Raw genomic sequence first — 50,035 nt, forward strand, 5'->3', positions numbered from 1 at the left:
AAGTTTGTTGACAGTTTATGTCTGGTGGCCATAGCGAGGTGGTCCCACGCCTTCCCATCCCGAACAGGACCGTGAAACGCCTTAGCGCCGATGATAGTGTGGCATTCGCCATGTGAAAGTAGGACACTGCCAGACTCCCCCTTCGAAGCCCAGCTCAACCGAGCTGGGCTTTGTGCTTTTGGGCTGCGGTAACAGCCATGCGCAATGCTGGCGGATTGGTACTGCTCATGAGGAAAATTGACACTAATTTGCGGCCTCGAAAGCGTGCAGAGTCAAACAAAAAGCCACCCTGGGGTGGCTTTTTGCATTGGTGCGCTTAGCTTTCCGTCAGCAGCCGGTCCAGTGTGAGTCCGGAGGGGGAGTGTGCCGGATAGTGACTGAAAGTGAGTGTCAGGCCGGTTTCATCCGCGGCAAAGTGGGCTGGATAGCCCAGTGGCAGGGTAGTCTTGTCGTGAATGTGTCCGAAGGGAATGCCGGTGAAAACGGGGATTTTTAGCTGGCTGCGTATTTGTGCAATCACGGTGTCCAGTGTGTAGCCTGCATCGTAGGCATCCACGATGCGGCCCATGGCGAAATCACCCAGAAAAATGGCTTTTTGCCGCTGCAAAATGCCTGCCAGGTAGAGCTGTTGCAGCATGCGTTCCAGTCGGTAAGGTTGCTCGCCAACGTCCTCCAGAAATAACAGGCCACCCTGGATGTCTGGCAGAAAAGGACTGCCGACCAGGCTGGACAAGACGCTCAGATTGCCGCCCCAGAATATGCCTTCACCTGTTGCGGTGCTGGTTTGTGGCGTTGGTGTGAAGACAGTCCAGTTTTCGCTTGTTGTTGCCTGAATGAAATGCTGCATGGTCATCGGGCTGAGTTTGCGGCCGCCAAAGTCGCTGTACAGCATGGGGCCGGCGAAGCTGCCAACGCCCCCTTTGGCCAGCAGGGCAAGCTGAATGGCGGTGAAGTCGCTGTAGCCCATGATCTGGGTGCCTGCTTCCTTGAGCATTGGGCACAGTCGCTGGTAATCAATGTCCTGCAGCAGGCGGCATGCGCCATATCCACCACGACCCGCCAGCAGCATGCGCGGCATGTCTTGCCGCTGTGTCAGCTGGTTGAGGTCTTGCAGCCGTTCCTGATCGGTGCCGGCGAAGCGCTGGTACTGTCTGTCTATGGCGTTGCGGTTGCTGATGCTGAACCCGGCTTGCTGCAAACGATCCACGCCATGCTGACGCTGCAAGGCGTTGGGTAGTGTTCCTGAGCAGGCAAGTAGCGCAATTTCGTGATTTTGCATGGGCATGGCGTTAGGTGTAGTGGTAATGGTGGTGGGCCGTGTTGGTGTGCGACAGGCTTGCAGCAGCCCGGCACCGGCAACGGCCAGACCATGTCGTAGCAGGCTTCTGCGGGTCAGTGCTGTGGTGGTCGGGGTTAATGAAGGCAAGCGGTTTCTCTGGCTGGGTCAGTTCTGCTGTTGGCGAATGGCCAGCAAGGCCTGGTTGCGTAGCGTCTTGAGAAGATTCAGTTCGTCTGGCCGCAAGGGCAGGCTGTGTGCCTGCTTTTTATCACCGTAAAGAAAGCCTATTTTCCTCTTTTCCAGTACCAGCGGAAAGATGATAAATGTCTGGGCAAGATTGAGTTGTCTATACCATGTCGGAATATGGCTACTGATGGCTGCTGCACTGGCGTCTTCGATAAAGATGTCGACATTGCGTTCCATGGCGATGCAGAAGGCATTGTCCTGCTGCTGCAGGTCCACTTTGAAAACCGGCAGCAAGGCTGCGGTGTTTTCTCCAAAGCCGAAGCGGGCCTGCAGCATGTTTTGTCGCGGGTCTTTGGTGCAAAGCACCACGTGATCAAAGCCTACTGCGCGGTACATGATTTCCAGAATCATCCGCAGCAGGTCGTTAAGCTGGTAATTGCCGAGCAGGGTGGACGTGACTTCCTGTATGCCACTGGATAGCAAGGATGTGGTGGCAGGGCCGGAGGCGAGGCAACTGGATTCCAGCTCGGCTGCCGGTGCGGCTGGCTTGCTGTCCGGATGCGTGCCCAGTGTGGCACCTTTCAGCTGTTGGGCCTTGCCCTGCACATGTACTTCATTGCTCCATTCATGCAGCGTGCTGGCAAATTCTGCCTGGGTTTCAGCAATGACGGCATGAAGGCTGTTGATTTCCAGTGGCAAGGCGCGCGCATAGCGGGTGAGGAGTTGTTGGGCTTGCGTGGTGTTTGCGGTACCGGGGCTGGACAGCAACTGGGTAAGCTCCTGCGCGAGGTTACCCAGCATGCGCAGCCGGGCGGCATTGTGCTGTGGCTGTCGAACCGGGCCTGGTGGGTAAGGTTCCAGGCTGCTGACGATGCGTTCGGGAAAGCTCCAGGCTTCGGCTGTGCTGCTGCCCAGGGCGGCATAGGAAATGCCTAGCGTATGTTGTACTGCCTGTGCCGGGCTGCTGCCGGTCTCGGTTTTCTTGCGGATCAGGTGATATTCATTGCGGAAGTAGTACACGCACAGCAATTCACCCAGTTGCTGGAACATGCCGCATATCAGTGCTTCTTCTGCCTCTTGCATACGGCTGTGCCGGGCCAGGCTGCGGGCCAGCAAGCCACAAAACAGCGCGCTGGTGGCGACGTCACGGACTTCCTGGGCATGGCTGCGGTTGTGCATGTGTTCAAACAGCAGCAGCGTCAGTGCCAGGTTGCGGATGGTGTCAAATCCGAGAATGACGATGGCGCGCGAAATGGTACTGACTGCGCCGCCGAATTGGCTGAAATTGGCAGTATTGACCACCCGCAGCAGTTTGTTGGTGAGTGAGAAATCCTTGAGGATGATTTCCGCCAGTACCTGCAGTCTTTCACTGTCGGCATTGCCGATGTGATTGATGGCATTGATGGCCTGCGACAGCGCGGGGAAATCCGGATTGTGACGCATGCGCTGCAATAGTTGCTGCAATGCAGCCTGCTGATTGCCCTCGCTGCGGATGAAGCGCTGCTGCCGGACCAGCCAGTCTTGCAACTGGGCGAGGGCGGCACGGCTGACTGTGCTGGCTTCTGCATGGCAATCCAGCAAGCTCTGGCAAAGCTGGTGCAGTTCCGGGTCCAGATCCGGTCGCAATTGCTGTAGTGGCAGGTTGCCATGCGGCCTACCGGTGAGCAGGTGGTAAAACAGCTGCCCGGCCTGTCGAACATTGTCTTGTAATGGTGCTTGGTCCGTTGCGGTCGTGGCTTGCCCGGCCAGCAGGCAGGCCTGCCCTTGCTGGTCCAGGAGGATGTGTTCTGCATCCAGTCGCGGCAGGATCAGTTGATGCCGCTGCAGGTGAAGCAATGCTTCCATGCAGTCGCACAGCATGCCGGCGGCTGTGCGGTCATCCGGTTTGCTGGTCAGTGTGTCGCTGAGCAGCTGGTTGTCACCCATCGGGTAACAGCTGTATTGCAGCCCGGCCAGCTGGGTTGTCGTGTCCGGGCTGGCAAGCAGGCCGTGCGCAGGTGCCGGGCGGTTGTCAGTGGCTGTCAGTGGATCCAGCAGATAGCGCTGGCCATCCAGGCCGCACAGTAATAGCACGCTGCCATCGCGGCACTGGATACGGCGGCTGACCTGGTATTCCGCATTATTGTTGTCGCGGTTCATGATGTTTTCTCCCTGCTTGTCACTATATGGCGAAACAGGCGGCACGGCATGGCTTAATCAGCATTGCGTTATTGCTCTTTGGACTGAATTTTCACTTGGATAGTGCATATTGATATATCCAACTGATTTTGGAAAAAAGCAGTGCTTCCGGTACATTGAGCGTCAAGCAAACCATCATGCTGTGCTCGCCAAGAGTGCAGACAGGCCAGGAACAGGCGGGAATCATGAACATCAGTCAACAAAAGCTGACTCATCTCAAGCAGCTGGAAGCCGAGTCGATCCACATCATCCGTGAAGTTGCAGCGGAATTTGAAAATCCGGTCATGTTGTACAGTATCGGCAAGGACTCTGCCGTGATGCTGCATCTGGCGCGTAAGGCATTTGCGCCGGGCAAGCCGCCGTTCCCGCTGATGCATGTGGACACCACCTGGAAGTTCAAGGATATGTATGCGCTGCGCGACAAGCAGGCAGCCGAAGGCTGGGACCTGATCGTGCATGTGAATGAAGAGGGCGTGAAGGCTAACGTCAACCCGTTCACCGTAGGCAGTGCCAAGCACACCGACGTGATGAAGACCGAAGGCCTGAAGCAGGCGCTGAACAAATACGGTTTTGATGCGGCATTTGGTGGCGCGCGCCGTGACGAAGAGAAGTCCCGCGCCAAGGAGCGCGTGTATTCCTTCCGCGACAAGAACCACCGCTGGGACCCGAAAAACCAGCGTCCGGAACTCTGGAACATCTACAACAGCAAGATCGACAAGGGCGAGAGCATCCGCGTGTTCCCGCTGTCCAACTGGACCGAGCTGGATATCTGGCAGTACATCTACCTGGAAAACATCGACATCGTGCCGCTGTATTTCGCCGCCGAGCGTGAAGTGGTCAACCTCAATGGCACGCTGGTGATGATTGATGACGACCGCATCCTGGAATACCTGACGCCCGAGCAAAAAGCCAGCATCACCAAGAAGCAGGTGCGCTTCCGTACGCTGGGCTGTTACCCGCTGACTGGTGCGGTGGAGTCCACTGCCGCCACGCTGCCGGAGGTCATCCAGGAAATGCTGCTGACCACCACCAGTGAGCGTCAGGGCCGTCTGATCGACCATGATCAGGCCGGTTCAATGGAAAAGAAAAAGATGGAAGGCTATTTCTAAGCCCGGCTCCATCCAGTCACCACTCTGAAGAATTGATGCCCATCGCCCTGGCGGTGGGCTACAGCGGAAAGAACGATCATGTCTCACCAGTCCGAGCTGATTGCCAGCGATATCCTGGAATACCTGAAGCAGCATGAAAACAAGGACATGCTGCGCTTCATCACCTGTGGCAATGTTGATGATGGCAAATCCACCCTGATTGGCCGCCTGCTGCACGACTCCAAGCTGATTTTCGAAGACCAGTTGGCGGCAATCGAGCGTGACTCGAAAAAGTACAACACCACCGACCAGGAAATCGACCTGGCCTTGCTGGTGGATGGTTTGCAGGCCGAGCGTGAGCAAGGCATCACCATCGACGTGGCCTATCGCTACTTCAGCACCGAAAAGCGCAAGTTCATCATTGCCGACTGCCCGGGGCACGAGCAGTACACCCGCAACATGGCCACCGGAGCTTCCACCTGCAATCTGGCGGTGATCCTGATTGACGCGCGCCGTGGTGTGCAAACCCAGACCCGTCGTCACAGCTTCATTGTCAGCCTGCTGGGCATCAAGCACGTGATTGTGGCCATCAACAAGATGGACCTGGTAGAGCACAGCCAGGAAGTTTACGACCGTATCCGTGAAGAATACCTGGCCTTTTCCGAGCACCTGACCATTCCGGACATCCGCTTCGTGCCGATCTCCGCCCTGCGTGGTGACAACGTGGTGACCCGCAGCGAAAACATGGGCTGGTATCAGGGAGCCACCCTGATGGAGCTGCTGGAAAGCGTACAGGTAAGCCATGACGTAGCGCTGGAAGCCTTCCGCCTGCCGGTACAGTACGTCAACCGCCCGAATCTGGATTTCCGCGGTTTCTGCGGCACCGTGGTGGCGGGTGAAGTGAAGCCGGGTGACGCCATTGTGGCCCTGCCATCCGGCAAGCGCAGCAAGGTGAAGGAAGTGGTCACCTTTGAAGGCAATCAGCCCTCTGCTTTTGTCGGTCAGGCCATTACCCTGACATTGGAAGATGAAATCGACATTTCCCGCGGCGACATGATTGTGCGTGCCGGCGAGCAGCAACCCAATGTGGCGCAGGCATTCGACGCCCATGTGGTGTGGATGGCCGAGGCAGCGCTGGTGGTGGGCAAGGAATACGGTTTCAAGCTGGCGGGCAAGGTGGTGAGCGGGCGTGTGGCTGCCATCGAGCACCGTGTTGATGTCAACTCGCTGCAGCAGTTTGACGCGCAAGAGCTGGCACTGAACGAAATCGCCCTGTGCCGCGTGGAGCTTAACGCCCCGGTAGTGTTTGATGCCTATGCCCAGTGCCGTGGCACCGGTAGCTTCATCATTATCGACCGCCTGTCCAATGCCACTGCCGCTGCGGGCATGGTGACGGCTGCGGCCGAATCCAGCGCCGAGCCGGTGAGCGACGAACTGGCCCGCCTGCGTGCTTTCGAGCTGGAATTCAACCAGCTGGTGCGCAAGCACTTCCCGCACTGGGAAGCCAAGGACATCAGCAAGCTGCTGAAATAAGCCGGCCTGGTTGTCAGACAAAAGCCGACCTGCGGGTCGGCTTTTTTGCGTCTGCAGGGTGTGGAAACAGAAATGCCACCTCGTAGGGTGGCATGGCGTAATGGAGCGGGAACGGGGAGCGGTTTAAAGATCGCCGCCGGTTTCCAGAATGAAGCTGGCTTTGGCATCCTGGCCCAGGTGTTCAACCAGATAGGGCAGGACTTCTTTGAGCATGGCCGGCAGGGTCCACGGCGGGTTGAGCAGGAACATGCCGCTGCCGTACATGCCAAAGCCGTCTGCCGATGGCGCCTGCACATGCAATTCGGCCCGCAGCCAGCTCTTGGCGGGCAGTTTTTTCAGCTCTTTGGGTAGTTCTTTCATTTCGGCGCGTTGCAGGCAGGGGTACCACACCGCGTAAACCCCGGTGGCAAAACGCTTCAGGCCTTCTTTCAGTGCGGTCACCACGTGCTGGTAGTCGCGCTTGTCCTCATACGGCGGGTCGATCAGCACCAGGCCACGGCGCGGAGGTGGCGGCAGGATGGCCTTGATGCCTTCAAAGCCATTGGCCTGTTGCAACTGGGTGCGGCGCGGATGGCCGCCAAAGTTCTGCTCCAGCAGCTGAAAGTCGGTGGGGTGCAGTTCGAACAGGCGCAGCTTGTCGCTTTGCGGCATCACGGCGGCGGCACACCAGGGTGAGCCGGGGTAGTAGCGCAATTCGCCGTCCGGGTTCATTTCCCTTACCACATCCACATAGGCCGCCACGGCGGGTGGCAGGTCGGTACGGTCCCACAGGCGGGCAATGCCGCTCAGGTATTCGGCATTCTTGGCCGCATAACCCTGTTGCAGCGCGTAACCACCGGCACCGGCATGGGTATCGATATACCAGTAGGGTTTGTCTTTCTGGCCCAGGTAGTCCAGTACGGCAATTTCAATCAGGTGCTTGAGCACGTCGGCATGGTTGCCGGCGTGAAAGGCGTGGCGATAACTCAGCATGCATCAGCTTTCTAAGACAATGGCGGCATTGTAGCGGATTTGACCGCACATCAGACGGCGGGCAGCCAGTTGGCGGGTAGCGCATGCTCCCAGCCCAGTGCGCGCACCACGCTGGCAAAGTCTTCCGCCAGCGGACAGGTCAACTGGATGACTGCGCCGGTCAGCGGGTGGGTGATTTGCATTTCCATGCAGGCCAGCAACATGCGCTGGCTGCCAAAGTGCTCGGCAAACATGCGGTTGTGCACGCCCTTGCCGTGGGTGGCATCGCCAATGATGGGATGGGCGATGTGCTTCATGTGGCGACGCAGCTGGTGGCGACGGCCGGTGAGCGGCGACAGCTCAACCAGCGCATAGCGGCTGCTGGGGTAGCGGTCCACTGCAATGGGCAGCTCCACCGTGGCCAGGCGGCGGTAGTCGGTTTGCGCTTCCTGCGGGCCCGGTTGCACCTTCTCGCCCAGCCAGGCCAGGTCGTCCACGCGGCGGCTGAGGGCGTGGTCGATATGGCCGGATTCAGCCGGATGGCCGCGCACTACCGCCAGATAGCGCTTGCTGACTTGCTGGCGTTCGAATTGCCAGCTCATCTCGCGTGCACTGTCCTTGTCCAGCGCAAACAGCAAGACGCCGGATGTGCCCTTGTCCAGCCGGTGTACCGGATAAACGCGCTGGCCGATCTGATCACGCAGCAGCTGGATGGCAAAGCGGGTTTCGTGACGGTCCAGTTCGGAGCGATGCACCAGCAGGTTGGATGGCTTGTGGATGGCGATCAGCTGCGGGTCGCGGTAGAGGATGGGTAGCATGGTGGTATGGTCAGGAACAAGGCCGCGATTGTAGGGCTTTGCGCCCGGCTTGGATATGTGGCTGGCCATGACGTGGCTGATTTGACACAGCAAGGGGTAAGGGGAAGACAGTGCAATCTTGCCTTGCACCGGTCAAGTCGTCATATTTTCTGTTTTGTCATGGCATGTTGGCATGTGTTTTATGGCGTTGGGCGCAGCATGGTGCGGTTTTGTTGCGCGCAACACCCAGCTTTGCGACAGGGTATTTCAAAGTCGAGAGGAAAATGTTTACAGTCAATTTCCCCCTCATTACAATTCGCCGCGCCCATCAGATTGAAATACCGCCTTGTTGGCTGATTTCGGTTTAGCTACAACAAGGTGATGTGTGCAAAATAGCCAATGCGGAAGGTGGGGCTTCCCGAAGCTGCCTGTGCTGGCATGTCCGGCACAAGCCTGTTGACCAACAAAACCAAGAGTTCCTGATATGACCATTCAATTGAAACGTGCAAGCCTTGCCGTTGCCCTGTCCGTACTGGCTGGCACAAGCTTTGCCAAGGATTTCAGCCCGGCAGTGATTTACGACCAGGCTGGCAAGTTCGACAAGAGCTTCAACGAGGCGGCGTTCAACGGCGCAGAACGTTTCAAGAAGGAATTCAAGATCAGCTACCGTGAGGGCACCATCGCTTCCGAAGCGCAGAAAGAACAACTGCTGCGCAACCTGGCACGCAAGGATGCCGACCTGATCGTCTCCGTTGGCTTCTCCTTCACCCAGGCGGTGGAAACCGTGGCCAAGGAATTCCCCAAGGTGAAATTCACCATTATTGATTCCGTGGCCAAGGGGCCGAACGTACAGAGCATCGTGTTCAAGGAACAGGAAGGCTCCTTCCTGGTGGGCATGGCTGCTGCGCTGGCCTCCAAGTCTGGCAAGGTGGGTTATATCGGTGGCATGGACGTGCCGCTGATCCGCGCCTTTGGCTGTGGCTATGTGCAGGGTGCCAAGTACGCCAACAAGAAAACCGAAGTCATCCAGAACATGACCGGTACTACCCCGCAGGCTTTCAACGACCCGGCACGTGGTACCGAACTGGCCAAGAGCCAGTTTGACCGTGGTGTGGACGTGGTGTTTGCCGCTGCCGGTGGTACTGGCCTGGGTGTGCTGCAGGCCGCCAAGACTGCCAACAAGCTGTCCATTGGCGTGGACAGCAACCAGAACCACCTCTATCCGGGCTTTGTGCTGACCTCCATGGTCAAGCGCGTGGACAATGCGGTGTACGACACCTTCAAGTCCGCCAAGGATGGCAGCTGGAAGCCGGAAGTCAAGGTCATGGGCCTGAAGGAAGGCGGCGTGGACTGGGCGCTGGATGCCAACAACCGCAAGCTGATTTCTGCCGATATGGAAAAGAAGATTGGCGCGGCCAAGAAGGACATCATCAGCGGCAAGCTCAGCGTGGTGGACTATCGCACCAACAACAGCTGTCCGGTGAAGTAAGTCTTTAGATGACCTTTTCCCGGCTGCGGCCCGGGAGGACTGCAGGCACGATGGCTTCGGCTCTCGTGCCTGTTTGGTTCTTGTGGCCTGGCCGGGATTCATTGCATGCGGGGAAATACAGGCATGACTGATTTCGCCATCGAACTGGCTGGCATCAGCAAGCGCTTTGGTGCGGTGCAGGCCAATCGCGATGTGTCCATGCACATCGCCAAGGGCTCCATACACGGCATCATCGGGGAAAACGGCGCGGGCAAATCCACGCTGATGAGCATTCTGTACGGCTATTACCAGGCCGACAGCGGCAGCATCCGGGTGAATGGCCGTGAGGTGCGCATCCGTAACAGCCAGGAAGCCATCCGGCTGGGTATCGGCATGGTGCATCAGCACTTCATGCTGGTGGATACCTTTACCGTGCTGGAAAACATTGTGCTGGGGGCCGAAGGCGGCCTGCTGCTCAAGCAGGGCATGGAGCAGGCGCGGGCGCATTTGCTGCAGCTCAATCGCGATTATTCGCTGGAAGTGGACCCGGACGCCCTGGTGGGCGAGCTGGGCGTGGGCCTGCAACAGCGGGTGGAAATTCTCAAGGCACTGTATCGCGGTGCCGATGTACTGATTCTGGACGAGCCCACTGCGGTGCTGACACCGCAAGAGGCCGATCACCTGTTCTGCATCCTGCGTGCGCTGCGCGAACAGGGCAAGACGGTGATCCTGATCACCCACAAGCTGCGCGAGGTGATGGACATTACCGATGCGGTGAGCGTGATGCGTGCCGGTACCGTGGTGGGTAATGTGCGCACTGCCGATGTCGACAAGGAAAAACTGGCCGACCTTATGGTGGGGCGCAAGGTATCGCTGAAGGTCGACAAGGCCGAGCGCACGCCCGGCACAGCCGTGCTGGAGGTGCGTGGCCTGAGCCTGACAGATGCACGCGGCGTCAAGCTGCTGGACGGGCTGGATTTTCAGGTGCGTGCCGGTGAGATCGTCGGCATCGCTGGCGTTTCCGGCAATGGCCAGTCCGAGCTGCTGGAAGTGCTGGCCGGCATGGTGGAACCCACCAGTGGTGAAATCCGCTATCACGGCCAGGACTTGCTGCAGGAAAAGTCCAGCCAGCCACGTGCTGCGCTGTATCGCCAGAAGGGTATTGCCCATGTGCCGGAAGACCGTTCGCGCGAGGGGCTGGTGAAATCTTTCCCCATGTTCGAAAACGCCATTCTTGGCTACCACAACGACAAGACCATCAGCCGCCGCGGCTTGTTTTCCCGTCAGGCACTGCTGGCGCGTACCCGTGACTTCATCCGCCAGTTTGACATCCGTCCGGACAATGCCCAGCTGCGTGTGGGCCTGCTGTCCGGCGGTAATCAGCAAAAAGTGGTGCTGGCACGCGAAATTCACGCCAACCCGGACTTGCTGCTGATCGGCCAGCCCACGCGCGGGGTGGATATCGGTGCCATCGAGTTCATCCACCGCCGGCTGGTGGAATTGCGCGATGCCGGCAAGGCCATCTTGCTGGTGTCGGTGGAACTGGAAGAAATTCTGGCCTTGTCCGACCGCATCCTGGTGATGGCGGGCGGGCAGATCAGTGGCGAAGTGGCGGCCAAAGAAGCCGACACCATATCGCTGGGCTTGTTGATGGGGGGGCATAAACAGTGAAATTCGGACAACCGTCCACCTTGCCGCGCTGGGCGCAATTAAGCGTGCTGCCGGTACTCAATCTGCTGGCCGCCTTGCTGGTGACCGGTTTTGTTACCTGGCTGATTGGCGAAGATCCGTGGGAATGCCTGCAGCTCTTGGTCAGCGGTGCTTTTGGCAGTGGTGAGGGCATCGGCTACACGCTGTTTTACACCACCGGTTTCATTTTTACCGGTCTGGCCGTGGCTACGGCTTTTCACGCCGGGCTGTTCAATATTGGCGGGGAAGGGCAGGCCTATCTGGCTGGCCTTGGCGTCACGCTGGTGGTGCTGGCGTTTGACCACACCCTGCCACCCTTGGTGCTGGTGCCGCTGTGTATTCTGGCAGCCATGGGCTTTGGTGCGGCCTGGGCCTTCGTCCCGGGCTGGTTGCAGGCCAAGCGTGGCAGCCACATTGTGGTAACCACCATCATGTTCAACTTCATCGCCTATTCGCTGATGTTGTACCTGATTGGCCATCACCTGATTGAAGCCGGCTCGCAAAACCCCACCACGCGTGAGTTCGGTCACAATGCCTGGATTCCGGCCCTGCATCAGCTGGCTGCTGGTGTGGGGATCGAACTGCCCAATACGCCGCTCAACCTGACTTTCATCATGGCCTTGCTGGCCTGCGTGCTGTTCTACCTGCTGGTGTGGCATAGCCGCTGGGGCTTCCAGCTGCGTACCGTCGGCGTGAACGAAAGCGCGGCGCGCTATGCCGGTATCAATGTCAGCAAAACCATCATGCTGGCCATGTGCATCTCCGGTGCGCTGTCCGGTTTTGCTGCCATCAACGAACTGCTGGGTTCCACCCATCGCATGAATGTGTCCTTTACCAATGGCGTCGGTTTTGTCGGCATTGCCGTGGCGCTGATGGGGCGCAACCATCCGGTAGGCATCATCCTGTCCGCCTTGCTGTTTGGCGGCCTGACCCAGGGCGGGCTGGAGCTGTCGTTTGAAAAGCCGGTGATTACCCGCGAGATGATCATCTTCATCCAGGGTTTGATCATCCTGTTCTGCGGTGCGCTGGAAAACCTGTTTGAGCCCTTCATCGCCGGGCTGTTCAAACGCAAGGAGGATAAGTGATGGAGCAATGGCTCAGTCTGCTTGATTCAACCATCCGCGTGGCCACGCCGTTGGTGCTGGCCGCCTTGGCTGGCATGTTCTCCGAACGTTCCGGCGTGGTGGACATCGGCCTGGAAGGCAAGATGCTGGTGGCGGCGTTTGCCTCCGGCGCGGCGGCCTTTGTCACTCATTCGCCCTGGCTGGGCCTGTTGGCCGGGGTGATGGCGGCAGTCAGCATGGCCATGGTTCATGCCTTTGTTTCGGTGACTTATAACGGCAACCAGCTGATTTCCGGTATGGCAATCAATACCATTGCCTCCGGTATTACGCCGGTGCTGGGGCTAGCCTGGTTCCAGCAAGGTGGTAATACGCCGCAACTGGATGATGATTCGCGCTTTCACGACATCGCCCTGCCGTTTGCCGATGCCTTGTCGAATGTGCCTGTTATCGGTCAGCTGTATAGCAAGCTCTTGTCCGGCCACAGCATTCTGGTCTACCTCACCATCCTCATCATCCCCTTGGTGAGCTGGGTGGTATACCGCAGCCGCTTTGGCCTGCGCCTGCGCGCGGTGGGCGAAAACCCGCATGCGGCAGATACCGCTGGTGTTTCTGTCGCGCGGGTGCGCTATATCGCGCTGTTCTGGGGTGGCGTGCTGTGCGGCATGGCCGGCACCTTCCTGTCGGTGTACCAGACCGGTTCCTTTATCAAGGAGATGACGGCGGGCAAGGGCTTTCTGGCACTGGCGGCACTCATCTTCGGTAAATGGCGCCCACTGCCGGCGGTATTGGGCTGCTTGCTGTTTGCCTTTGCCGATGCGCTGCAAATCCGGCTGGAAGGTGTGGATCTGCCTATCGTCGGCCAGATTCCGTCGCAAGCCATTCAGGTCATTCCTTATGTACTGACTGTGTTGCTGCTGGCTGGTTTTGTTGGTCGTGCGGTAGCACCTAAGGCCATTGGCGTGCCCTTTGTCAAATCGCGCTGATCCTGCTTTGTTGATGTAGAAGCAGATCATGAAAAAACCGGCCACTGGCCGGTTTTTTCATGATCAAGGCATGCGGCGGAAATTAGTAAACAAGGGTTGGATACACTACAACACATGCATCGCTTGTCATGAATGTCGGTGCGGCGGGGCTGGAACAAGCAGTCTGCCGAAGCAAAGTAGTCAATAACAATGAGAATGTGTTTTCGGGGGAAATATGTGGCTGAGCATGCTGGTGTTGGTTGTGTCAGGTTTTGTCATTGCCGGGCTTGCCACCTGGCTGGGTGCTGTCTGGGCTGAGCGGAGCGGGCAGCGGGACGTGGCATTGCCGTCCTGCGCCGAAATCCAGCTTCCACCTGCATCCCAGCCGCGCCGGCGTAGTGATGAGGCGGCGGCCAGAAGTGGCGGCCCTTTTGTGCGTGATCGTCTTACCTTTCCGCCGCTGGATTTTCCCGCTGTCATCATGCATAGCAGTATCACGCCGGGTAAATGTTACCGTGTCGACCCGGGCAGCATGAGTTGTAGCTGCAATTACTTCTTGCTGCGTGGTGCGCACGCGCCGGTGGGCAGCAAGGAACGGCTGTGCCGGCACTTGCGCCGCTTTTATGCCCAGCGCGGCGGCCTGGCGCCCATCGTCAGTATGGTGCTGCTGGATGATGTCCACTTTTGTGAAAGCGACCAGCTGTGGTCGGGCGAAGTGGAAGGCGTGCCGGTGGCCATTGCCTGGCGGGAGGGCGACCCGTGGGTGACGCTGTATTCCCGCAATAATTCCCCCGGCCAACCGGCCCAGTTTGAACGATTCAACTACCACCTTGGCCGTCAGGATTGGGCAGACGGGCGCATGCCACGCTTCAATGCGGCGGTGATCAAAAGCATGCTGGGGGAGTGGTTTGGCGGTGAAAAGTCCTGATGTCAGAACAGGGCTATCTGCTTGTTCTGCTGGAAGTATTGCTATCCGTGTTGCATAAATGCTGCGAAAAACCGACAGTACGGCAAAGAAATTTTACGCGATGGCCAAATTTTTGAGCTGGTTTCTCGAGCGGTGATCAAAATTGTTAACAAGTTTTGAAGGAGGCAAGACAAGTGTCGGCCTGTTTGGAATTGCAGCGGCTGGACTTGATGATGGCGATGTTATTTGTAGTTAAATGTTGAAAACTCAGGCTTGCATGTTATTTCAATAGTAAATATAAATCAATTAACATATATGATTTGTTTTGTTAATTTAATGCCATAGCAGAATCCTACCTGTTGCGCAGAAATTGCATGGGCTTACCTAGGATGTAACAGGCTGATTTGCTAGCAAAGTTTAATAGTGGAGCTGTTCGGCAGGCGTGGATGTGCTGGGAATGAAGGAAAAGACGAACAGGATGGGTATTTGTAAAAAAGGCTTGAAAGACAATCTGCCAGCACTGCTTTATAGTTCGGCCATGTAAAGAAGTTAAAGATATGTATGTCGGTCAGATGCAGTATGGATGTATTGGCAAATCTTCGTGAATTGCTCTGGGCCGTATCTGTCTTCAAGAGCGTTTAAATACAAAATCCTTCAGGGAGTTCGTCAATGAGCAAGTTCAAAAAGCTGCTGGTTAGTGCGTCCATCGCCTCCGTTATGTCTTTTGCTGCAGGTCATGCTGCTGCAGACACCGTTTTGGCACCGATTTCCCCGGTTACCGTTAATGTAAACGGCACAACTTCTACTTCCTTCTCTCAGTCCACCGTGTTCTCCCTGGACTCCCTGAGTGAAGTGGCTGGCAGCGTATTCCTGTACAAGAAAGCCGGTACAGGTACTTCCGCTTTGCAAAGCATTGCCGCTACCCTGTGGCAAAAAACCGGCAGTAGCTGGACTTCGGTATGGACTGATACCGCTTCCTTTGCCCAGTCTAGCCATACTTCTACCTGGTCTTCCTCTTTCGACCAGTCCCCGCTGGCAGCCGGTCTTTACAAGCTGACGCTGACTGGCAGCATTTTCTCCGGCACCAAGCTGTCTGCTTATTACAACTACAACCTGTCGATTTCCCCGGTTCCGGAACCGGAAACCTACGCCCTGATGGGTGTTGGTCTGGCTGCAGTGTTGCTGCGCCTGCGCAAGAAAAAAGTTTCCGGCACCGCCGCTGTTGCCGTGTAAACATGTTCTGAAGCTGTTTGCCAGCTGTAAAAAAGCCTGATGATTTCATCAGGCTTTTTTTATTGTCCGGCACGTTCAAGGCCGCCTGCCGTTTTGTCCAGTCATGGACTCAGCGTGCAGGTCAGTACGGCTGTAGGGTTTTTCGTGTTGGGAAATGGCCAATGCCAGCCGGGTGATGATGTCCTGCCCCGGTGCCTTGTTGCCAAATTGCAGGTTGAATACCACCAGCGCTGGTATCAGCAGGCAGACTGCCGCTTTGCTGCTGTAGCGTTCTGCAGTTTTACTGGCAAACCAGCTGCTGACCAGCAAACCACAGGCAAACCCCAGTACTACTTCGGATAGCGAGTGGGCGTGGACTTCCAGGCGCGAGTAGCCTATGGCTGCGCCGCCCAGCCAGCCTGTGGCCAGTGCCAGGGTGCTGTGGCGCGGTAGCCAGGCGCGACTTAGCAGGTATAGCAGTACCGGCAGGGTGGCGGTGGCCAGCATGGTGTGGCCGCTGATGCCGGTAAAGTCGAAATCGCTACTGCCTATGCCCCAGCCGATAAAGGCGATCTTGCTAATGGCGACCAGCAGCCCGGCACTGCCGAAGGCCAGTAGCCAGCGCAGGCTGCTGGAAAATTGCTTCTGCGCGGCCAGCCATACGGCAATGGTGGCGGCCAGCGGCAGCATGACGGCGAGGTCGCCCAGGTTGGTGAATCTGTTCCACATGCGGGTGGGTGCTCCTTGATTTGGCTGCCCGGCTGGCTTGCTGTGCTGGCGGGCGGCTCATTATACGGCAGGGCCTGTTGGCGGATGGCGTGATTGGAGGCGGGCGGGCTGGGAAAGTTCTGGCCTGCTGGAAAGCTGTCTGCTGGAGATGGCTTGTCTTGTGCCGGGCCGGGCAGCGATTGGGACGGGGTGGAGGAGATTGTCCGCTTGGCAGCGCGTTTGCTGGCCGGTGACGGCTTGCTGAGCCATAGTGACTGATACGGGTGCGGCCTTGCCGGGCGCAGGCTGGGCTGCCTGATGCCTTGCAGCCATTACGGCTAGCAGGTTTTTTGCTCTTGAAGCGGCTAAGGAGGCAGCGTGGCGCCCCTGCGGCAATGCAGGCCGACGCAGCCCGTACTAAAAGTAGGGCAAGAGGGCGCAAGGCAGCAGCAGGTTTTTTGTCAGCGGCTGTCAGCTTGCAGGCTGGAATTCCATGGCCTGATACAGGCCGGTATTCATGTGCATGCGCGTCACCTTTACCCGGTGTTCGCCGCGCTGGTCGCGCAGGCGGAATTCCTTGCCGCGCAGCAAGGAGTGTCCGGGGATGATGAGCAGGTCGGCATTGTGGTCGCCATCGGCGGCAGGCAGACGCAATGCTGGCTGATAGCTGGCGTGCTGGCCGGCTGCCAGCGGGATGACATCGACCGCTTCCGGGTCGCTGCCTATCAGTTCTGCGCCGCAGGAGACTTCATTGGCGTGTTCGGATACTGCGGTCCAACGCACGGCATACAGCGATGGGGTACGGTGTGCCTGTTTGTCGGCAATCAGCAGCAGTTCGCCGATTTTCAGTGACTGGTAGCCCGGGTCGCCACGTAGCAGCAAGCCGCTTTCACTCTTGTTGATGGCCTGGAAGATGGATATCTGCGATGGCGGCATGCGGTCGCGCATTCTGGCCTGCATGTCCGGCCGGACGGCGCCACCGCCCAGTATCTGGCGGATGGAGCGCATTTGCGCGATCAGCGCCATGGACTGCATCACGGCCTGGCGCTGATGACGGCGACGGCGGGGTGATTGCCAGCCATCCATCAGCCTTTGCGCGACGATGACCGACAAGGCATCGCGGCCGGGAATGCCTGCGTGGCCGGTATGGGCCTTCAGTGCATCCATGGCTGCGCCAAGGTCGCAGGACAGGCAGTGCTCGCGCTGGGGGAGGGCGTCGGTTTCCAGCAGGAATTGGGGAGGGGCACCGCGGGTGAGGTCCAGCAAGTAAAGATGTCCGGCCCTGGCTGCATCGGCGGCGGGCAGTGGCTGAAGTGCCACCTTGTCCGCCAGGCGCGCAGTCCACAGCAGGGTGGCTTCGACTTCCCTGGGGCTCAGGTTCTTGCCATCGGTGATGCCCATCAGCTGGAGCTGGTGGTAGCCGTGCAGGATGCTTTGACCGTCAGGCAGCTGATGCTGCAACCAGTTGTGCTGGCTGGCGTTGTAGTACAGGTAGTGGGTGGCCAGCCAGAAGCTGCCATTCAATTCCACATGACAGCGCAGGGCAAAGCTGGCATAGCGTCTGGCCACACACAGTGCCAGTGTCAGTTGTTGCAAGGCGCGTCTTCGCCAGGTCAGCAGCGGTCGGCTGCTGAGTGTGCTGCGCAGGTCCTGCAGCAGCGGTTCCAGCAGGTGCTGCAAAACCTTGCTGCCCATGCGCGCCAGGCGCACGGCAGGGTGGTTGCAGGCATTTTCACTGAACTGGATTTCCAGCTGGTGCAGCCAGCGGCAGACGTGATCGAACAATTGCTGTTGCAGCGCCAGCCGCTGTGCGGGCTGTACGGCATTCTGGCAAATGAAGCCGTGTATCTCGATGAGTTGTTCGCCGCTGCCACGCAGATCGCCCCTTGGTAGCCGCTCCAGCCAGTTGTTGACTGTTTTCTGGTTTTTATTGTGACCGAGAGCAGAGTTCAGACGCATGTGGGTTCAATCCATTGTTCTGTATGAAGGCGGCGCTTGCACCGGCGTGATGGCTGACCGTACCGTGCGCGGGGTGCCGCGACTGAATATTGGTACTGTGCGATTGGGATGCTGCCAGGCCTGGCGGGTTGGCAGCAGGCATGTGCAGTGCGGGCCATCTGTTCATGAAGCTGCATGATTCTAATGAATATGTCATGAATGGACGATACGCATATCCACCTAGGATGATGTGGGCTTGCGCTGTATTGCGGACGGCAAGAGCAGCGCTGTGTCAGACAGGCCGGGGCGCGCAATGCGATGGCAAGCGCTGGCTGTCATGCCGGATTTGCCATTTTTTTGCCATTGCGCGGCTTTAAGTTTGCGTTAAGCACTGCCTTTTAACATGGCCCCATCCATCCAGAAGGGGTACCCAATGTCTCGTTTCATGCAAAAAACCTGTGCCGTGCTTTCCATTGCCTTGCTGTCTTTCTCTCTGGCGTCTGCTGCACAGGCCGGTGAAGTGAAGAAACTGATGAAGGACATGAAAGTGGCCATGCAGCAGGCAATGGCCAGCAAGTCCATGCCTGAGTTTTCCCAGAATTTCTCCCGCTTGCAGAACGATGCCAAGCTGGCCGGCGAACAGGCCTGGCGGGCTGACCCGGCCTTGTACAAGGAAGGTATGCAGAAACTGCAATTTCAGCTTGCTGCGGTTGATACGCAAATTAAGGCGAATAATCTGGCGGGAGCCAAATCCGCTTTGAGTGACGTCAATCCGATCAAGAAAAAATACCATAACTATCTGAATTGAAAGGAGAGCGTTGATGGAAATGTCCGGAGAACTATCCGCTTCTTCAGGCCATGCAGGGCAATCGGCCAGGCGCTACCCCTTGCTGATCATCCTGGCGCACTGGCTGGTTGCGGGCGGGATTGCCGCCAATCTGGTCACCGGCTGGCTGCTGGATGACGCAACCGAGCTGCTGGACCTGCATCGTTCCATCGGTGTGCTGGTGCTTGCATTTTCCGCCTTGCGCCTGTTTTGCCGCTTTGCCTACCGGAGCAAGATACCGGCTTCGGTAAATGCACCTGCCACCTTGCAGTACCGGGTGGAGAAGCTGGCGCACACGCTGCTGTATGCCGGCATGGTGCTGGTGCCTTTACTGGGCTGGCTGAAAACCAATGCGGCGGGCCATGTGCTGGTGCTGTTTGATACTGTGGAGCTGCCGGTACTGATGGAGAAGAACCGCGAGCTGTCGTCCTTGTTCGGCGAGTTGCACTCGGTGAGCGCTTATCTGCTGGCCATGCTGATTGGCCTGCACGTTGCCGGTGGCGTGGCGCATGTGATGATGGAAAAACGCAATGTATTCAAAAGGATGCTTCCTTTTTGATTGCCTTTTTGATTGCCTTTCGCAGCAGGCCGGCCTGGCTGTTGGCCGCGGCTGATTGTCAGGCTGCTTGTTGAGCCGGACTGCTGTGTCTGGCACGGCTGATCCGCCTGGCGGCCCGGCCTGCTGGAACAAAGATTGCTTGAGACTGCTTCACCAAGGTTGCAATCTCTTTGCCCCCGCCCATCAGGTGGGGGTTTTCTTTTCCAGCGCCGCCAGTTGGCGATACAGCGTGCGTTCGGTGATTTGCAGGCGGGTTGCCAGTTCCTTGCGGCCCAGCTGGCTATGGCGAACCGCCCATTGCAGATAGCGGGCCTGTACTTCGGCCAATGGCAGCAGGCCGCACTGGAAGGGCTGCCGCTGTGCCAGTGTTGCGGGCTGGGGCATGCTGTCGGTTTGCAGGCCGGATGGCGCATTCAGGTGCTCGCGGCTGATATGCTCGCCGTCGCTCAGCAGGCTGGCGCGCTCCAGCAGATTGCGCAGTTCACGGATATTGCCGTGGAAGGCTTGTTCTACCAGCCATTGTCGGGCGTCGGCGTCCAGTTTTAATTGTCGGCCCGGTGCCACCCGTTCCAGCAGGGCGGCGGCCAGCAGCGGAATGTCCTCGCGCCGTTCGCGCAGCGGCGGCAGGCGGATGGGAAACACGGCCAGCCGGTAGTAAAGGTCGGCGCGGAAGCTGCCTTCGGCCACCATGAGCGCCAGATCGCGATGGGTGGCGGCAATCAGGCGGAAATTGGCCGGTATGCTGTGGATGCCCCCCACCCGGCGGAAGCTGCCGCTTTCCAGCAAGCGCAGTAGTTTCACCTGCTGCGACAAGGGCAGGTCACCGATTTCATCCAGAAACAGCGTGCCGCCATCGGCCGCTTCCACCAGGCCCTGCTTGCGCTGCTGTGCGCCGGTAAATGCGCCTTTTTCATAGCCGAACAATTCACTTTCCAGCAGGGTTTCGGTCAGGCTGGCGCAGTCCACGGCAATGAATGGCCGCCTGGCATCGCCGCCACTATTGTGGATGGCACGGGCCAGGCCTTCCTTGCCGGTGCCGGATTCGCCAATCAACAGCACCGCGGCGTGGGATGGGGCCGCGCGTTGCGCCAGTAGCAGCATGCTGCGAAATGCCGGGCTGCGTCCCACCATCTTGTCCGGCACCGGCTGGCTGCTGGCTTGCGGCAGGTGCTGCATTTTCTCGATGAACAAATGGCGGTGGCCGCTGATGTCGGCCAGTGGCATCAATTCCACATCCACATGCTCTTCGCCATGCGCGGTGCGGTGAATGTGCAGTACCCGCTCTGGCTGGCCGCTGCTTAGCGTCATTTGCAAGGGGCAGGATTCGCCCTCTTCATTGCAAGGCCGCTGATAGCCATGGGATGCCGCATGACAGCGCTGACCCACCACCTGGCCATACAGGGCTTGATACGCCGGGTTGGCATGCAGGATTTCAAACTGTTCGGTAATGACGATGCGTGGCTCGTCCAGTTCATCCAGCATGCGGCTGATGGTGTCCAGGCTGGCGGCGGTGGTGAGTGGTGACATGGTGACGATTTTGACATGACGAAAGTGTCATGTTAGCCCGGAAAATGCCGTCAATACAGCGAATATTCGCCCTCTGGCTGCTGGCATGGCACTTGCAATCAGCACTGCCATGCAGGGTGGGCCTTACCGGAATGGCTGGTGTGGCTCTGTTTACCCTGACAAGGGGAATCAGCCCATGAAGAAGACATCAAGCAAGCTGAGCCGTGAGCTGGCCTGGATCATCGCTATCAAGGTGGTACTGCTGCTGATCATCTGGAAGGCATTCATCGCGCCTTACCGCGTGGCGGTGGATGCCGATTCCGTCGCCGGCAAGGTGCTGAATCCGGCGCACAGCAGCCAACAACTGGAGAAAAACAATGCTAGATAATGTCGTCGATTTATCGCGACTGCAGTTCGCCGTGACGGCGCTTTACCACTTTCTGTTTGTGCCGCTCACCATCGGCATGGTGTGGATGCTGGTCATCATGGAGGCGGTATGGGTGATGACCGGCAAGCAGGTGTATCAGGACATGACCCGTTTCTGGGGCAAGCTGTTTGGCATCAACTTTGCGCTGGGGGTGACAACCGGCATCACCATGGAATTCCAGTTTGGTACCAACTGGGCGTATTACTCGCACTATGTGGGCGATATTTTCGGCGCACCGCTGGCGATTGAAGGCCTGATGGCTTTCTTCCTGGAGTCCACCATGATCGGCCTGTTCTTTTTTGGCTGGAACCGCCTGTCGCGCAAGCAGCATTTGCTGGTGACCATCCTGATGGCTATCGGTACCAATCTGTCGGCCTTGTGGATATTGATTGCCAATGGCTGGATGCAGAACCCGGTGGGCGCGGAATTCAGCTACCAGACCATGCGCATGGAAATGACCGACTTTGCCGCGCTGCTGTTCAATCCGGATGCCCAGGCCAAGTTCGTGCATACCGTCAGCGCCGGCTATGTCACCGGGGCCATGTTCGTATTGTCCATTTCCAGCTGGTATCTGCTGCGCGGACGCAATGTGGAGTTTGCCCGCAAGAGCTTCCGCATTGCCGCGGCGTTTGGCTTTGCCAGCATCTGTTCGGTGATTGTGCTGGGGGATGAGTCCGGTTACACCGTGGGCGAGGCGCAGCAGACCAAGCTGGCCGCCATTGAGGCCATGTGGCATACCGAGCCGGCCCCCGCGTCGTTCAACCTGCTGGCCTGGCCCAATGAAACACGCATGGAAAACGACTGGCAGGTGAGCATTCCCTGGGTGATGGGCCTGATTGGCACCCGCTCGGTCAGCAAGCAGATTCCCGGCATCCACGAAATCATGGCGCAAAACCGCTTGCGCATTCAGTCCGGCATGCTGGCGGTGCAGGCGCTGGAAGCCGTGCGGCGCAATCGTAAGGACAGTGCTGCACTAAAGGTTCTGGAAGCGCACAAGCAGGATCTGGGCTTTGGCCTGCTGCTGAAGAAGTACACCGCCAATATGGCCACGGCCACGCCGCAGATGATTGATGCCGCCGCGCGCGACACCATTCCTCGCGTGGCACCGATGTTCTGGTCGTTCCGGCTGATGGTGGGCATGGGCATGGCCATGCTGCTGCTGTTCGGCTGGTCGTTCTGGGCTTCGCTCAAGGGCGATTTCCAGCACCGTCCGCGCTTGCTCAAGCTGGCCTTGTGCTGCCTGCCGCTGCCGTGGCTGTCCTGCGAGCTGGGCTGGGTGGTGGCGGAATACGGCCGCCAGCCGTGGACCATCTACGGCGTGCTGCCCACCCGGCTGTCGGTATCCACCTTGTCGGTGGAGTCGCTGTACGGTTCGCTGGCGGGTTTTGTCGGTTTCTACACTGTGCTGCTGGTGGTGGAAATGATGCTGATGGTGCGCTTTGCCCGTCAGGGGCCGGGCAGTCTGGGTACTGGCCGCTACGACCATGAAACCGCTCACTGATATCGGCTTACAACACATCTGCTGCTGTATTGCGGCAGGGCTGTTGTGCTGCTTCGTGCACAGCACAAAGGAATAATCATGCTGGATTATGCAAGTCTGAAGGTGATCTGGTGGCTGCTGGTTGGCGTCTTGCTGGTCGGTTTTGCCATCATGGATGGTCACGATATGGGTGTGGGCACGCTGTTGCCCTTTGTCGGCAAGGACGATACCGAACGGCGGGTGGTGATCAACACCGTCGGCCCGCACTGGGATGGCAACCAGGTATGGTTCATCACCGGTGGCGGGGCCATTTTTGCCGCCTGGCCGCTGGTGTATGCCACCGCGTTTTCCGGTTTTTACTGGGCCATGCTGCTGGTGTTGTGGGCGCTGTTTTTCCGCCCGGTGGGCTTTGACTACCGCAGCAAGATAGACAACCCGACCTGGCGTTCGGTATGGGACTGGGGCCTGTTTGTCGGTGGCACCATTCCGCCGCTGATTTTTGGCGTGGCCTTTGGCAATTTGCTGCAAGGCGTGCCCTTTCATTTCGACAACAATCTGCTGTCCACCTACGACGGCAGTTTCTGGGGCCTGCTCAATCCGTTTGCCCTGCTGTGTGGCGTGGTGTCCAGCGCCATGATCAGCTTCCACGGCGGGGTGTATCTGGCTCACCGTACCGAAGGTGCCATCCAGCAGCGTGCGCAAGCCTGGGTGCGGGTGACGGGGCTGATCTGGCTGGCCGGTTTCACCCTGGCTGGCATCTGGCTGGCGCGGGGGATTGACGGCTATGTGATCAGCTCGGCCGTACAGCCGGATGCGCTGCCAGACCCGCTGGCCAAAACTGTCAGCCGTGTGGCCGGGGCCTGGCTGGGCAATTACCAGCGCTGGCCGCTGGCCATGTTGTTGCCAGTCACCGGCTATCTGGGCTGTATTGTCGCCATGCTGCTCTTGCGTGGTGGCCGCAGTTTTGCCGCCTTCTGGGCCTCAGCCGTGGGGCTGGCCGGAGTCATCGGTACGGCTGGTGTCAGCATGTTCCCCTTCGTGATGCCATCGTCCAGCCATCCGGCGTCCAGCCTGACGGTGTGGGACAGCGTGTCCAGCCAGCTCACGTTGCAGCTGATGCTGGTGGCCACACTGATCTTCATGCCCTTGATCATTCTGTACACCCGCTGGGCCTACAAGGTGATGGGCGGCAAGGTGACCGCCGCCTATGTGCGGGAAAACAATCACAGCGCGTATTGAGAGGAGAGCAAGATGTGGTACTTCGCTTGGGTATTGGGTATCGGTTTTGCCGTATCGCTGGGCATTTTGAATGCCATGTGGGGAGAGTACGAGCAGGATCGCAAACAGCAGTAACAAGGATGATGTGAAGCGAAGCGGCGCAGTCCGGGCGTGGCCTGGCTGCGCCTTTGTCATGTTGATTCAGCGGAAAAACGCGGTCTGACTGAAGTGTTGCAGCAAGTGCTCGAACACCGCGCGGATACGGGCGGGTACCGGCCCGCGCTGTGGCCGGTACAGATAAAGCTGCCATGGCCTTGGGGCCAGTTGCGGCAATACCGCTTGCAGCTGACCGCTGGCCAATAGCGGCGCAGCCATGAAGCCAGCCAGCTGGCCAAAGCCGATGCCACCAAGCACGGCCTGGCATTCGGCGCGGGTATCGCTGGCCATGAATACCGGGGCAGGTGGCTGCCACTGTTGCTCATCAGCCAGAAACCATGGCCAGGGTTTGCCGGTATTCGGGTCCAGGCTCACCGTTACCGGCAGCGCTTCCAGCTCGGCCAGCGTGCTGGGGGTGCCGCAACGGGCCAGCAGGGCCGGGCTGGCCACGATGTGAAACGGCACCGGGCACACGGCGCGGGCAATCACCCGGCTGTCACGCATGAAGCCCACCCGGATGCCGATGTCGATCTGCTCGTCCACTGCATTGCTCAACACGTCCGACAAGCGCAAATCCACCCGCAAGCCGGGGTGCAATGGCAGCAGGCTGGCCAGCGCCGGTGTCAGATAGGCATCCCCGATGGCGGCCGGGGCGGTTATCCGCACCAGCCCGTTGATTTCATCCGCCGCCTGCGGGCCTTGGTGCTGGAACAGTTGGTCCATATCCCGCACCGTTTGCCTGGCCCGCACTGCCAGGCTGGCACCAAAGCCGGTAATGCGGATATGGCGGGTATTGCGGTAGAACAGTACTTCGCCCAATAGCTGTTCCAGTTCCTTGATGGCGCGGGTTACTGCCTGTGGCGAGCTGCCCAGTTGCTGTGCCGCCTCCTTGAAGCTGCTGCACTCCGCGGCCACGCAAAAGATGCGCAGCATTTCCAGCCGGTTCAACATGGTTTGGCTCCCGTCGCTGATTTATTCCATTTTTTGTCATTATAAAGTGCAAACAATTTCATTTATTGGTGTTTTCTGCTGATGGATACTGCGATGCAAGGCGGGACGGACCCGCCATCACATGGAGCAAGCAATGTCGAATGGAATCGCAGGAAAAGTCGTGGTGATTACGGGTGCCAGCAGCGGACTGGGTGAAGCCACTGCACGTCATCTGGCGGCACTGGGCGCACGGGTGGTATTGGGTGCCCGTCGGGCCGACCGTTTGCAGGCACTGGTGGAGGATATTCGCCAGGCTGGTGGTGAGGCAGTACATGCGGTGACCGATGTCACCAGCAAGGCGCAAGTGCAGGCGCTGGTGGATGCCGGGCGTGCTGCCTTTGGTCGCGTTGACGTGATGATCAACAATGCAGGCCTGATGGCCATTGCCCCTATCTCGCAACTGCGCAGCGACGAGTGGGACCGCATGATAGACATCAATATCAAGGGTGTGCTGTATGGCATTGCCGCTGTTCTGCCCCTGTTCGAGCAGCAAGGAGGCGGCCATGTGATCAATATTTCGTCGGTGGCCGGCATCAAGGTGTTTGCGCCGGGCGGCACGGTGTATTCGGGCACCAAGTTTGCCGTGCGCGCCATTTCCGATGGCTTGCGTCAGGAACTGGCGGGCAAGGTGAGAGTGACCTCCATCGAGCCGGGCGCGGTGGAGAGTGAGCTGAAGTTTGGTTCCGGCGACCCGGCCAGCCGTGAGGAAATCGTGGCGTTTTATCAGCAAGAAGCCATTCCTGCCGATTCGGTTGCCCGCGCCATTGCCTACGTCATCGAACAGCCGGCGGATGTGGCCATCAATGAAGTGGTATTGCGCCCGACTGTTCAGGAATTCTGATTCTGTAGCCGTAAACGCAAACGTCCCCTCGCGTGCAGGCGCGAGCGGGACGTTTTGTCTTGTCCGGCTGCTGGGCTGATATTGGCGCTGTCTAGTCTGCCTCGGTCAGTGGGTCGGCATGGGCTATTGCGCCAAGGCGTGGTCTGCCGGCTTCGCTGTGACGCCACCATGGCTGGGTCTGGGCTGGGTGCAGGATATCCAGCCGCTCGCCGAAGCGTGGTGTGCGCAGGCAGACATCGTGCCGGGCAGCCAGTGTGCTGATGCGCTCCAGCGGTTCGGTCCAGCCATGCAGTGCCAGATCGAAGGTGCCGTTGTGGATGGGTATCAGCACTTCGCCACCGAGGTCGAGATGGGCTTGCAGGGTTTGCTCGGGGTGCATGTGTACATCCGCCCAGTCTTCGTTGTAGGCACCGTTTTCCAGCAGGGTGAGGTTGAAGGGGCCGTGGCGCAGGCCAATCTGGCGAAAGCCGTCGAAATAACCGCTATCCCCGCTGAAAAAGACCCGGCTCTGGCTGCTGCCAATCACCCATGACGCCCACAGGGTGCGGTTGCCATCCCGCAGGCCACGCCCGGAAAAGTGCTGGGCCGGGGTGGCGGTGATGTGCAGCGGCCCGGCAGTCACGCCTTGCCACCAATCCAGCTGGCGGATTTTTTCCGCCGGAATGCCCCAGTCCTGCAGGCGCTGGCCTACGCCCAGCGGGGTGATGAACAGGCGGGTTTTGTGTTGCAAGGCCAGTACGGTGCTGCGGTCCAGGTGGTCGTAGTGGTCGTGGGAGATGATCACCACGTCCAGTTGGGGCAAGGCCTCCAGCGCGATGGGTGGCGCATGGAAGCGCTTGGGGCCGATGAAGGAGAATGGTGAGGCGCGTTGGCTGAACACCGGGTCGGTCAGCAGGAAAGCGCCATCCAGCTTGAACAGTACGGTGGAATGCCCCAGCCGCCACAGGCTGTTGTCTGGTGCAGCAGCCAGGTCAGCCGGGCTCAGCGGCAGCGGCTGGATGGGCTGGGCCGGTACCGCATGGGGTGATTTGTCGGTAAAAAAGCGCAGCATGATGCGCAGGGTGTCGCGCAGCCCGCCAGCGCGGCGTGGCTGGGCATTGCGATAGCGGCCATCACGCAGCAGGCTGCCGCCGGGGGATGGCTGGCCGGTTTCGGCTGCCGGTTTGTCTGTGTTCAAGGTGGGCATCGGGTTTCTTCCTGGTGAGGGAAATGAAATGGCTTGCAGCGGGCTCAGGCGCAGCTTCTTTCCAGCTCGCCCTGTGCTGCTGGCATCTGCTCCTGCGGCGCAAACCAGTCCGGCAACAGCGGGGTGGGGGCGCTGGCGGCATCCAGTAGCAGCAATTCGGTGGCGGATAGCTGCAAGGTGGTGGCGTGCAGGGCCTCTGCGTGCTGCATGGCGTTGTTGAATGCCGGCACGATGCTGGAAACCGGGTCGCGGGCCAGCAGCCAGGCCAGCGCAATCTGGTTGGCGCTGGCCTGATGACCATCGGCAATGTTACGTAACAGTTCGGCCAGCCGGTGATTGCTGCGCGGGTTGTCCGGGACTGTGGTGCCGGTCAGGTAGCCCTGGGTGGGTACCGCGCCCGCATTGCTGAACGGCATGCCTGCTGGCTGGGGCTTCACGATCAGGCCCAGTCCATAGCTTTGCAGCATGGGGATGGTTTCCCGCTCCGGGCTGCGGGTATTCAGGGCGTAGTGCAGCTCGCCAAAACAGAAGGGTGCCCAGCCGTGACGCTGCTGTAATTCCAGCGCTCTGGCTGCCTTCCAGGCGGGCCAGTTGGCAAAGCCCAGATAACGCACTTTCCCGGCCCGCACCATGTCGTCCAGCGTTTGCAGGGTTTCTTCCAGCGGCGTGTACGGGTCTTCATGCGGTACCACGCACAGGTCCAGCCAGTCGCTGCCCAGCCGTTTCAGGCTTTGCTCGATGGACCATGCAATATCGCTGCGCGACAGGCCAGGGTGGCTGTGGGTGCCGTTGCGCCGCGCGCCAAGCCGGCTGCTGACCAGCACTTCGGCACGGCGCTTGCCCAGTGCCTTGGCCAGCAGCGATTCCGCCATACCGTCCATGCAGCTGGCGGCATCAAACAGATTGATGCCGGCATCCAGTGCCTGGGCTATGCTGCGGGCTGTCTGTTGTGCTGCATCCGGGCAGGCCGGGTCTGGCCGCGGTACTGCACAGGCCAGCCGGGAGAGGGTGGGGCCGCCAAGGCCCAGTCGCGCATAGTGCATGGCAAAATCCTGTTGTGAGTACTCACTCATTTATTGAGCAAAAAATGAGCAAAAAAATCGGCGCAATGATTAGCGCACCGAGCCGGACCAAAACACCCGGAATCCGGCGCTCTTGTAAGCCTGGCCATTGGCAGGGTCGCGCACCACAAACTGGATGGTGGTTTCCGCCAGCGCCATGAACACCGCATCGGCAAAGCCGCCGGGCAGGGCGGAGAGGCCGTTGTTGTCAGAGCAGGCCTGGGCGACACATTTGATGTCGGACAGCTGGCTTGCCACCGTGCAGCGGGTTTCATCGGTTACCTTGTCCGATACCACCAGCTGGTTCAGCGTCTTGAAAAAGGACAGATTGCTCACGCCCCAGTCGATGTAGGCATCCCACAGCGCACGTACTTGTTCGTCCAGGCTGTCGTGCACGGCCATGTGCTGGCGCAGCGCGGCAGCCAGATCCAGCTTCAGGTGGGTGTAGAGCGCGTTGTACAGCACATCCTTGGTGGCGAAATAGCGGAACAGCGTGCCTTCGGCCACGCCAGCACCACGGGCGATGGACGCAGTGGACGCACCAAGCCCCTGCGCAGCCATGATGTCGGCGGCAGATTCCAGCAAGGCGATGCGTTTTTCTTCACTGCGGGGGAGAGCCATGGGCGGGAAAGTAAGTGAGTAATTACTCATTCTAGCTGTGCGCATCTGTCACAGGCAAGTGCGCTGTACGGCTGGCGGGAGATGTGTTGCGGCAATGGTCTGGCTGGCGGTTGCTGTTGCTTGTTCTGGCAAAGCAGGCCTGCCACCGGCGAAGATGGCAGATTGTGCTGGCGCATTGCGTCATCTTGCAAAATAATGCGCCAGTCCAAATGAGATTATTTCAATAATGGCCCGCGAAAACCTGAATGATCTGCGCACTTTTGTCCTGGTAGCCCGCGAAGGCAGCTTTACCCGTGCGGCGGCCAAGCTGGGCGTATCGCCCTCGGCCGTGAGCCACACCATGCGCGCGCTGGAGGAAAGCATGGGCATGCGTCTGGTTACCCGTACCACCCGCAGTGTGGCGCTGACCACGGCAGGGGAGCAGGTGCTGGCCATTTTTGCTCCCCGGCTGGACGAAATCGAAGCCGAGCTGTCGGTGCTGCGCGAGCAGCGTGACAAACCGGCGGGCAGCATCCGCATTACCGCAACGGACTTTGCCGCCGAGCAATACCTGCTGCCCAAGCTGGCGCAGCTACTGCCGGACTACCCGGATGTGCAGGTGGAGCTATCCATCGATTACGGCCTGACCGATATCGTGGCGCAGCGCTTTGATGCCGGTATCCGCTTTGGCGACCAGGTGGCGCGCGACATGATTGCCGTACGCATCAGCCCGGATATCCAGACCACCGTGGTGGCCACGCCGGGCTATTTTGCCCGCCATGGTGTGCCAGCGCACCCGCGTGACCTGACCGAACACAACTGCATCAGCATGCGTCTGCCCACCTATGGCGGGCTGTACGCCTGGGAGTTCGAGCAGGGCGCAAACAAGTTTTCCATCCGGGTGGGGGGGCAGCTCATCATCAACACCCTGCCTCAGATGCTGAATGCAGCGCTGGCCGGCATGGGCATTGCCTATACCGCCCGTGACTATGTGCAGCCTTATCTCGCCGATGGCCGCCTGCAGGAAGTACTGCAACCCTGGTGCGCGGTGTTTCCCGGTTTTCATCTCTACTACCCCAGCCGTCGCCAGTCCTCCCGTGCGCTGATGCTGCTGGTGGACGCCTTGCGCTACCACGCCGACTGAGCGCAGTAATCCCCCTGCCGCCGCACACCCGGAGCAGCTTGCACTGTCATTGATGAATTTATCTCACAATGGCATGCATGAAATTGCATCTAGTTCAGCAAATTCACAGCTGATACATTTGCGTCCCTGATCAAGCGGTGAATACCCGGCTGGCATGTGCCGGCCGTTGTGCTTTGTTCACCCGACAACAAGACAGCGCCAATGCGGCCAGCCCGCACAGGCGCTGCGTCGCCTTACCTGTCCGGTCACGCGCATTGCGCTGGCCATCTGTGCTGACCTTACGGAACCAAACACATGAACCCACCCAACAAGGGCCGGCGACCGCTGGCCGTGACTGCCATTTCCTTTGCCGTGCTGGCTGCACTTGGCACCGCCACCTGGCTGGGCCTGCATAGCCAGACGGTGCAGGCGGATGCCCCGTCTGCCGCCAGCCAGGCTGTTCCTGTTTCTGCTGCCTTGCTGGTACAGCAGGAAGTCAGCACCTGGCAGGATTTTTCCGGCCGCCTGGAGGCGGTGGAGCGAGTGGAGCTGCGCTCGCGCGTGGCCGGTGCCATCCAGTCCGTGCACTTTCGTGAAGGTGCGCTGGTAAAGGCAGGCGACCTGCTGGTGACTATCGACCCCGCGCCGTATCAGGCCGAGGTGGACCGCGCCGCCGCCCAGGTGGCGGCCGCCCAGTCCCAGCTGGTGTTTGCCCGCAGCGAGCAGGAACGCGCTAGCCACATGCTGGCCGACCACGCCATTGCGCAGCGCGATGCCGACGAGCGCAACAATGCCGCCCGCGCCGCCGATGCCAGCCTGAAAGCGGCGCAGGCCGCCTTGCAGACGGCACGGCTGAACCTGGGCTACACCGTCATCCGCGCGCCGGTATCCGGCCGGGTGGGCAAGCTGCTGGTGACTACCGGCAACCTGGTATCGGCCGGGCCGGATTCGCCGGTGCTTACCACGCTGGTGTCGGTAAACCCGGTGTATGCCAGCTTTGATGCCGACGAAGAAACCGTGAACAAGGCACTGGCCGAGCTGCCGGATGCCGGCGCTGCCCGTGCGCGGCTGGGTGACATTCCGCTGCAGGTAGCCACCAGTACCGCGCAAACCTTCCCCGCCAAGCTGCAACTGGTGGACAACCAGGTGGATGGCAAGAGCGGCACGGTCAAGCTGCGCGCCACGGTGGATAACCGCGACGGGGTACTGATTCCCGGCCAGTTCGTGCGCATCCGGCTGGGGCAGGCCAAGCGGCATCCGGCGCTGTTGCTGAACGAACAGGCCATCGGCACCGATCAGGACAAGCGCTTTGTCATGGTGGTCGACAAGGACAGCAAGGCGCGTTACCGCCAGGTGCAGCTGGGGGCCAGTGTCGATGGCCTGCGCATTGTCACCGCCGGCCTGCGTGCCGGTGAGCGGGTGATTGTGGACGGCCTGCAGAAAGTGCAGCCGGGCGCAGCGGTAGCACCGCACATGGTGCCGATGCAGCCCCCGGCCACTGCGGCGGCCAATAGCTGATTTCCACGCGAAAGACATTCATGAACCTATCCAAATTCTTCATCGACCGCCCGATTTTTGCCGGGGTGTTGTCGCTGCTGATTTTCCTGGCGGGCCTGCTGTCCTTGCGGGTGTTGCCGATTTCGGAATACCCGGAAGTGGTGCCGCCGCAAATCATCGTGCGGGCGCAGTTTCCCGGTGCCAACCCCAAGGTGATTGCCGAATCGGTGGCCACGCCGCTGGAAGAAGCCATCAACGGCACCGAAGGCATGCTGTACATGAGCAGCCAGGCCACCACCGACGGCCTGATGACGCTGACGGTAACTTTCCAGATCGGCACCGACCCGGACAAGGCGCAGCAACTGGTACAAAACCGCGTGGCGCAGGCCGAACCGCGCCTGCCGGAAGACGTGCGCCGCCTGGGCCTGACCACAATCAAGAGCAGCCCGGACCTGACGCTGGTGGTGCATTTGCTGTCGCCCAATGGCCGCTACGACATGACCTATCTGCGCAACTACGCCATTCTCAATGTGCGTGACCGGCTGGCGCGTATCAGCGGGGTAGGGCAGGTGGGCTTGTATGGCGCGGGCGATTACTCCATGCGCATCTGGCTGGACCCGCAAAAAGTGGCCATGCATGGCTTGTCGGCCAGCGAGGTGGTAACGGCCATCCGCGAACAGAACGTGCAGGCCGCGGCCGGTAGCATCGGTGCTTCGCCCAGTGCCAAGGGCATCCAGCTGCAATTCCCCATCAACGCGCAGGGCAGCCTGCAAACCGAGCAGGAATTCGGCGACATCATCGTCAAGACCGGTGCCGACGGTGCGGTAACGCGCCTGCGTGAGCTGGGCCGCATCGAGCTGGGCGCGTCGGAATACGCACTGCACTCCACGCTGGACAACAAGGCGGCAGTGGCCATTCCGGTATCGCAAGCCCCTGGCTCCAATGCCTTGCAGATTTCCGACCAGGTGCGTGCCACCATGGCCGAACTGAAGAAATCCATGCCCGAAGGGGTGGACTACGCCATCGACTACGACCCCACCCAGTTTGTGCGGGCGTCGATCGAATCGGTAGTACATACCCTGCTGGAAGCCATTGCACTGGTGGTGCTGGTGGTGATCCTGTTCCTGCAAACCTGGCGTGCTTCGCTGATTCCGCTGTTGGCGGTGCCGGTGTCCATTGTCGGTACTTTCGCGGTGATGCACGGCTTTGGCTTCACCATCAATACCCTGTCCTTGTTTGGGCTGGTGCTGGCCATCGGCATTGTGGTGGATGACGCCATCGTGGTGGTGGAAAACGTGGAGCGCAACATCGAGGCCGGGCTGGACCCGCGTGCAGCCTCCTACCGCGCCATGCGTGAAGTGTCCGGCCCCATCATCGCCATTGCGCTGGTGCTGGTGGCGGTATTCGTGCCGCTGGCCTTTATCGGCGGCCTGAGCGGCATGTTCTACAAGCAGTTTGCGCTGACCATTGCCATTTCCACGGTGATTTCCGCCATCAACTCGCTGACGTTGTCACCGGCACTGGCGGCCTTGCTGCTGCAACGCCACGATGCCCCGCAAGACTGGCTGACCCGCCAGATGGACCGCTGGCTGGGTGGTTTCTTCGACCGCTTCAACAGCCTGTTCAACCGCGGCGCCACCCGTTACAGCCAGGGCGTGAAGCAGGCCATCGGCCGCAAGTTTGTCATGCTGGCCATCTATGCCGGTCTGGCCGCGCTGACGGCGGGGCTGTTCCACAGCATTCCGGGTGGCTTTGTGCCGGCGCAGGACAAGCAGTACCTGATCGGCTTTGCCCAGTTGCCGGACGGTGCCACGCTGGACCGCACCGATGCGGTGATTCACCGCATGAGTGACATCGCGCTGAAGATACCCGGCGTGGAGCACGCCATTGCCTTCCCCGGCCTGTCGATCAACGGTTTCACCAACAGTGCCAACTCCGGCATCGTGTTTGTCACCCTCAAGCCCTTCGAGGAGCGGCGCGGCAAGGCCATGAGCGCCAATGCCATTGCCGGTGCGATGAATGCCGAGTTTGGCAAGTTGCAGGACGCCTTTGTGGTGATGTTCCCGCCACCGCCGGTACAGGGGCTGGGCACCACCGGTGGTTTCAAGTTGCAACTGGAGGACCGTGGCGGCCTGGGCTACGAGGCCATGGACAAGGCAGTGAAGGCCTTCATGGCCGGTGCCGCCAAGGCACCGGAACTGGCCGGGCTGTATACCAGCTACCAGCTGAACGTGCCGCAACTGCTGGCTGACCTGGACCGCAGCAAGGCCCAGCAGCTGGGGGTGAAGGTGACCGACGTGTTCAACACCATGCAGATTTATCTGGGCAGCCTGTACGTCAACGACTTCAACAAGTTTGGCCGTACCTACACCGTGCGGGTGCAGGCGGATGCCAACTTCCGTGCGCGGCCGGAAGACGTGGGCCAGCTGCAGGTGCGCTCGGCCAACGGCAGCATGGTGCCGCTGTCGGCCCTGCTCAAGGTCAAGCCCAGCTTCGGGCCGGAACGGGCCATGCGTTACAACGGCTTTCTGGCTGCTGACATCAACGGCGGTGCCGCGCCGGGTTACTCCAGCGGACAGGCACAAGAGGCCGTGGCGCGGGTAGCAGCACAAACCCTGCCGCCGGGCATTGGCTACGAGTGGACCGAGCTGACCTATCAGGAAATCCTGGCGGGCAATTCCGGCAGCTGGGTATTCCCCATTGCCATCCTGCTGGTGTTCCTGGTGCTGGCGGCGCAGTACGAAAGCCTGGCGCTGCCGCTGGCCATCATCCTGATTGTGCCGATGGCGCTGCTGGCGGCCATGGCCGGCGTGTGGCTGAGCCACGGTGACAACAATGTGTTTACCCAGATAGGCCTGGTGGTGCTGGTGGGTCTGAGTGCCAAGAACGCCATCCTGATTGTCGAGTTTGCCCGCGAGCTGGAGTTTGCTGGTCGCAGCCCGCTACAGGCGGCGATTGAAGCCAGCCGCCTGCGCTTGCGCCCCATCCTGATGACCTCGATGGCCTTCATCATGGGTGTGTTGCCGCTGGTGCTGGCGCAAGGTGCCGGGGCGGAAATGCGTAATGCCATGGGCGTGGCGGTGTTCAGCGGGATGATAGGTGTCACCGTATTCGGGCTGTTCCTCACCCCGGTGTTTTATGTGCTGATGCGCCGTCTGTCCGGCAACCGGCCATTGAAGCTGCACGGCGAGGTGCCGCATCTGGACCCGATCGCCCAGCCGCCCATGGGGCATGAGCACGGCCATGCACTTCATCCGGCAGCCAAGCACCATAACGTCGAATAAGGAAGCGGATAGATGATCAACAGAATCACCCTGGGCCTGTTGCTGGCGGCTGCGCTAAGCGCCTGCGCCACACCGCCCGCCATCGATGGCAGCCAGCTGCCGGCCACCCCGGCCAGCTTCAAGAACCCGCCAGCGGCCACACTGGCCGACGGCAGCTGGACGCTGGCCGCCCCGGCCGATGCAGCCACCCGTGGCGACTGGTGGCTGGCGTATCAGGACAGCACGCTGAACCGGCTGATCGACAGCGCGCTGCAACACAATACCGACCTCGCCGCAGCGGCGGCCCGTCTGCAACAGGCCCGTGCCGCACTGGGCGTGGCCGATGCCGACCGCATGCCGCAGCTGGGCGTGAATGTCGGCAATGCGCGCGGCACGCAGGCCGGGGCCGGGCCGTCCGGTACCAGCTTGCTGAGCAGCAGCAACACCACGCCGGTGAAGCTGACCAGCGTCGGGGCCAATTTCAGCTATGAAATCGACCTGGCTGGTCGCCTGTCTGGTGCCAGTCGCGCCGCCGCGCTGGATGCCGAAGCCAGTGCCGCGTTGCTGCAGGGCAGTCGTCTGCTGGTTGCCAGTCAGGTGGCACAGACTTACTTCAGCCTGCGCCTGCTAGACCAGCAACGCCAGCTGCTGCAAGACACCGTGCAGTCCTATGCCCGCACCGCACAACTCACCCGCCAGCGCTATCAGGCCGGGGAGGAGTCCGGCCTGTCACTGGCGCGCATCGAAGCCGACAGCGAAGCCACCCGCGCCCAGGCCATTGCGCTGGACCGGCAGCGCGCCCAGCTGGAAAACGCACTGGCAGTGCTGACCGGCCAGCCGGCGTCCGGCTTCCATCTGGAAGAAAGCAGCTGGAATGCCAGCCTGCCGCAGATTCCCGCCGGCTTGCCCGCTGCCATGCTGGCGCGCCGTCCTGATGTGGCAGCCGCCCAGCGCAAGCTGCTGGCCGCCCAGACCCGCGTCGGCGTGGCGCAAGCCGCCTGGTTTCCCGACCTGACACTGACCTCGGCCGGTGGCTATGCCAGCTCGCAGCTGCGCGACATCTTCCGCTGGTCGGCTCGCGCCTGGTCGGTGGAAGGCCTGCTGTCCCTGCCGCTGCTGGATGGCGGCCGCCGTCAGGCACTGCTGGGGTCGGCCCGTGCCGACATGGACGTGGCGATGGCGGATTACCGCCACAGCATCCTGCAGTCTCTGGCAGAAGTGGAGGATTCGCTCAGCGACATCCGCCTGCTGGCGCAGCAGGAAGCCGCCCAGCAGCAAGCAGTGGACAGCGCAGCCCGCGCCAGCGCGCTGGCCGACTCGCGCTATCGCAACGGCCAGACCGGCCAGCTGGAACTGCTGGATGCCCAGCGCAGCGAGCTGAGCATCCGGCGTCAGGCCTTGAGCATCCGTCAGGACCGCTACCTGGCTTCGCTCAGCCTGATCCGTGCGTTGGGCGGCAGCTGGGATGCCAGCGTCCCCCAGCCAACATCACCAAATCCGAAACCGATTTAAAATTCAAAGGAAACAGCATGAACAAATTCATCGCCCCCATCCTGCTGCTGGTGGCATGCAGCAGCCAGGTTTTTGCCTCCGATACTCCGGCGCAAAGCCAGACAACCCAGCAACATGCCCAGCGCAATGCCAATGATGCCTTCTGCACCGCCGGAACCCCGTGCGAGGTAAACCGCCAGCGTGCGGGCGAGCATCACTGAGATTTTGTTTGAGAAATAAAAAAGGCCATGCACTGCATGGCCTTTTTTATTGATTACGGCACTCAGCCAGAGTGCTTAGCCAACAACTGCGCTACTTCATCCGGTGTGGGCGCATGCGCACCATGCTGTCTGGCAGTGCAGGCCGCTGCGGTGGTAACAAAGCGCAGCAAGTCTTGCGGCATGGCCTCCGGCTGGTGCAGCAAGTGCGTCATCCAGCTACCCATGGCCGTGTCGCCGCAGCCCACGGTGTCGGCCACGCTAACGGGCAGGGCGGCCTGTTGGTATTGTTGGCCGTTGGCAAACAGCGTCATGCCGTCGGCACCCCGGGTGAACAGGATGCTGGCTTGCGGGGCCTGTCGCCGCAAGGTGGCCAGCGCAGCGTGCTTGTCCAGCCCGGGATACAGGCCGAACAGGTCGTCGTCCGCCACCTTGATGTAGTCGGCCAGGCATAGCATGGCGTTGAAATGTGCCCGGTAGCCCGGCGTGTGCATGCTGTTGCGGAAGTTGGGGTCAAAGGCAATCCGGCAGCCTTGCGCCGCCAGCTGCCTGGCCAGTTGCACCAGGCGACTGGCCAGTGGTTCGCGCGCCAGGCTGATGCAGCCAAAATGGGCAATGCGCACCGACTGTTCCCAATCCGCAGGCAAGCGGGCGGGGTCGAAGTGCAGGTCGGCACTGTTGTCGCCAATGAAAAAATATTGTGGTGGCCGGGTGGATGGCACCATGGCCAGCAGCGGCGGGTAGGGCAGTTGCTGGGTGTAGCGCATGTCCAGGCCCGCTGCTTGCGCGCCTTGCCACAGGGCATCGCCAAAACGGTCCTGGCTGACGGCTCCGGCAAAGGCTGCCCGGGCACCCAGCCGTGCCGCCACGCGGGCCACGTTCCAGCAGGAGCCGCCCGGATAGTCTTGCCAGCGGCCATCGTCTTGCAGGATGAAGTCGGTCAGTGCTTCACCAAAAACCAGATAGTGCGGGTGCGTCATGCTGTCAGGCTTTCTCCGCTTGCGGCCATGCGTACCGGCATGGCATTGAGTGGCCAGAACGCCAGTTGTTCGATATGGATGTCGCCCTCTGCCTGCAGGCTGATGCCCTTGGCGTCTGCATCGGGGAAGATGCAGGCCGACATCACCACCGTGCCATCGGCAGCAAATACTTCCAGCGTGCTGCGATCCAGCAGCAGATGCAGTTGCAGGCTGTGGCCAGCGGGGAGTGGTGCGCGGCTGATACGGCCTTGTGCGCTGCCGCTGTGACGGGTGTCCAGCAATAGCTCGGCCGTGGCCGGCAGCCAGCTCAGCCGGGTGTGGCAGTGCTGGCCTTGTCGCAAGACAAGGTGACAGGCGCTGCCGTCCTTACTATGCAGACGGAGTTGCAGCTCGGCGCACTCACCATGCACGGCTGCATGCTGCCATTCATCCTTGATGGATTGGCCAGTGAGGAATACGCCCTCACCACGCAAGGCTTGCAGTGCCGGGTGCGGCTGCTGGCTGAGCAGGCCATCACGCCAGCTCAGCAGCCGTGGTGCGCTCAGGCAGTGGCTCCAGCCATCTGCCACGCTGGGGGTGTCGGGCTGTTCTGGCCGTCCCATCCAGCCCCACAGGATGTGTTCCCCATGCGGGCCGTGCAGGGTTTGCGGGGCATAGAAGTCCGGGCCGTAATCCAGTGCGTGCGGAGGATCAAACACAGCGCCGCCCAGCTGCCTGCTGGTGTAGCAGCTGGCATTGGCATTGGGCCAGGGCCAGTCTGCGCCGGCCTGCCCTTGCGGGCAGAACAGCAGCAACTGGCGGTGTTGCAGGGTGAGCAGGTCCGGGCATTCGCACATATAGCCGTTGTCGCTGCCGGGTAGCAGCTCGCCGCGCAGCGTCCAGCGTTCCAGCGTAGGGCTGTGAAAATGCAGCACCGTGCCACTGCCGTTGTTGCGCTGCGCGCCCAGCACCAGATGAAAACCGTCCCAGTCACGCCACAGGCGTGGGTCACGGAAATGGCTGGTATAGCCTGCGGGCGGCTGCTCCAGCGTCGGGCCCAGCTTGGTGAAGTGGATGCCGTCATCCGACATCGCCAGGCATTGATAGCTGTGGCGCACTTCGCCATCGCGCACATTGCCGGTGTAAATCAGCCACAGCCGCTCATCCATTACCCAGGCGGAGCCGGAATAACAGCCGTGGCTGTCATAACGCTCGCCCGGTTGCAGGGCGGGCGGGTGCAGGGTCCAGTCCAGCAGGTCCGGGCTGCTGGCATGGCCCCATGATTTGGCACCATGTGTGCAGGCATTGGGGTTCCACTGGAAAAACACATGGTAACGCCCGGCAAAATAAACCAGTCCGTTGGGGTCGTTCAGCAGCCCTTGCGGGGGCGACAGGTGAAAGGCCGGTCGCCAGTTGCCCGTGGCTGCGGGGGACTTATTGCTCACGCTTTGCATCCTGTGTTTTCAGGCCAAACAGCCAACTGGCGGCAAAGGCGCTGCCAAAGGCAATCAGCAGGCCGGCAATGTAAGACAGCATGCTGCCCGCCGGGACAATGGCAATGCCGGGCAGGCCGGTAACGCCGATGGCGCTCATCGACACCTGGTTGAACACCACCCAGGCACCGCCCAGTGCGCCACCCAGTGCCGCGGCGACAAAGGGACGGACAAAGCGCAGGTTGACACCAAAGATGGCAGCCTCGGTAATGCCCAGCAGGCAGGACAGGGCGGCCGGCAGGGCGATCTGCCTGACCTTGTTGTCACGGGTGCGGAAAAACACCGCCAGCGCGGCACCGCCTTGCGCCACATTGGCCATCGACCAGATGGGCAGCAGGAAATTCTTGCCGATGGCCGGATTGCTGAGCAAGCCGGCTTCGATGGCATGGAAGCTGTGATGCACACCGGTAATCACCACCAGCGAATACAGGCCACCAAACAGCAGGCCGGCCAGTGCGCCGCCATGCTGGTAGATCAGCATCAGGCTGATGGAAATGGCATCTCCCAGCATGCGGCCGAAGGGGCCGATCAGCAGCAGCGCAATCAGCGCACTGCACATCAGCGTGAGAAACGGGGTAAGGATCAGGTCCAGGCTGTTGGGGACGATGCGGCGCAACTGGCGCTCGATATGACTTTGCACCCATACCGCCAGCAACACCGGCAACACCGTACCCTGGTAGCCCACCTTGGCCACATGCATGCCGAACAGCGTCCAGTATTCATGAATGCCGGAACCAACCGTCCAGGCATTCTGCAGGGCAGGGTGAATCATGATGCCGCCCAGCGCGGCTGCCAGGAAAGGGTTGCAGCCGAATTCGCGCGCGGCGGAGAAGGCAATCAGGATGGGCAGAAACACGAAGGCCGTGTTGGAGAACATGTCCACCATCTGCAGCCAGGGTGTGTCACTGGCCAGCCCCAGTGTCTTGGCGGTGCCGATGACGCCCATCAGCAGGCCGCAGGCCACGATGACCGGGATGATGGGCACAAAGATATTGGACAGCGTCTGCGCCAGTCGCTGGGCCAGCCCCAGGCGGGCTGCCGCCAGTTGCTTGCTTTCCTGGGTAGAGGCCTGATTCAGCCCGGTACTGGCAATCAGCGCCGCGCAGACGTGGTTGACCACCCCTTGCCCCAGCACGATCTGGAACTGACCACCATTGACAAAGCTGCCTTTCACGCTGTCCAGCGCATCCAGCGCGGCCTTGTCCACCCGCTGCGTGTCGCGTAGCACCAGGCGTAGCCGGGTGGCGCAATGGGCAATGCTGTCGATGTTCTCTGCGCCGCCCACCAGAGGCAGGATATCAGCGGCAATTTGTTGGTAATTCATTGTCTCCTCCATATGGTAACGTTACCACATTTGCGTTTTAAAAAGCCCCATCGTGTTACGGGGCCAACTGCCGTGCGCTATCGCGCATCTTGATGGTGAACGGCATCACCAGCTTGCTGTTGGTGGCCGTCTTTTGCTGCAACTGGTCCAGCAGCAATTGCGCTGCCTGGCGGCCACTGGCCTGGTAATCGTAATGCACGGTGGAAAGGCGCGGCTGCATCATGGCGGCAATATCGATATCGCCCATGCCGGCCACCGAAACATCTTGCGGCACGCGCAAGCCCAGTTCTGCCAGACGGCTGATGGCGCCAATGGCCAGCCGGTCGGTAGCAGCCAGCAGGGCAGTGGGCCGCTGCGACAGGGCCATCAGCTGGTCCACGGCCTGTGCCGCGCTGGCAAAATCAAAGCCGCCAGCGGTCATCAGGGCTTCATCCGGCACAAGGCCTGCCGCTGTCAGGGCGTTCTGGTAACCGCGTTTGCGTTCGCCGCCTACTTGAACGTCACGGGCATTGACGCCGATAAAGCCAATGCGCCGATGGCCGCGCTGCAGCAATGCCTGCGTCAGGGCGGTGGAGGCGGCACATTCGTCCTGCAATACGCAGCTGAGGCCCAGGTCCGATGCATCCTGACCCAGCACCACCAGCGGGCGTTGCAGCATGGCAAAAGCCTGGCGGTGCTGCTCGCCCAGTTCCGCAGCCAGCAGCAGCACGCCGTTGACGCGTTGCTCCTTGAACAGTTGCAGGGCTTTGAGTTCGCGCTCGGCCTGATTGTCGGTATGCGCCAGCAGCAGGCTGTAGCCCGCTGCTTCCAGCACGGCGGAAATGCCCGCCACCATGGCGCTGATGCTGTAGGAGTCGATACGCGGAATCACCACGCCCACCAGCGAGGACTGTTTGCGCTGCAAGCCCTTGGCCACGGCGCTGGGGACAAAGCCGGTGGCGGCAATCACCCGTTCGATGCGCTCGCGTACCTCGGCCTTGACATAGCCGGACTGGTTGAGCACCCGCGACACGGTGGAGACGGAAGTCTGCGCCAGCGCAGCCACTTCGCGAATGCTGTTGGCAGTTTGTGGTAACGTTTCCATGTTGCGCAGGCTAACCGCAGGGCCGGGGCCTTGTCAATCGGCTTGGCTGTTGTGTGGCTGGTGTATTGCGTGGTGGGGCAGGGCCTGCCTGTGCGGCTTCTGGCCGGTTTCAGGCAGGCTGGCGCAGCCGGGCCAGCAGAAAGTCGACAAATGCCCGCACCCGGGCCGACAGGTGACGGTTTTGCGGGTAGGTGACGGAAAACTGCCGGGCTCGGCCAGCGTGATCCGGCATCACTTCCACCAGCTCGCCGCGTGCCAGTGCGGGCGCAGCAATGAAATGGTAGGTCTGGAACAGTCCGCCTCCGGCCATCCCCCAGCTGATGCAGCCCTGGGCATCGTCCAGCAGGCGCAGGCGACTATGGAACTGATAGTCCAGCGGCTGGCCATCCGGTAGCGTCAGCAGCCATGGCATGGCGCGGCCGGTGCTGGGGAGGATGAATTGCAGACAGTCATGCCCGGCCAGCTCATCCATCTGCTGTGGCACGCCGCGCCGGGCGAGATAACCGGGTGTGGCAAAAATGCCCAGTGTGGCATCTTCCAGCTTCTGCACCACCAGGCGGGAATCCTGTGGCGTGCCGATGCGGATGGCCAGGTCGTAACCTTCTTCGACAATATCGGCCACCCGGTTGGATAGGCTCAGCTCCAGTTCGATCTGCGGATAGGCGCTGGTGAATGCCTCCAGCACGGGCAGCAGCCGGTAGTTGGCGTACAAGGTGCCAACACTGATGCGCAGCAAGCCGCTGGGTACTTTCTGCTGGCCGGTAATGGCGCGTTCGGCTGCGGCAATCTGTTCCAGTGCCTGGCGGCACTCTTGCCAGTACAGCTCGCCTTCGTGGGTCAGCCGCATGGTGCGTGTGGTGCGTGCAAACAGGCGTACCCCCAGCCGTTCTTCCAGCCGCTTGATGGCCCGGCTGACTGAGGCTGGCGTCAGCCCCAGCGCTTCTGCGGCAGCGGAAAAGCTGCGCAGCTCTGCCGCTTTGCAAAACAGGGCGATGGTGCTGATCTGGGTGGCATCGAATACTGGCATTTTTGTTCTTTGATGTAATAGATAATGTGATTTTAGCGCCATTTATTCATTGATGTGTGCTGCGTACAGTAGCAGCAGACTTTCTTACTGTTAACTGCCGCAAGGAAAACATCATGAGTGACATTATCTGGCCCGCTGGCTATGTACCCGGCTTTACCGACAATTACTGTTCCAATGAGGTGATTGTGACTGGCGTGACCATCGAAAAACTGTGGACCCTGCTCAACACCCCGCATCTGTGGCCCAGCTACTATGCCAATTCGGCCAATACCCGTTTTTACGATGGCAAGGGGCCAGAGCTGGCCATGGGCGACCGTTTTTACTTTGAAACCTTCGGCTTCCCGGTGGAGGCGCAAGTAGTGGAGCATGTCGCTCCCGTCCCGGGACAAGCGGCGCGCATTGCCTGGCATGGCTGGGCCGGCAGCACGGCGGAAGACAGGCTGGATGTGCATCACGCCTGGCTGATTGAAGAACTGTCGGCCGGACGGGTGCGCATCCTCACCCAGGAAACCCAGCTGGGCAAGCCGGCGCAGGCATTGGCACAAGCCAAACCCAATCCCATGATCAACGGTCATCAGGACTGGCTGGACGGCATGGTGGCGGCTGCACGGCAGTCGTGAACGTGGCCGGAGGGCAGTCCGCGTCGCATTCCTGCGCCGGACAGCCTCCCGGTCTTGTACTGACGACGATGTGCTTACAGCATCATCCCGCCCGATGCCTCAATCCGCTGGCCGGTAATCCAGTTGCTGTCCGATGTCAGCAAGGCGGCGATGGCGTCGCCAATGTCGTCCGGCAGTCCGGCGCGGCCCATGGCGGTATTGGCTGCAATCATGGCATTCACCTGCGGGTTGTCACGCGTGTGGCCGCCGCCGAAGTCGGTTTCGATGGCACCGGGCGCCAGCACGTTTACCGAAATGCCACGCGGGCCCAGCTCTTTGGCCAGGTAGCGGGTGAGGGTTTCCACCGCGCCTTTCATGGTGGCGTAGGCGGCATAGCCAGGGAAGCTGAAGCGGGCCAGGCCGCTGGAGACGTTGAGGATACGCCCGCCATCGGCTATCAAGTGCAGCAGGGTCTGGGTGAGGAAGAACACCCCCTTCAGGTGCACATTCATCAGTGCGTCGAATTGTTCCTCGGTGGTTTCGGCAAAGCTGCCGTAAATGCCCATGCCGGCATTGTTTACCAGATGGTGAATCTGCCCGGTTTGCCATTTGTCCTGCAGCAGGGTTTTCAGCTGTTCGGCAAAGGTGGCAAAGCTGCGCACATTGCCCGCATCCAGCTGCAGCGCCGCAGCGCGACGGCCCAGTTGTTCTAGCTGGCGGACCAGGGCGTCGGCTTCGTCCTGCCGGGTGTGGTAGGTGATGATGACATCGATGCCCCTGGCGGCAAGCTTGAGTGCTGCATTCTTGCCAAGGCCACGGCTGCCGCCGGTGATAAGTGCGATGCGTTGTTGCATGGTGTTCTCCTGCGAGAGGTGGAGTGGGGCATTGCCTGCCGGATGCTGTGCAGTCTATTGCTGATTAATTTGCCGATAAACATGCAATTTATGGCTAGACTGTCCAGTATTTAGTAACAATCAGGTGCCAGTCATGAATCAACTCGACGCCATGCAGGTTTTTGTCCGCGTTGCCGAACTCTCCGGTTTCACTGCTGCGGCAGAAAGCCTGGGGTTGCCCAAAGCAACGGTTTCGCTGGCAGTGCAGCAGCTGGAAAACCAGCTTGGCACCCGCTTGCTGCACCGGACCACGCGCAGCGTGCAACTGACGCAGGACGGGCAGGTAGTGCTGGAGCGCTGCAAGGACCTGCTGGCTGACATGAGCGAATTGCAGCAGATGTTTCGCAAACAGCCTGCCGCGCTCAGCGGCCGCTTGCGGGTGGACATGCCGCTGGCCATTGCGCGCGAGCTGGTGATTCCGCAGCTGCCGGATTTTTTACGCCAGCATCCGGCCTTGCAGCTGGAATTGAGCAGCACCGACCGGCGGGTGGACCTGGTGCGTGAGGGCTTTGACTGTGTGTTGCGGGTGGGAGCCTTGCTGGATTCCAGTCTGATTGCCAGGCCGGTCGGGCAGTACCGGATGATCAACTGCGCCAGCCCGCGCTATATCGCCGAACACGGCATGCCACAGTCACCGGCCGATCTGGCGCAGCACCAGTTGGTGCACTACCTGAACAACTTTGGCGGGCGTGACCCCGGCTTTGAGTATGTCGATCCGGACGCGCCGGACATGCTGCGCCATGTGGCCATGGCTGGTGTGCTCACGGTGAACAATTCCGAGGCCTACACCGCAGCCTGCCTGGCGGGCCTTGGCATCGTGCAGTCTCCCGAGCCGGGCATGCGCAGCTATCTTGCCAGCGGACAGCTGGTGGAAATACTGCCTGACTATCGCCCGGCACCAATGCCGATTTCCTTCATCTATGCCAACCGTCGCCAGCTGCCGCAGCGGGTGCAGGTATTCATGAACTGGATGACCGCCTTGTTGCAGTCCCGTTTGCAGGACGCTGCTGCCGGCTGAGTGCGGCGCTGTCGGTGATGAGGGGCGACCAAGGTGCTAACGCATTATTGCTGTTAAGCAATGCAGTTTTTCTTGCTTAGTGAGGTGTCCCGGCTCTGGTAGCGTGTCAGTCGTCAGGCAGGCGCATGACTTGCCAGCTTTCACGCATATCAAGGAGTCAGCATGAGCATTCAATCCCTCAATGTCCGCAACCAGTTCAAGGGCGTGATCAAGGAAATCCTGGAAGGGCCGGTCCTGTCCGAAGTGGATGTGGAAACCGCCTCCGGCATTGTCACCTCGGTGATTACCACCCGTTCGGTACGCGAGCTGCAACTGAAAGTGGGCTCGCCGGTGATTGCCTTCGTCAAGTCCACCGAAGTATCCATCGCCACGCTGGCGTAAGGAGCAGGCATGAGCGCCATTCTGCCCGAAGCCGCCTTGCAACAGCTGTTTGTGGCGGCCCGTTCCAATCACCGCTTCCAGGACAAACCGGTCACTGAGGCCACCATTCGCCAGTTGTACGACTTGCTGAAATGGGGGCCGACTGCCTTCAACGGCCAGCCGGGCCGTTACCTGTTCATTCACAGTGCCGAGGCGCGGGAAAAACTGCTGCCTGCATTGTCGTCCGGCAATCGTGACAAGACCGCAGCGGCACCGCTTACCGTGGTGCTGGCCTGGGACCCGGCCTTTCATCAACATCTGCCTGCGCAGTTTCCGGCCTACGACGCCAAGGGCTTTTATGATGGCCTGCCGCAACTGGTGGAACCGCATGCGCGGCTGAATGCCAGCCTGCAAGCGGCCTACCTGATTCTGGCTGCCCGAGCACTGGGGCTGGATGCCGGGCCGATGGCCGGGTTTGATGCCGCTGCCGTGGATGCTGCCTTCTTCCCGGATGGCCAGTGGCGCAGCCTGCTGGTGGTAAACCTGGGCTATGGCGTGACGGAAGGCTTGCCGCCGCGCGGGCCGCGACTTGAGTTCGAGCAGGCTGCTGCCATCGTCTGACCGGATTACGCATGTGAAGCTGTTGGCCGCTCATGTGTATGCATGGGCGGTTTTTGTCGTCATTTGACCGTATTTATCTGAATTTAAGATATAAAACGGCGATTTTATTGGTTTGTTGATGCATGCCGGATGGTTAGTCTGTCCCCTGAATGTGCTGCCCACCCACTTGCGGCAGCCACCATCAGGGAGTCTGCAATGCAGTCATCAACAATCAAATTTTCACGCTGGGGCGGTGTGCTGGCCACGCTGTTGCTGGCTGTCAGTACGCTGGCCGTGGCCGGTCCCAATGGCATCAAGGTGGGGGTGTCCTCCACCCCGCAAATCGAATCGCTGCAAATCGCGGTGAAGGAAGCCAAGGCCCAGGGCCTGAATGTGGAGCTGGTGGAGTTTTCCGACTGGAACACGCCCAATGCCGCACTGGCCAATGGCGATATCGATGTCAATTATTTCCAGCACATTCCGTTTCTGGAAAACGCCAAGAAGCAGGGCGGTTACGACTTTGTGCCGATTGCCCCCGGCACCATCATGAAAATCGGCCTGTATTCGCACAAATGGAAATCCTTTGCCCAGATTCCGGTGGGCGGCAAGGTAGCCATTGCCGGTGACCCGGTGAATGGCGGCCGTGGCTTGCTGCTGCTGGAAAAAGCCGGGCTGATCAAGCTCAAGCCCGGCCTGGGTTACAAGGCCACCATCCAGGACATCGTGGCCAATCCGCGCAAGCTGCAGATCGTGCAGCTGGAAGCCTCGCAACTGGCGCGCTCGCTGGATGATGTGGATCTGGCGCAAGGCTACCCGTCCTTCCTCAAACTGGCGGGCGACAACCCGGACAATGCCCTGCTGTTTGACGGGCTGGAAAACAGGATTTACGCCCTGCAATGGGTGGTGCGCAAACAGGATGTGAACAATGCGCAAATCCGCCGCTTCATTGCCATCTATCAGCAATCAAAGCAGGTGCGTGCCTCGCTGGACAAGGTGTTCGGCAAGTTGTACGCCCCGGCCTGGCTGTGAGGGAGAGACGCATGAATGCTTTGGCAGAGGCAATCCGGCCTGAGGTAGTACAAGGCCCGGCCTTGTGGCAGCGCGAGGCGGAACCCGCCGGGGAGGCGCTGGTGAGCTTCCGGCAGGTGGGGCGTCAGTTCCAGGCTGGCGGCCGCAGCGTGCAGGCCTTGCAGGATGTGAGCTTTGACATCCGGCGTGGCGAAATTTTCGGCATCATCGGCCGCAGCGGCGCGGGCAAGTCCACCTTGCTGCGTACCATCAACCGGCTGGAGTCACCTGGCAGCGGCCAGGTGCTGGTGGCGGGCAAGGATTTGTCCGGCCTGAACGAAGCCCAGCTGGCGCAGGCACGGCGTGGCATCGGCATGATTTTCCAGCACTTCAACCTGCTGTCCTCGCGCACGGTGGCGCAGAACATCGGCCTGCCCTTGAAGATAGCCGGGCTGCCGCAGGCCGAGATTGACGCCCGCGTCGACAGCCTGCTGCAACTGGTGGGGCTGGAGGGCAAGCGCGATGTCTATCCGTCACGCTTGTCCGGCGGCCAGAAGCAGCGGGTGGGCATTGCCCGCGCGCTGGTGCATCAGCCGGAACTGCTGCTGTGCGACGAAGCCACCTCGGCACTGGACCCGGAAACCACCCAGTCGATTCTGGCGCTGCTGCGCGATATCAACCGTCAACTCAAGGTCACCGTGGTGCTGATTACCCACGAAATGGCCGTCATCCGTGAGGTGTGCGACCGCGTGGCCGTGCTGGAAGCGGGCAAGGTGGTGGAGCTGGGGCCGGTATGGCAGGTGTTTGGTGCACCGCAGGCCGATGCCACCCGCGCCTTGCTGGCCTCGCTGAATCATGAGCTGCCTGCTGATGTGGCCGGGCGCATCGTGCAGGAACCGGCCAGTGCTCAGTCGGAACTGCTGCTGGATGTGCGGCTGGATGGCGTCAGCGGGCAGGACCCGGCGCTGGGCCCGCTGGTGGCAGCCCTGGGGCCGGCCACCCGCCTGCTGCATGGCGGTGTGGAACGCATACAGGGCAGGGCGCAGGGCAGGCTGGTGCTGGCCTGCGCACCGCAGTCACGCAACCGGCTGGGCGATCTGGCCCGTCAGCTGGCCATTCCGGCCGGCAATATCCGCATCCTGGGGTACGTCGACCATGCCTGATTCTTTTGATCTGTATCTGACTGCCGCCTGGCAGACCCTGCAAATGGTCAGCGTGTCGGCGCTGGTGTCCGCCATTTTCGGCCTGACGCTGGCCTTGCTGCTGGTGACCACCGGCCCGGGCGATTTGTACGCCCGGCCCTGGCTCAACCGGGGTGTGGGCAGTGTGGTGAATGTGTTCCGCTCGGTGCCTTTCATCATTCTGCTGGTGGTGCTGCTGCCCTTCACCCGGCTGGTGGTGGGCACCACCATCGGCGTGTGGGCGGCGGTGGTGCCGCTGTCGGTGGCCGGTATTCCGTTTTTTGCCCGCATTGCCGAAGTCAGCCTGCGCGAAGTGGACCGCGGGCTGATTGAAGCAGTGCAGGCCATGGGCGGGCGCAAGCGCGATGTGTTGTGGCATGTGCTGCTGCCTGAAGCGCTGCCGGGCATTGTCTCCGGCCTCACCATCACCCTGGTGGCGATGATCGGCTCCTCGGCGATGGCTGGTGCCGTGGGGGCCGGTGGCCTGGGTGACGTGGCCATCCGCTATGGCTATCAGCGCTTTGATACCCAGGTGATGGTGTCTGTGCTCATCGGCCTGGTGGTGCTGGTCAGCGTGGTGCAGACCGCCGGTGACGTGCTGGCGCGTCGTCTCAATCATCGTCAATAAGCCGGAAACCATTCATGACTCAACAAGCATTCTTGCAAGAGGCCGCGCTGATCCGCAGCGATGCCGAAGCCCTGGAAGTGGCACGCCAGCTGGCGGCCGAGTTTGCCGTGGAAGCTGGTGTGCGCGACCGCGAGCGCCGCCTGCCCTGGGCCGAGCTGGCGCGCTATTCCGCCAGCGGCCTGGGCGGCATTACCGTGCCGCGCGAATTTGGTGGTGCTGGCGTCAGCCTGCTGACACTGTCGCGGGTGTTCCGCACCCTGTGCGCGGCCGACCCCTCGCTGGGGCAGATTCCGCAAAACCACTTTGCCGTGCTGGAGCTGTTCCCCCTGCTGGCCACGCCTGCCCAGCTGCGCTTCATCTATAGCGAAGTGCTGTCCGGGCGTCGTCTGGGCAATGCCGGGCCGGAAAAGGGCAAGCAGCCCATGCAGCAGCTCAGTACCCGGCTGAGCCGCGAGGCGGACGGCCTTTACCTGAGCGGCCAGCGTTTTTACTCCACCGGTGCCTTGTTTGCCGACTGGATTCCCACCCGCGCTCGCGATGAATCCGGCCTCACCGTACAGGTGCTGGTGCCACGGCATGCACCGGGCGTGGAGGTGATTGACGACTGGTCCTCGTTTGGCCAGCGCACCACCGCCAGCGGCAGCGTGCGCTTTGAGCGGGTGCGGGTGGAGGAGGCGCAACTGCTGCCGGTATGGCAACTGGCGGACCGTCCCAATCTCACCGGGCCGGTTTCGCAACTGATCCAGGCCAGTATTGACGCCGGTATTGCCGAAGCGGCACTGCGCGACGCCATTTTGTTTGTGCGTGAGCATGCCCGGCCCTGGCTGGATTCCGGCGTCAGTCGTGCCAGCGACGACCCGTATGTGATTCAGGCGGTGGCGCGCTTGCAGATCGACCTGCATGCCGCACTGGAAGTACTGGACGATGCCGCACGTACGCTGGACCGCCTGCGCACGGTCGAGGTGACGGATGCCATCAGCGCCGAGGCGTCCATTGCCGTGGCTGAAGCCAAGGTGCTGACCACCGAAATTGCCCTGCAAGCCAGTGAAAAGCTGTTCGAGCTGGCCGGTTCAGCCGCCACCCGTGCGCGCCACCAGCTGGACCGTCACTGGCGCAATGCCCGCGTGCACACCCTGCACGACCCGGTGCGCTGGAAGTACCACGCCATTGGCAATTACAGCCTGAACGGTGTGTTTCCGGCACGTCATCAATGGAATTGAAAGGAGAGCAGCATGAGTGAACTGGCTGCAGTGCGCCCGGTGCAGGGCCAGCAGGCCAAGCCGCAGGCGGCCCACCGAATCACCAGCGATGAAGAAGCGCTGGAACTGGCCCGCCACTGGGCTAGCGAATTTGCCCGCGACGCCGCCCGGCGCGACAGCGAGCGCATCCTGCCCTGGGCCGAGCTGGAAGGCTACAGCCAGAGCGGGCTGTGGGGCATTACCGTGCCGCGCAAATATGG

45 protein-coding genes, 1 rRNA gene and 1 pseudogene are annotated in these 50,035 nt (G+C 60.7%); 30 read left to right on the plus strand and 17 right to left on the minus strand.

The window, feature by feature from the left end; translation table 11 throughout:
* The first annotated feature begins 20 nt into the window (after positions 1 to 20).
* Positions 21 to 135 (plus strand): 5S ribosomal RNA (gene rrf, locus JHD62_RS10775).
* Between the two features lie 181 nt (positions 136 to 316).
* Here the strand turns inward: rrf and JHD62_RS10780 are convergent.
* Both JHD62_RS10780 and JHD62_RS10785 read right to left on the minus strand, forming a co-directional pair.
* The gene (locus JHD62_RS10780) at positions 317 to 1,426 is read right to left on the minus strand and encodes an LD-carboxypeptidase (RefSeq protein ID WP_233160850.1); all 1,110 of its coding nucleotides are present in this window, start codon (positions 1,424 to 1,426) and stop codon (positions 317 to 319) included.
* A gap of 18 nt (positions 1,427 to 1,444) precedes the next feature.
* Positions 1,445 to 3,604 (minus strand): HDOD domain-containing protein, encoded by a 2,160-nt coding sequence (locus JHD62_RS10785; protein ID WP_199102889.1) that lies wholly within the window; start codon positions 3,602 to 3,604, stop codon positions 1,445 to 1,447.
* A 224-nt stretch (positions 3,605 to 3,828) separates the two neighbouring features.
* Between JHD62_RS10785 and cysD the strand changes: the two genes are divergently transcribed.
* Together cysD and cysN are read left to right on the plus strand one after the other, a co-directional pair.
* Positions 3,829 to 4,752: a sulfate adenylyltransferase subunit CysD gene (gene cysD / locus JHD62_RS10790; RefSeq protein ID WP_045848721.1), complete on the plus strand. Its 924-nt coding sequence runs from the start codon at positions 3,829 to 3,831 to the stop codon at positions 4,750 to 4,752.
* A gap of 78 nt (positions 4,753 to 4,830) precedes the next feature.
* On the plus strand, positions 4,831 to 6,264 hold the full coding sequence (gene cysN / locus JHD62_RS10795; protein WP_233160851.1) for a sulfate adenylyltransferase subunit CysN: 1,434 nt from the start codon (positions 4,831 to 4,833) through the stop codon (positions 6,262 to 6,264).
* 123 nt (positions 6,265 to 6,387) lie between these two features.
* Here cysN and JHD62_RS10800 read toward each other — a convergent pair whose 3' ends face one another.
* Positions 6,388 to 7,236 (minus strand): 23S rRNA (adenine(2030)-N(6))-methyltransferase RlmJ, encoded by an 849-nt coding sequence (locus tag JHD62_RS10800; RefSeq protein ID WP_199102890.1) that lies wholly within the window; start codon positions 7,234 to 7,236, stop codon positions 6,388 to 6,390.
* Positions 7,237 to 7,286: 50 nt separating this feature from the next.
* Entirely contained in the window at positions 7,287 to 8,033 is a 747-nt protein-coding gene (locus tag JHD62_RS10805; protein ID WP_199102927.1) for a tRNA pseudouridine(65) synthase TruC, read from the minus strand.
* A 463-nt stretch (positions 8,034 to 8,496) separates the two neighbouring features.
* Here JHD62_RS10805 and JHD62_RS10810 point away from each other — a divergent pair, with 463 nt between their 5' ends.
* The 6 genes from JHD62_RS10810 to JHD62_RS10835 all read left to right on the plus strand — a co-directional run bounded on the left by JHD62_RS10810 (position 8,497) and on the right by JHD62_RS10835 (position 15,335).
* A complete protein-coding gene (locus JHD62_RS10810) occupies positions 8,497 to 9,501 on the plus strand; it encodes a BMP family protein (protein ID WP_045848108.1) in 1,005 nt (334 codons plus the stop codon).
* Positions 9,502 to 9,624: 123 nt separating this feature from the next.
* Entirely contained in the window at positions 9,625 to 11,151 is a 1,527-nt protein-coding gene (locus JHD62_RS10815; protein WP_199102891.1) for an ABC transporter ATP-binding protein, read from the plus strand.
* A complete protein-coding gene (locus JHD62_RS10820; RefSeq protein ID WP_199102892.1) occupies positions 11,148 to 12,254 on the plus strand; it encodes an ABC transporter permease in 1,107 nt (368 codons plus the stop codon). Before JHD62_RS10815 ends, JHD62_RS10820 begins: the two co-directional genes overlap by 4 nt.
* Positions 12,254 to 13,216: an ABC transporter permease gene (locus JHD62_RS10825; RefSeq protein WP_199102893.1), complete on the plus strand. Its 963-nt coding sequence runs from the start codon at positions 12,254 to 12,256 to the stop codon at positions 13,214 to 13,216. Before JHD62_RS10820 ends, JHD62_RS10825 begins: the two co-directional genes overlap by 1 nt.
* 226 nt (positions 13,217 to 13,442) lie before the next feature.
* Positions 13,443 to 14,123 carry a hypothetical protein gene (locus tag JHD62_RS10830; protein WP_199102894.1) on the plus strand — a complete coding sequence of 227 codons (681 nt, stop codon included), beginning with the start codon at positions 13,443 to 13,445 and terminating at the stop codon, positions 14,121 to 14,123.
* Between the two features lie 648 nt (positions 14,124 to 14,771).
* Entirely contained in the window at positions 14,772 to 15,335 is a 564-nt protein-coding gene (locus tag JHD62_RS10835; RefSeq protein WP_199102895.1) for an FxDxF family PEP-CTERM protein, read from the plus strand.
* A 75-nt stretch (positions 15,336 to 15,410) separates the two neighbouring features.
* Here JHD62_RS10835 and JHD62_RS10840 read toward each other — a convergent pair whose 3' ends face one another.
* Together JHD62_RS10840 and JHD62_RS10845 are read right to left on the minus strand one after the other, a co-directional pair.
* Positions 15,411 to 16,043, minus strand: coding sequence for a phosphatase PAP2 family protein (locus JHD62_RS10840; RefSeq protein ID WP_199102896.1), 633 nt, complete (start codon positions 16,041 to 16,043; stop codon positions 15,411 to 15,413).
* 450 nt (positions 16,044 to 16,493) lie between these two features.
* Positions 16,494 to 17,981 carry a hypothetical protein gene (locus tag JHD62_RS10845; protein ID WP_199102897.1) on the minus strand — a complete coding sequence of 496 codons (1,488 nt, stop codon included), beginning with the start codon at positions 17,979 to 17,981 and terminating at the stop codon, positions 16,494 to 16,496.
* 412 nt (positions 17,982 to 18,393) lie between these two features.
* On the opposite strand from JHD62_RS10845, the gene JHD62_RS10850 reads away from it, so the two are divergent.
* Together JHD62_RS10850 and JHD62_RS10855 are read left to right on the plus strand one after the other, a co-directional pair.
* Positions 18,394 to 18,768, plus strand: coding sequence for a cytochrome b562 (locus JHD62_RS10850; RefSeq protein WP_045844743.1), 375 nt, complete (start codon positions 18,394 to 18,396; stop codon positions 18,766 to 18,768).
* Between the two features lie 13 nt (positions 18,769 to 18,781).
* A complete protein-coding gene (locus JHD62_RS10855; protein WP_199102898.1) occupies positions 18,782 to 19,345 on the plus strand; it encodes a cytochrome b in 564 nt (187 codons plus the stop codon).
* Between the two features lie 183 nt (positions 19,346 to 19,528).
* On the opposite strand, the gene JHD62_RS10860 is transcribed toward JHD62_RS10855, so the two are convergent.
* Positions 19,529 to 20,872, minus strand: a complete 1,344-nt coding sequence (locus JHD62_RS10860; RefSeq protein WP_199102899.1) for a sigma-54-dependent Fis family transcriptional regulator — start codon at positions 20,870 to 20,872, stop codon at positions 19,529 to 19,531.
* Positions 20,873 to 21,047: 175 nt separating this feature from the next.
* On the opposite strand from JHD62_RS10860, the gene cydP reads away from it, so the two are divergent.
* The 4 genes from cydP (at position 21,048) to cydX (ending at position 24,111) form a co-directional block, all read left to right on the plus strand.
* Complete coding sequence (gene cydP / locus JHD62_RS10865; RefSeq protein ID WP_199102900.1) at positions 21,048 to 21,239, plus strand: cytochrome oxidase putative small subunit CydP; 192 nt, start codon at positions 21,048 to 21,050, stop codon at positions 21,237 to 21,239.
* Positions 21,229 to 22,779, plus strand: a complete 1,551-nt coding sequence (locus JHD62_RS10870; protein WP_199102901.1) for a cytochrome ubiquinol oxidase subunit I — start codon at positions 21,229 to 21,231, stop codon at positions 22,777 to 22,779. The genes cydP and JHD62_RS10870 overlap by 11 nt, the downstream gene beginning before the upstream one ends.
* Positions 22,780 to 22,857: 78 nt before the next feature.
* Positions 22,858 to 23,997, plus strand: a complete 1,140-nt coding sequence (cydB, locus tag JHD62_RS10875) for a cytochrome d ubiquinol oxidase subunit II (protein WP_199102902.1) — start codon at positions 22,858 to 22,860, stop codon at positions 23,995 to 23,997.
* A 12-nt stretch (positions 23,998 to 24,009) separates the two neighbouring features.
* Positions 24,010 to 24,111: a cytochrome bd-I oxidase subunit CydX gene (gene cydX, locus JHD62_RS10880; protein ID WP_131361055.1), complete on the plus strand. Its 102-nt coding sequence runs from the start codon at positions 24,010 to 24,012 to the stop codon at positions 24,109 to 24,111.
* Between the two features lie 66 nt (positions 24,112 to 24,177).
* Here cydX and JHD62_RS10885 read toward each other — a convergent pair whose 3' ends face one another.
* Positions 24,178 to 25,083 (minus strand): LysR family transcriptional regulator, encoded by a 906-nt coding sequence (locus JHD62_RS10885; RefSeq protein ID WP_199102903.1) that lies wholly within the window; start codon positions 25,081 to 25,083, stop codon positions 24,178 to 24,180.
* 133 nt (positions 25,084 to 25,216) lie between these two features.
* On the opposite strand from JHD62_RS10885, the gene JHD62_RS10890 reads away from it, so the two are divergent.
* Positions 25,217 to 25,963 carry an SDR family oxidoreductase gene (locus tag JHD62_RS10890; RefSeq protein ID WP_199102904.1) on the plus strand — a complete coding sequence of 249 codons (747 nt, stop codon included), beginning with the start codon at positions 25,217 to 25,219 and terminating at the stop codon, positions 25,961 to 25,963.
* A 91-nt stretch (positions 25,964 to 26,054) separates the two neighbouring features.
* Here the strand turns inward: JHD62_RS10890 and JHD62_RS10895 are convergent, their stop codons facing one another.
* The 3 genes from JHD62_RS10895 to JHD62_RS10905 form a co-directional block, all read right to left on the minus strand.
* The gene (locus tag JHD62_RS10895; RefSeq protein WP_199102905.1) at positions 26,055 to 27,149 is read right to left on the minus strand and encodes an MBL fold metallo-hydrolase; all 1,095 of its coding nucleotides are present in this window, start codon (positions 27,147 to 27,149) and stop codon (positions 26,055 to 26,057) included.
* 44 nt (positions 27,150 to 27,193) lie between these two features.
* Positions 27,194 to 28,192, minus strand: coding sequence for an aldo/keto reductase (locus JHD62_RS10900; RefSeq protein WP_199102906.1), 999 nt, complete (start codon positions 28,190 to 28,192; stop codon positions 27,194 to 27,196).
* A gap of 69 nt (positions 28,193 to 28,261) precedes the next feature.
* Complete coding sequence (locus JHD62_RS10905) at positions 28,262 to 28,831, minus strand: TetR/AcrR family transcriptional regulator (protein ID WP_131359685.1); 570 nt, start codon at positions 28,829 to 28,831, stop codon at positions 28,262 to 28,264.
* A gap of 226 nt (positions 28,832 to 29,057) precedes the next feature.
* On the opposite strand from JHD62_RS10905, the gene JHD62_RS10910 reads away from it, so the two are divergent.
* From JHD62_RS10910 to JHD62_RS10930, 5 genes are all read left to right on the plus strand, one after another.
* Positions 29,058 to 29,954: a LysR family transcriptional regulator gene (locus JHD62_RS10910; protein WP_199102907.1), complete on the plus strand. Its 897-nt coding sequence runs from the start codon at positions 29,058 to 29,060 to the stop codon at positions 29,952 to 29,954.
* A gap of 294 nt (positions 29,955 to 30,248) precedes the next feature.
* Complete coding sequence (locus JHD62_RS10915; RefSeq protein WP_199102908.1) at positions 30,249 to 31,451, plus strand: efflux RND transporter periplasmic adaptor subunit; 1,203 nt, start codon at positions 30,249 to 30,251, stop codon at positions 31,449 to 31,451.
* Positions 31,452 to 31,471: 20 nt separating this feature from the next.
* Positions 31,472 to 34,714, plus strand: a complete 3,243-nt coding sequence (locus tag JHD62_RS10920) for an efflux RND transporter permease subunit (protein WP_199102909.1) — start codon at positions 31,472 to 31,474, stop codon at positions 34,712 to 34,714.
* Between the two features lie 12 nt (positions 34,715 to 34,726).
* Positions 34,727 to 36,205 carry an efflux transporter outer membrane subunit gene (locus JHD62_RS10925; RefSeq protein ID WP_199102910.1) on the plus strand — a complete coding sequence of 493 codons (1,479 nt, stop codon included), beginning with the start codon at positions 34,727 to 34,729 and terminating at the stop codon, positions 36,203 to 36,205.
* A 17-nt stretch (positions 36,206 to 36,222) separates the two neighbouring features.
* Positions 36,223 to 36,405, plus strand: coding sequence for a hypothetical protein (locus JHD62_RS10930; protein ID WP_199102911.1), 183 nt, complete (start codon positions 36,223 to 36,225; stop codon positions 36,403 to 36,405).
* Between the two features lie 62 nt (positions 36,406 to 36,467).
* Here the strand turns inward: JHD62_RS10930 and JHD62_RS10935 are convergent, their stop codons facing one another.
* The 5 genes from JHD62_RS10935 to JHD62_RS10955 form a co-directional block, all read right to left on the minus strand.
* Entirely contained in the window at positions 36,468 to 37,382 is a 915-nt protein-coding gene (locus JHD62_RS10935) for a carbohydrate kinase (protein ID WP_199102912.1), read from the minus strand.
* The gene (locus JHD62_RS10940) at positions 37,379 to 38,806 is read right to left on the minus strand and encodes a glycoside hydrolase family 32 protein (protein ID WP_199102913.1); all 1,428 of its coding nucleotides are present in this window, start codon (positions 38,804 to 38,806) and stop codon (positions 37,379 to 37,381) included. The genes JHD62_RS10935 and JHD62_RS10940 overlap by 4 nt, the downstream gene beginning before the upstream one ends.
* Complete coding sequence (locus JHD62_RS10945) at positions 38,796 to 40,178, minus strand: sucrose-specific PTS transporter subunit IIBC (RefSeq protein ID WP_199102914.1); 1,383 nt, start codon at positions 40,176 to 40,178, stop codon at positions 38,796 to 38,798. Before JHD62_RS10945 ends, JHD62_RS10940 begins: the two co-directional genes overlap by 11 nt.
* Before the next feature lie 55 nt (positions 40,179 to 40,233).
* Positions 40,234 to 41,262 (minus strand): LacI family DNA-binding transcriptional regulator, encoded by a 1,029-nt coding sequence (locus JHD62_RS10950; RefSeq protein WP_199102915.1) that lies wholly within the window; start codon positions 41,260 to 41,262, stop codon positions 40,234 to 40,236.
* Between the two features lie 109 nt (positions 41,263 to 41,371).
* On the minus strand, positions 41,372 to 42,289 hold the full coding sequence (locus JHD62_RS10955; RefSeq protein WP_199102916.1) for a LysR family transcriptional regulator: 918 nt from the start codon (positions 42,287 to 42,289) through the stop codon (positions 41,372 to 41,374).
* Positions 42,290 to 42,402: 113 nt separating this feature from the next.
* Here JHD62_RS10955 and JHD62_RS10960 point away from each other — a divergent pair, with 113 nt between their 5' ends.
* Entirely contained in the window at positions 42,403 to 42,909 is a 507-nt protein-coding gene (locus tag JHD62_RS10960; RefSeq protein ID WP_199102917.1) for an SRPBCC domain-containing protein, read from the plus strand.
* Between the two features lie 74 nt (positions 42,910 to 42,983).
* On the opposite strand, the gene JHD62_RS10965 is transcribed toward JHD62_RS10960, so the two are convergent.
* Positions 42,984 to 43,742: an SDR family NAD(P)-dependent oxidoreductase gene (locus JHD62_RS10965; RefSeq protein ID WP_199102918.1), complete on the minus strand. Its 759-nt coding sequence runs from the start codon at positions 43,740 to 43,742 to the stop codon at positions 42,984 to 42,986.
* Between the two features lie 133 nt (positions 43,743 to 43,875).
* Here JHD62_RS10965 and JHD62_RS10970 point away from each other — a divergent pair, with 133 nt between their 5' ends.
* The 8 genes and pseudogenes from JHD62_RS10970 to JHD62_RS11005 all read left to right on the plus strand — a co-directional run.
* Entirely contained in the window at positions 43,876 to 44,799 is a 924-nt protein-coding gene (locus JHD62_RS10970; RefSeq protein ID WP_199102919.1) for a LysR family transcriptional regulator, read from the plus strand.
* Between the two features lie 162 nt (positions 44,800 to 44,961).
* Positions 44,962 to 45,180, plus strand: coding sequence for a molybdopterin-binding protein (locus JHD62_RS10975; protein ID WP_045847830.1), 219 nt, complete (start codon positions 44,962 to 44,964; stop codon positions 45,178 to 45,180).
* Positions 45,181 to 45,189: 9 nt separating this feature from the next.
* On the plus strand, positions 45,190 to 45,780 hold the full coding sequence (locus JHD62_RS10980; RefSeq protein WP_199102920.1) for a malonic semialdehyde reductase: 591 nt from the start codon (positions 45,190 to 45,192) through the stop codon (positions 45,778 to 45,780).
* Positions 45,781 to 45,975: 195 nt separating this feature from the next.
* On the plus strand, positions 45,976 to 46,788 hold the full coding sequence (locus tag JHD62_RS10985; RefSeq protein WP_199102921.1) for a MetQ/NlpA family ABC transporter substrate-binding protein: 813 nt from the start codon (positions 45,976 to 45,978) through the stop codon (positions 46,786 to 46,788).
* Between the two features lie 11 nt (positions 46,789 to 46,799).
* Positions 46,800 to 47,930: a methionine ABC transporter ATP-binding protein gene (locus JHD62_RS10990; RefSeq protein ID WP_199102922.1), complete on the plus strand. Its 1,131-nt coding sequence runs from the start codon at positions 46,800 to 46,802 to the stop codon at positions 47,928 to 47,930.
* The gene (locus JHD62_RS10995; RefSeq protein ID WP_199102923.1) at positions 47,923 to 48,576 is read left to right on the plus strand and encodes a methionine ABC transporter permease; all 654 of its coding nucleotides are present in this window, start codon (positions 47,923 to 47,925) and stop codon (positions 48,574 to 48,576) included. The genes JHD62_RS10990 and JHD62_RS10995 overlap by 8 nt, the downstream gene beginning before the upstream one ends.
* A 14-nt stretch (positions 48,577 to 48,590) precedes the next feature.
* Positions 48,591 to 49,796, plus strand: a complete 1,206-nt coding sequence (locus JHD62_RS11000; protein ID WP_199102924.1) for an SfnB family sulfur acquisition oxidoreductase — start codon at positions 48,591 to 48,593, stop codon at positions 49,794 to 49,796.
* A gap of 12 nt (positions 49,797 to 49,808) precedes the next feature.
* Positions 49,809 to 50,035 (plus strand): annotated as a pseudogene (locus tag JHD62_RS11005) (SfnB family sulfur acquisition oxidoreductase); the annotation flags it as partial.

It is taken from the genome of Aquitalea sp. ASV11 (genome assembly GCF_016429185.1).
Lineage (GTDB): Bacteria > Pseudomonadota > Gammaproteobacteria > Burkholderiales > Chromobacteriaceae > Aquitalea > Aquitalea pelogenes.

Excerpts from the sequence above, each read along its gene's own strand:
- JHD62_RS10785 (WP_199102889.1), bottom strand. The coding sequence starts at position 3,604 with ATGAACCGCGACAACAATAATGCGGAATACCAGGTCAGCCGCCGTATC.
- cysD (WP_045848721.1), top strand. The coding sequence starts at position 3,829 with ATGAACATCAGTCAACAAAAGCTGACTCATCTCAAGCAGCTGGAAGCC.
- cysN (WP_233160851.1), top strand. The coding sequence starts at position 4,831 with ATGTCTCACCAGTCCGAGCTGATTGCCAGCGATATCCTGGAATACCTG.
- JHD62_RS10800 (WP_199102890.1), bottom strand. The coding sequence starts at position 7,236 with ATGCTGAGTTATCGCCACGCCTTTCACGCCGGCAACCATGCCGACGTG.
- JHD62_RS10805 (WP_199102927.1), bottom strand. The coding sequence starts at position 8,033 with ATGCTACCCATCCTCTACCGCGACCCGCAGCTGATCGCCATCCACAAG.
- JHD62_RS10810 (WP_045848108.1), top strand. The coding sequence starts at position 8,497 with ATGACCATTCAATTGAAACGTGCAAGCCTTGCCGTTGCCCTGTCCGTA.
- JHD62_RS10815 (WP_199102891.1), top strand. The coding sequence starts at position 9,625 with ATGACTGATTTCGCCATCGAACTGGCTGGCATCAGCAAGCGCTTTGGT.
- JHD62_RS10825 (WP_199102893.1), top strand. The coding sequence starts at position 12,254 with ATGGAGCAATGGCTCAGTCTGCTTGATTCAACCATCCGCGTGGCCACG.
- JHD62_RS10830 (WP_199102894.1), top strand. The coding sequence starts at position 13,443 with ATGCTGGTGTTGGTTGTGTCAGGTTTTGTCATTGCCGGGCTTGCCACC.
- JHD62_RS10835 (WP_199102895.1), top strand. The coding sequence starts at position 14,772 with ATGAGCAAGTTCAAAAAGCTGCTGGTTAGTGCGTCCATCGCCTCCGTT.
- JHD62_RS10840 (WP_199102896.1), bottom strand. The coding sequence starts at position 16,043 with ATGTGGAACAGATTCACCAACCTGGGCGACCTCGCCGTCATGCTGCCG.
- JHD62_RS10845 (WP_199102897.1), bottom strand. The coding sequence starts at position 17,981 with ATGCGTCTGAACTCTGCTCTCGGTCACAATAAAAACCAGAAAACAGTC.
- JHD62_RS10850 (WP_045844743.1), top strand. The coding sequence starts at position 18,394 with ATGTCTCGTTTCATGCAAAAAACCTGTGCCGTGCTTTCCATTGCCTTG.
- JHD62_RS10855 (WP_199102898.1), top strand. The coding sequence starts at position 18,782 with ATGGAAATGTCCGGAGAACTATCCGCTTCTTCAGGCCATGCAGGGCAA.
- JHD62_RS10860 (WP_199102899.1), bottom strand. The coding sequence starts at position 20,872 with ATGTCACCACTCACCACCGCCGCCAGCCTGGACACCATCAGCCGCATG.
- cydP (WP_199102900.1), top strand. The coding sequence starts at position 21,048 with ATGAAGAAGACATCAAGCAAGCTGAGCCGTGAGCTGGCCTGGATCATC.
- JHD62_RS10870 (WP_199102901.1), top strand. The coding sequence starts at position 21,229 with ATGCTAGATAATGTCGTCGATTTATCGCGACTGCAGTTCGCCGTGACG.
- cydB (WP_199102902.1), top strand. The coding sequence starts at position 22,858 with ATGCTGGATTATGCAAGTCTGAAGGTGATCTGGTGGCTGCTGGTTGGC.
- cydX (WP_131361055.1), top strand. The coding sequence starts at position 24,010 with ATGTGGTACTTCGCTTGGGTATTGGGTATCGGTTTTGCCGTATCGCTG.
- JHD62_RS10885 (WP_199102903.1), bottom strand. The coding sequence starts at position 25,083 with ATGTTGAACCGGCTGGAAATGCTGCGCATCTTTTGCGTGGCCGCGGAG.
- JHD62_RS10890 (WP_199102904.1), top strand. The coding sequence starts at position 25,217 with ATGTCGAATGGAATCGCAGGAAAAGTCGTGGTGATTACGGGTGCCAGC.
- JHD62_RS10895 (WP_199102905.1), bottom strand. The coding sequence starts at position 27,149 with ATGCCCACCTTGAACACAGACAAACCGGCAGCCGAAACCGGCCAGCCA.
- JHD62_RS10900 (WP_199102906.1), bottom strand. The coding sequence starts at position 28,192 with ATGCACTATGCGCGACTGGGCCTTGGCGGCCCCACCCTCTCCCGGCTG.
- JHD62_RS10905 (WP_131359685.1), bottom strand. The coding sequence starts at position 28,831 with ATGGCTCTCCCCCGCAGTGAAGAAAAACGCATCGCCTTGCTGGAATCT.
- JHD62_RS10910 (WP_199102907.1), top strand. The coding sequence starts at position 29,058 with ATGGCCCGCGAAAACCTGAATGATCTGCGCACTTTTGTCCTGGTAGCC.
- JHD62_RS10915 (WP_199102908.1), top strand. The coding sequence starts at position 30,249 with ATGAACCCACCCAACAAGGGCCGGCGACCGCTGGCCGTGACTGCCATT.
- JHD62_RS10920 (WP_199102909.1), top strand. The coding sequence starts at position 31,472 with ATGAACCTATCCAAATTCTTCATCGACCGCCCGATTTTTGCCGGGGTG.
- JHD62_RS10925 (WP_199102910.1), top strand. The coding sequence starts at position 34,727 with ATGATCAACAGAATCACCCTGGGCCTGTTGCTGGCGGCTGCGCTAAGC.
- JHD62_RS10930 (WP_199102911.1), top strand. The coding sequence starts at position 36,223 with ATGAACAAATTCATCGCCCCCATCCTGCTGCTGGTGGCATGCAGCAGC.
- JHD62_RS10935 (WP_199102912.1), bottom strand. The coding sequence starts at position 37,382 with ATGACGCACCCGCACTATCTGGTTTTTGGTGAAGCACTGACCGACTTC.
- JHD62_RS10945 (WP_199102914.1), bottom strand. The coding sequence starts at position 40,178 with ATGAATTACCAACAAATTGCCGCTGATATCCTGCCTCTGGTGGGCGGC.
- JHD62_RS10950 (WP_199102915.1), bottom strand. The coding sequence starts at position 41,262 with ATGGAAACGTTACCACAAACTGCCAACAGCATTCGCGAAGTGGCTGCG.
- JHD62_RS10955 (WP_199102916.1), bottom strand. The coding sequence starts at position 42,289 with ATGCCAGTATTCGATGCCACCCAGATCAGCACCATCGCCCTGTTTTGC.
- JHD62_RS10960 (WP_199102917.1), top strand. The coding sequence starts at position 42,403 with ATGAGTGACATTATCTGGCCCGCTGGCTATGTACCCGGCTTTACCGAC.
- JHD62_RS10965 (WP_199102918.1), bottom strand. The coding sequence starts at position 43,742 with ATGCAACAACGCATCGCACTTATCACCGGCGGCAGCCGTGGCCTTGGC.
- JHD62_RS10970 (WP_199102919.1), top strand. The coding sequence starts at position 43,876 with ATGAATCAACTCGACGCCATGCAGGTTTTTGTCCGCGTTGCCGAACTC.
- JHD62_RS10975 (WP_045847830.1), top strand. The coding sequence starts at position 44,962 with ATGAGCATTCAATCCCTCAATGTCCGCAACCAGTTCAAGGGCGTGATC.
- JHD62_RS10980 (WP_199102920.1), top strand. The coding sequence starts at position 45,190 with ATGAGCGCCATTCTGCCCGAAGCCGCCTTGCAACAGCTGTTTGTGGCG.
- JHD62_RS10985 (WP_199102921.1), top strand. The coding sequence starts at position 45,976 with ATGCAGTCATCAACAATCAAATTTTCACGCTGGGGCGGTGTGCTGGCC.
- JHD62_RS10990 (WP_199102922.1), top strand. The coding sequence starts at position 46,800 with ATGAATGCTTTGGCAGAGGCAATCCGGCCTGAGGTAGTACAAGGCCCG.
- JHD62_RS10995 (WP_199102923.1), top strand. The coding sequence starts at position 47,923 with ATGCCTGATTCTTTTGATCTGTATCTGACTGCCGCCTGGCAGACCCTG.
- JHD62_RS11000 (WP_199102924.1), top strand. The coding sequence starts at position 48,591 with ATGACTCAACAAGCATTCTTGCAAGAGGCCGCGCTGATCCGCAGCGAT.